General features: G+C 67.0%; 57 protein-coding genes and 2 pseudogenes (1 of these 59 only partly in view). 37 read left to right on the plus strand and 22 right to left on the minus strand.

From position 1 onward, the window contains the following. Positions 1-260: pseudogene (locus tag ACJH5R_RS20960) on the plus strand (hypothetical protein); the annotation flags it as partial. A gap of 15 nt (positions 261-275) precedes the next feature. Here the strand turns inward: ACJH5R_RS20960 and ACJH5R_RS20965 are convergent. After that, a complete protein-coding gene (locus tag ACJH5R_RS20965) occupies positions 276-923 on the minus strand; it encodes a TetR/AcrR family transcriptional regulator (protein WP_406759395.1) in 648 nt (215 codons plus the stop codon). 134 nt (positions 924-1,057) lie between these two features. Between ACJH5R_RS20965 and ACJH5R_RS20970 the strand changes: the two genes are divergently transcribed. Beyond that, positions 1,058-1,201 carry a hypothetical protein gene (locus tag ACJH5R_RS20970; RefSeq protein WP_109470502.1) on the plus strand — a complete coding sequence of 48 codons (144 nt, stop codon included), beginning with the start codon at positions 1,058-1,060 and terminating at the stop codon, positions 1,199-1,201. Positions 1,202-1,283: 82 nt separating this feature from the next. Next, positions 1,284-2,120: a tyrosine-protein phosphatase gene (locus ACJH5R_RS20975; protein ID WP_406759396.1), complete on the plus strand. Its 837-nt coding sequence runs from the start codon at positions 1,284-1,286 to the stop codon at positions 2,118-2,120. A 34-nt stretch (positions 2,121-2,154) separates the two neighbouring features. Here the strand turns inward: ACJH5R_RS20975 and ACJH5R_RS20980 are convergent, their stop codons facing one another. From ACJH5R_RS20980 to ACJH5R_RS20990, 3 genes are all read right to left on the minus strand, one after another. After that, complete coding sequence (locus ACJH5R_RS20980; RefSeq protein ID WP_406759397.1) at positions 2,155-3,015, minus strand: SDR family oxidoreductase; 861 nt, start codon at positions 3,013-3,015, stop codon at positions 2,155-2,157. Between the two features lie 126 nt (positions 3,016-3,141). Further along, positions 3,142-4,080, minus strand: coding sequence for a class I SAM-dependent methyltransferase (locus tag ACJH5R_RS20985; RefSeq protein WP_406759398.1), 939 nt, complete (start codon positions 4,078-4,080; stop codon positions 3,142-3,144). A 71-nt stretch (positions 4,081-4,151) separates the two neighbouring features. Then, positions 4,152-4,724, minus strand: a complete 573-nt coding sequence (locus ACJH5R_RS20990) for a TetR/AcrR family transcriptional regulator (protein WP_406759399.1) — start codon at positions 4,722-4,724, stop codon at positions 4,152-4,154. Positions 4,725-4,911: 187 nt separating this feature from the next. On the opposite strand from ACJH5R_RS20990, the gene ACJH5R_RS20995 reads away from it, so the two are divergent. Further along, complete coding sequence (locus ACJH5R_RS20995) at positions 4,912-5,502, plus strand: TetR/AcrR family transcriptional regulator (protein WP_406759400.1); 591 nt, start codon at positions 4,912-4,914, stop codon at positions 5,500-5,502. Here ACJH5R_RS20995 and ACJH5R_RS21000 read toward each other — a convergent pair. Then, positions 5,489-6,415, minus strand: a complete 927-nt coding sequence (locus ACJH5R_RS21000; protein ID WP_406759546.1) for a DNA-3-methyladenine glycosylase family protein — start codon at positions 6,413-6,415, stop codon at positions 5,489-5,491. The genes ACJH5R_RS20995 and ACJH5R_RS21000 overlap by 14 nt on opposite strands. A gap of 64 nt (positions 6,416-6,479) precedes the next feature. Between ACJH5R_RS21000 and ACJH5R_RS21005 the strand changes: the two genes are divergently transcribed. Beyond that, a complete protein-coding gene (locus tag ACJH5R_RS21005; RefSeq protein WP_406759401.1) occupies positions 6,480-6,869 on the plus strand; it encodes a nuclear transport factor 2 family protein in 390 nt (129 codons plus the stop codon). Here the strand turns inward: ACJH5R_RS21005 and ACJH5R_RS21010 are convergent. The 3 genes from ACJH5R_RS21010 to ACJH5R_RS21020 are packed head-to-tail and all read right to left on the minus strand — an operon-like array spanning position 6,866 to position 8,765. Continuing rightward, positions 6,866-7,255: a DUF427 domain-containing protein gene (locus ACJH5R_RS21010; protein WP_406782819.1), complete on the minus strand. Its 390-nt coding sequence runs from the start codon at positions 7,253-7,255 to the stop codon at positions 6,866-6,868. The two genes, ACJH5R_RS21005 and ACJH5R_RS21010, sit on opposite strands and share 4 nt — an antisense overlap. After that, positions 7,252-8,262 (minus strand): NAD-dependent epimerase/dehydratase family protein, encoded by a 1,011-nt coding sequence (locus tag ACJH5R_RS21015; protein ID WP_406782820.1) that lies wholly within the window; start codon positions 8,260-8,262, stop codon positions 7,252-7,254. The genes ACJH5R_RS21010 and ACJH5R_RS21015 overlap by 4 nt, the downstream gene beginning before the upstream one ends. Beyond that, complete coding sequence (locus ACJH5R_RS21020; RefSeq protein WP_406759404.1) at positions 8,259-8,765, minus strand: nuclear transport factor 2 family protein; 507 nt, start codon at positions 8,763-8,765, stop codon at positions 8,259-8,261. The genes ACJH5R_RS21015 and ACJH5R_RS21020 overlap by 4 nt, the downstream gene beginning before the upstream one ends. A 132-nt stretch (positions 8,766-8,897) precedes the next feature. Between ACJH5R_RS21020 and ACJH5R_RS21025 the strand changes: the two genes are divergently transcribed. From ACJH5R_RS21025 to msrA, 6 genes are read left to right on the plus strand one after another with little or no spacing between them, the layout of a single operon-like run. Further along, positions 8,898-9,437 (plus strand): VOC family protein, encoded by a 540-nt coding sequence (locus tag ACJH5R_RS21025; protein WP_406759405.1) that lies wholly within the window; start codon positions 8,898-8,900, stop codon positions 9,435-9,437. A gap of 10 nt (positions 9,438-9,447) precedes the next feature. After that, positions 9,448-10,281, plus strand: coding sequence for an enoyl-CoA hydratase/isomerase family protein (locus ACJH5R_RS21030; RefSeq protein ID WP_406759406.1), 834 nt, complete (start codon positions 9,448-9,450; stop codon positions 10,279-10,281). Next, positions 10,278-10,916 (plus strand): TetR/AcrR family transcriptional regulator, encoded by a 639-nt coding sequence (locus tag ACJH5R_RS21035; protein ID WP_406759407.1) that lies wholly within the window; start codon positions 10,278-10,280, stop codon positions 10,914-10,916. The genes ACJH5R_RS21030 and ACJH5R_RS21035 overlap by 4 nt, the downstream gene beginning before the upstream one ends. Before the next feature lie 16 nt (positions 10,917-10,932). Next, entirely contained in the window at positions 10,933-12,045 is a 1,113-nt protein-coding gene (locus ACJH5R_RS21040; protein WP_406759408.1) for an alpha/beta hydrolase, read from the plus strand. After that, entirely contained in the window at positions 12,045-13,211 is a 1,167-nt protein-coding gene (locus tag ACJH5R_RS21045; RefSeq protein ID WP_406782821.1) for a cytochrome P450, read from the plus strand. The genes ACJH5R_RS21040 and ACJH5R_RS21045 overlap by 1 nt, the downstream gene beginning before the upstream one ends. A 17-nt stretch (positions 13,212-13,228) precedes the next feature. Further along, positions 13,229-13,735 carry a peptide-methionine (S)-S-oxide reductase MsrA gene (msrA, locus tag ACJH5R_RS21050; protein ID WP_406759410.1) on the plus strand — a complete coding sequence of 169 codons (507 nt, stop codon included), beginning with the start codon at positions 13,229-13,231 and terminating at the stop codon, positions 13,733-13,735. Positions 13,736-13,740: 5 nt separating this feature from the next. Here the strand turns inward: msrA and ACJH5R_RS21055 are convergent, their stop codons facing one another. Further along, positions 13,741-15,090: a cytochrome P450 gene (locus ACJH5R_RS21055; protein WP_406782822.1), complete on the minus strand. Its 1,350-nt coding sequence runs from the start codon at positions 15,088-15,090 to the stop codon at positions 13,741-13,743. A gap of 109 nt (positions 15,091-15,199) precedes the next feature. On the opposite strand from ACJH5R_RS21055, the gene ACJH5R_RS21060 reads away from it, so the two are divergent. Further along, positions 15,200-15,808 carry a TetR/AcrR family transcriptional regulator gene (locus tag ACJH5R_RS21060; protein ID WP_406782823.1) on the plus strand — a complete coding sequence of 203 codons (609 nt, stop codon included), beginning with the start codon at positions 15,200-15,202 and terminating at the stop codon, positions 15,806-15,808. Position 15,809: 1 nt separating this feature from the next. Here ACJH5R_RS21060 and ACJH5R_RS21065 read toward each other — a convergent pair whose 3' ends face one another. Further along, a complete protein-coding gene (locus ACJH5R_RS21065; RefSeq protein ID WP_406759413.1) occupies positions 15,810-16,901 on the minus strand; it encodes a fatty acid desaturase family protein in 1,092 nt (363 codons plus the stop codon). A 16-nt stretch (positions 16,902-16,917) separates the two neighbouring features. After that, complete coding sequence (locus tag ACJH5R_RS21070) at positions 16,918-17,973, minus strand: ferredoxin reductase (protein ID WP_406782824.1); 1,056 nt, start codon at positions 17,971-17,973, stop codon at positions 16,918-16,920. Positions 17,974-18,042: 69 nt separating this feature from the next. On the opposite strand from ACJH5R_RS21070, the gene ACJH5R_RS21075 reads away from it, so the two are divergent. The 7 genes from ACJH5R_RS21075 to ACJH5R_RS21105 all read left to right on the plus strand — a co-directional run bounded on the left by ACJH5R_RS21075 (position 18,043) and on the right by ACJH5R_RS21105 (position 26,366). Then, positions 18,043-18,741 (plus strand): TetR family transcriptional regulator, encoded by a 699-nt coding sequence (locus tag ACJH5R_RS21075; RefSeq protein WP_406759415.1) that lies wholly within the window; start codon positions 18,043-18,045, stop codon positions 18,739-18,741. A 3-nt stretch (positions 18,742-18,744) separates the two neighbouring features. After that, complete coding sequence (locus ACJH5R_RS21080; RefSeq protein ID WP_406759416.1) at positions 18,745-19,794, plus strand: DUF4185 domain-containing protein; 1,050 nt, start codon at positions 18,745-18,747, stop codon at positions 19,792-19,794. A 163-nt stretch (positions 19,795-19,957) separates the two neighbouring features. Then, positions 19,958-21,358: an alkaline phosphatase family protein gene (locus ACJH5R_RS21085; RefSeq protein ID WP_406759417.1), complete on the plus strand. Its 1,401-nt coding sequence runs from the start codon at positions 19,958-19,960 to the stop codon at positions 21,356-21,358. 53 nt (positions 21,359-21,411) lie between these two features. Further along, positions 21,412-22,875 (plus strand): alkaline phosphatase family protein, encoded by a 1,464-nt coding sequence (locus ACJH5R_RS21090; RefSeq protein WP_406759418.1) that lies wholly within the window; start codon positions 21,412-21,414, stop codon positions 22,873-22,875. Between the two features lie 162 nt (positions 22,876-23,037). After that, complete coding sequence (locus ACJH5R_RS21095) at positions 23,038-24,471, plus strand: alkaline phosphatase family protein (protein ID WP_406759419.1); 1,434 nt, start codon at positions 23,038-23,040, stop codon at positions 24,469-24,471. 180 nt (positions 24,472-24,651) lie between these two features. Then, complete coding sequence (locus ACJH5R_RS21100; protein WP_406782825.1) at positions 24,652-25,770, plus strand: nitronate monooxygenase; 1,119 nt, start codon at positions 24,652-24,654, stop codon at positions 25,768-25,770. A gap of 47 nt (positions 25,771-25,817) precedes the next feature. Beyond that, positions 25,818-26,366 carry an AAA family ATPase gene (locus tag ACJH5R_RS21105; RefSeq protein WP_406782826.1) on the plus strand — a complete coding sequence of 183 codons (549 nt, stop codon included), beginning with the start codon at positions 25,818-25,820 and terminating at the stop codon, positions 26,364-26,366. Between the two features lie 4 nt (positions 26,367-26,370). On the opposite strand, the gene ACJH5R_RS21110 is transcribed toward ACJH5R_RS21105, so the two are convergent. Further along, on the minus strand, positions 26,371-26,982 hold the full coding sequence (locus tag ACJH5R_RS21110; protein ID WP_406759421.1) for a GNAT family N-acetyltransferase: 612 nt from the start codon (positions 26,980-26,982) through the stop codon (positions 26,371-26,373). A gap of 54 nt (positions 26,983-27,036) precedes the next feature. Here ACJH5R_RS21110 and ACJH5R_RS21115 point away from each other — a divergent pair, with 54 nt between their 5' ends. After that, positions 27,037-27,993, plus strand: a complete 957-nt coding sequence (locus ACJH5R_RS21115) for a dipeptidase (RefSeq protein WP_406782827.1) — start codon at positions 27,037-27,039, stop codon at positions 27,991-27,993. Here the strand turns inward: ACJH5R_RS21115 and ACJH5R_RS21120 are convergent. Both ACJH5R_RS21120 and ACJH5R_RS21125 read right to left on the minus strand, forming a co-directional pair. Then, the gene (locus ACJH5R_RS21120) at positions 27,990-28,703 is read right to left on the minus strand and encodes an alpha/beta fold hydrolase (RefSeq protein WP_406782828.1); all 714 of its coding nucleotides are present in this window, start codon (positions 28,701-28,703) and stop codon (positions 27,990-27,992) included. The two genes, ACJH5R_RS21115 and ACJH5R_RS21120, sit on opposite strands and share 4 nt — an antisense overlap. After that, a pseudogene (locus tag ACJH5R_RS21125) lies at positions 28,670-29,086 on the minus strand (alpha/beta fold hydrolase); the annotation flags it as partial. The pseudogene ACJH5R_RS21125 and the gene ACJH5R_RS21120, both read right to left, overlap by 34 nt. On the opposite strand from ACJH5R_RS21125, the gene ACJH5R_RS21130 reads away from it, so the two are divergent. The 5 genes from ACJH5R_RS21130 to ACJH5R_RS21150 all read left to right on the plus strand — a co-directional run bounded on the left by ACJH5R_RS21130 (position 28,994) and on the right by ACJH5R_RS21150 (position 34,070). Continuing rightward, positions 28,994-29,326, plus strand: a complete 333-nt coding sequence (locus ACJH5R_RS21130; RefSeq protein ID WP_406782829.1) for a VOC family protein — start codon at positions 28,994-28,996, stop codon at positions 29,324-29,326. The pseudogene ACJH5R_RS21125 and the gene ACJH5R_RS21130 sit on opposite strands and share 93 nt — an antisense overlap. 69 nt (positions 29,327-29,395) lie before the next feature. Continuing rightward, positions 29,396-29,878 carry a hypothetical protein gene (locus tag ACJH5R_RS21135; RefSeq protein ID WP_406782852.1) on the plus strand — a complete coding sequence of 161 codons (483 nt, stop codon included), beginning with the start codon at positions 29,396-29,398 and terminating at the stop codon, positions 29,876-29,878. Positions 29,879-30,227: 349 nt separating this feature from the next. After that, positions 30,228-30,620 (plus strand): hypothetical protein, encoded by a 393-nt coding sequence (locus tag ACJH5R_RS21140; RefSeq protein WP_406782830.1) that lies wholly within the window; start codon positions 30,228-30,230, stop codon positions 30,618-30,620. A 1,399-nt stretch (positions 30,621-32,019) separates the two neighbouring features. After that, the gene (locus tag ACJH5R_RS21145; RefSeq protein WP_406782853.1) at positions 32,020-33,117 is read left to right on the plus strand and encodes a DUF5631 domain-containing protein; all 1,098 of its coding nucleotides are present in this window, start codon (positions 32,020-32,022) and stop codon (positions 33,115-33,117) included. Continuing rightward, a complete protein-coding gene (locus tag ACJH5R_RS21150; RefSeq protein ID WP_406782831.1) occupies positions 33,114-34,070 on the plus strand; it encodes a hypothetical protein in 957 nt (318 codons plus the stop codon). The genes ACJH5R_RS21145 and ACJH5R_RS21150 overlap by 4 nt, the downstream gene beginning before the upstream one ends. Before the next feature lie 15 nt (positions 34,071-34,085). Here ACJH5R_RS21150 and ACJH5R_RS21155 read toward each other — a convergent pair whose 3' ends face one another. Then, entirely contained in the window at positions 34,086-34,703 is a 618-nt protein-coding gene (locus tag ACJH5R_RS21155) for a sensor domain-containing protein (RefSeq protein ID WP_406782832.1), read from the minus strand. 26 nt (positions 34,704-34,729) lie between these two features. Further along, on the minus strand, positions 34,730-35,434 hold the full coding sequence (locus ACJH5R_RS21160; RefSeq protein WP_406782833.1) for a hypothetical protein: 705 nt from the start codon (positions 35,432-35,434) through the stop codon (positions 34,730-34,732). A 327-nt stretch (positions 35,435-35,761) separates the two neighbouring features. Between ACJH5R_RS21160 and eccB the strand changes: the two genes are divergently transcribed. The 12 genes from eccB (at position 35,762) to eccA (ending at position 52,625) form a co-directional block, all read left to right on the plus strand. Then, positions 35,762-37,261, plus strand: a complete 1,500-nt coding sequence (eccB, locus tag ACJH5R_RS21165) for a type VII secretion protein EccB (RefSeq protein WP_406782834.1) — start codon at positions 35,762-35,764, stop codon at positions 37,259-37,261. 3 nt (positions 37,262-37,264) lie between these two features. Next, positions 37,265-41,473 carry a type VII secretion protein EccCa gene (gene eccCa / locus ACJH5R_RS21170; protein ID WP_406782835.1) on the plus strand — a complete coding sequence of 1,403 codons (4,209 nt, stop codon included), beginning with the start codon at positions 37,265-37,267 and terminating at the stop codon, positions 41,471-41,473. Positions 41,474-41,572: 99 nt separating this feature from the next. Beyond that, the gene (locus tag ACJH5R_RS21175; protein ID WP_406759547.1) at positions 41,573-41,878 is read left to right on the plus strand and encodes a PE domain-containing protein; all 306 of its coding nucleotides are present in this window, start codon (positions 41,573-41,575) and stop codon (positions 41,876-41,878) included. A 3-nt stretch (positions 41,879-41,881) separates the two neighbouring features. Continuing rightward, positions 41,882-43,066 (plus strand): PPE family protein, encoded by a 1,185-nt coding sequence (locus tag ACJH5R_RS21180; RefSeq protein WP_406782836.1) that lies wholly within the window; start codon positions 41,882-41,884, stop codon positions 43,064-43,066. A 115-nt stretch (positions 43,067-43,181) separates the two neighbouring features. Then, positions 43,182-43,499, plus strand: a complete 318-nt coding sequence (locus ACJH5R_RS21185) for a WXG100 family type VII secretion target (RefSeq protein WP_308485092.1) — start codon at positions 43,182-43,184, stop codon at positions 43,497-43,499. A gap of 36 nt (positions 43,500-43,535) precedes the next feature. Continuing rightward, positions 43,536-43,829 (plus strand): WXG100 family type VII secretion target, encoded by a 294-nt coding sequence (locus tag ACJH5R_RS21190; RefSeq protein WP_065041726.1) that lies wholly within the window; start codon positions 43,536-43,538, stop codon positions 43,827-43,829. A gap of 106 nt (positions 43,830-43,935) precedes the next feature. Beyond that, positions 43,936-44,784, plus strand: a complete 849-nt coding sequence (locus ACJH5R_RS21195) for an ESX secretion-associated protein EspG (RefSeq protein ID WP_406782837.1) — start codon at positions 43,936-43,938, stop codon at positions 44,782-44,784. Positions 44,785-44,878: 94 nt separating this feature from the next. Beyond that, the gene (locus ACJH5R_RS21200; RefSeq protein WP_406759548.1) at positions 44,879-45,895 is read left to right on the plus strand and encodes a MinD/ParA family protein; all 1,017 of its coding nucleotides are present in this window, start codon (positions 44,879-44,881) and stop codon (positions 45,893-45,895) included. Between the two features lie 5 nt (positions 45,896-45,900). Next, positions 45,901-47,499, plus strand: a complete 1,599-nt coding sequence (eccD, locus tag ACJH5R_RS21205) for a type VII secretion integral membrane protein EccD (protein WP_406759438.1) — start codon at positions 45,901-45,903, stop codon at positions 47,497-47,499. Next, on the plus strand, positions 47,484-49,166 hold the full coding sequence (gene mycP, locus ACJH5R_RS21210; RefSeq protein WP_406759439.1) for a type VII secretion-associated serine protease mycosin: 1,683 nt from the start codon (positions 47,484-47,486) through the stop codon (positions 49,164-49,166). The genes eccD and mycP overlap by 16 nt, the downstream gene beginning before the upstream one ends. Next, on the plus strand, positions 49,163-50,722 hold the full coding sequence (eccE, locus tag ACJH5R_RS21215; protein WP_406759440.1) for a type VII secretion protein EccE: 1,560 nt from the start codon (positions 49,163-49,165) through the stop codon (positions 50,720-50,722). Before mycP ends, eccE begins: the two co-directional genes overlap by 4 nt. Before the next feature lie 103 nt (positions 50,723-50,825). Beyond that, on the plus strand, positions 50,826-52,625 hold the full coding sequence (eccA, locus tag ACJH5R_RS21220; protein WP_406782854.1) for a type VII secretion AAA-ATPase EccA: 1,800 nt from the start codon (positions 50,826-50,828) through the stop codon (positions 52,623-52,625). Positions 52,626-52,640: 15 nt separating this feature from the next. Here the strand turns inward: eccA and ACJH5R_RS21225 are convergent, their stop codons facing one another. The 6 genes from ACJH5R_RS21225 to ACJH5R_RS21250 all read right to left on the minus strand — a co-directional run. Continuing rightward, positions 52,641-52,958, minus strand: a complete 318-nt coding sequence (locus ACJH5R_RS21225) for a DUF2710 family protein (protein ID WP_406759441.1) — start codon at positions 52,956-52,958, stop codon at positions 52,641-52,643. A gap of 50 nt (positions 52,959-53,008) precedes the next feature. Continuing rightward, positions 53,009-54,529 carry a DUF5631 domain-containing protein gene (locus ACJH5R_RS21230; RefSeq protein ID WP_406782838.1) on the minus strand — a complete coding sequence of 507 codons (1,521 nt, stop codon included), beginning with the start codon at positions 54,527-54,529 and terminating at the stop codon, positions 53,009-53,011. 300 nt (positions 54,530-54,829) lie between these two features. After that, the gene (locus ACJH5R_RS21235; RefSeq protein WP_406782839.1) at positions 54,830-55,144 is read right to left on the minus strand and encodes a DUF2694 family protein; all 315 of its coding nucleotides are present in this window, start codon (positions 55,142-55,144) and stop codon (positions 54,830-54,832) included. After that, positions 55,141-55,458, minus strand: a complete 318-nt coding sequence (locus tag ACJH5R_RS21240) for a type VII secretion target (protein ID WP_406782840.1) — start codon at positions 55,456-55,458, stop codon at positions 55,141-55,143. The genes ACJH5R_RS21235 and ACJH5R_RS21240 overlap by 4 nt, the downstream gene beginning before the upstream one ends. 15 nt (positions 55,459-55,473) lie before the next feature. Beyond that, a complete protein-coding gene (locus tag ACJH5R_RS21245) occupies positions 55,474-56,784 on the minus strand; it encodes a DUF4226 domain-containing protein (RefSeq protein ID WP_406782841.1) in 1,311 nt (436 codons plus the stop codon). A gap of 123 nt (positions 56,785-56,907) precedes the next feature. Then, a protein-coding gene (locus ACJH5R_RS21250) for a C40 family peptidase (RefSeq protein WP_406759446.1) crosses the window boundary here: on the minus strand, positions 56,908-56,922 show its 3' portion. Its footprint extends 819 nt past the window's final position; 15 of the gene's 834 nt are visible here — the last part of the coding sequence; its start codon lies off the right edge, out of view — the gene reads right to left on this strand; it ends in the stop codon at positions 56,908-56,910.

Here is a 56,922-nt window from a genome sequence, read left to right on the forward strand (position 1 = left end):
GCGACCGTCAGCACCCCAACGGCACCATCGAATGGACCAGCCCCACCGGCCACACCTACACCACGCAGCCCGGCAGCCGCCTGTTGTTTCCCGCCCTGTGTGTGCCGACCACCGCGCCACCTGCCAGGGCTCCCTCGTCATCGGCAGATCGCTCCGTCATGATGCCCACGCGCAAGAGCACCCGCAGCCAAGACCGGGTCCGGTGCATCGAGGCCGAACGCGCCTACAACCTTGCCCAGCGCGACAGGCCTCCGCCTTAGCGCAGCCCCGCGGTTCTACACACCCAGCGGGGACTCGACCCGGATCGTCTCGTCACGGATCAGCCCGCGCAGCAGCGCCGTGCTGAACTCCGCGGCGATCTCCTTGGCGCTGCGCCGGCCGCTGGGCCGCAACCAGCGGTAGGCCCCCAACGTCATACCGATATAGCCCAGCGCCAGCACGTGGGAGTCGCACGGGTAAAACTCGCCGCTGGCGATACCGCGGTCGATCAGGCCATGCACGTGCTCGTAGACCTGGGCCTCCTTCTCCCGGATCTCGGCGACCTGTTCCTCGGTGAACCACTCGGTGATGTAGGGCTGCTCCTGGAAGTAGACCGCCGCGCCCTCGGGATTGACCGCGATCTGGTCAAGCAGGCGCACGGTGTACTGGTACAGCGCCTCACGTGCGGTCCAGGACGGGTCGTCGTGGACGGCCGCCAGCGTCCGTTCCGCGGCCTGCTGGTAAATGTCATAGAGGATCAACGACTTGCTGGCGTAGTAGTGGTAGACCGTCGCCTTGTTCAGCCCCACCACGTCAGCGACGTCGTCCATCCGGGTGCCGTGGTAGCCGCGGGCCGCGAACAACTTGGTAGCGACCGCGAGCAGCTCCTCGCGACGAGATGGGGTCTGGGACGATCCCCCCGGCGTAGCCTTGCCGTTTGCCATGTCCACTCACTCTTCGGCCAGGCCGGTGTCATCGGCGTGTCAATCAACTGGTTGGAAGGATTCTAGGCAGTCCGCTGTTGCGGCGTTGACGGGCCGACTAAACTGGTGGAAATCCAAACTAAGGGGTTGACGACATGGGTCCTGGTTACGGTTACGATCCGAATCCGGATTACGAGCTGAGCGACGAGGCCGAGTTCTTCTTCAAGTACCTGACTTGGGGCCTTCGTGGCGTCGAAAGCGGTGGCGGCTACCCCCCGCAGAACTACCCGCCGGTCTAAACGGCCGCAACGAACCGCAAAGACGGCCCCTGATCCGCCCGGATCGGGGGCCGTTTCACGTCTGATCGGCCAAGCCGCCGGCATGTTGTCCTATCGTGGCCGGGTGACCTCCCAGCCGAATCTGCCCGGGGCGTGGAATTTTCGCGACGTCTCCGAGACCACCGGCGCGCTGCGCCCCGGCCGGTTGTTCCGGTCCAGCGAACTGAGTCGCCTCGAGGACCGGGGCCGCGAAGAACTGCTGCGACTCGGGGTGGCCGACGTGGCCGACCTGCGATCACCGCGCGAAGTCACGCGCCGGGGGCCGGGGCTGGTGCCCGCCGGTGTGGGCATCCACCTGCTGCCCTTTCCGGATCTGGCCGGCGACCAATCACCGGACAGCTCGGCTCCGCACGAGGACGCGTTCCGCAACATGATGGCCGAGAAGCCCGATGAGGATTCCGCCGCCGACGTCGCCGCCCGCTACATGCTCGAGGAGTACGAACGCTTCCCCACCCTCGCCGGGTCCCGCCGGGCGGTGCAGCGGGTGGTGTCACTGCTGGCCGAAGGTCGGCCGGTGCTGGCGCACTGCTTCGCCGGTAAAGACCGCACCGGATTCGTGGTCGCGGTGGTACTGCGAGCGGCCGGGGTCGACCGCGACGCCGTCATCGAGGACTACCTGCGCAGCAACTCCGCGGTGCCGGTGCTGCGAGACCGGATCATGGAGATGATCCGCTCCCGGCCCGAGGCTGAGATCACCCCTGAGGTACTGACCTTCACCGAAGCGCGGCTCTCCGACGAGGTGCTCGGTGTGCGCGCTGACTATCTGGATGCCGCCGAACGCTCGATCGAGGAGAACTTCGGCTCGCTCGACGGGTTCCTGCGGGCCGCTGGGGTCACCGACAGTGACCGCGACGGGCTGCGCGGCGCGCTGCTCGGTTAAAAGCAGCGCGCCACGTCCCGAACCTGACCAGCTGCTACAGCGAGAAGCTGGCCGACTTGGCCGCCGAAAGGTCGGCGATCGTCGACCACTGCGCCGCGATCTCGTCGACCGACGGCGGGTTCTCGAAGGTGGCGCCGGCGTTCTCGAACAGCGCGGTCCGCTGCACCTTGCCGCCGCCGGCGATGAACACCGAACCGGTCTCGGCGACCTCTTCGGTGCACAGGTAGGCCACTACCGGTGCGACGTACTCGGGCTTGAGCTTGGCCAGCACCTCCGGCGGCAGGATGTCCTCGGTCATCCGGGTCGCCGCGATGGGGGCGATCGCGTTGGCCTTGATGTTGTACTTGGCGCCCTCGATGGCCAGCGTGTTGATCATGCCGACCAGGCCGAGCTTGGCGGCGCCGTAGTTGGCCTGCCCGAAGTTGCCGAACAGTCCGCTGGTGGAGGTGGCAACGACCACGCGGCCGTAGCTCTGCTCGCGGAAGTGCGGCCACGCCGCGCGCACCACGTTGTATCCGCCGTAGAGGTGCACCTGCAGCACGGCGTCCCAGTTCTCCGACGTCATCTTGTGGAAGGTGCCGTCGCGCAGGATGCCGGCGTTGCTGACGACGCCGTCGATCTTCCCGAACTCGTCGACCGCAGTCTTGATGATGTTGGCCGCGCCCTCGGCGTCGGCGACGCTGTCGTAGTTGGCGACGGCCCGGCCGCCGGCCTCTTTGATCTCAGTGACTACCTGGTCGGCCATGTTGTGCCCGGCACCAGTGCCGTCGCGGGCACCACCGAGATCGTTGACCACCACACAGGCCCCTTCGCGGGCCAAGGTCAGGGCGTACTCGCGGCCCAACCCACCACCGGCTCCGGTGACGACGACAACACGATCCTGCACTCCGGACATCAGTTTCCTTCCTCGATTCGATCGCCACGCTAGAACAGACCTAGATAAGGCCTAGCGCCAACTTCCAGGCCTTCTCTGTATACGGGGGATGAATCGAGACCGCCATGTCGGGTCGGGTCTGCCGAGTCAGCCACGCACCGCGGTGACGAACTCGGAGAACGCGTCCGCGTCGTCGGTCACCGACACGTCCACCCAGCGATTCAGCCGGCGCATCTCGGCGGTGGAGGGCTGCGACGCGGCCTGCCAGCCATGCTCGTCGAGCCATCCCCGAACCGACGCGCGGTTCTCGTCCTGGTAGATCAGATCCTGAATGTCGAGGCTCTGCGTCAGGCCCATCGTCTCCGCGATCTTCTTGAACCGCTCCGCCATCTGCTGGCGCCGCTCATCCGAGCGGTGGTTGCCCGCGGTCTCCGCCGCGATCCGGCTCCCCGGCGCGCTGAGCGCGGTGATCTGGTCGAACAGCCGGTCCTGACCCTCGGCGGGCAGATACATCAACAGTCCCTCGGCCAGCCACGCGGTCGGGGCCGCCGGATCGAAGCCGGCGGCGGTCAACGCGGCCGGCCAGTCCTGCCGCAGGTCGATGGCCACGGTGCGGCGCTCGGCCGCCGGCGTCACGTCGTTGGCCGCCATGGTCTGCTCCTTATAGGCCAAGACCTTCGGCTGGTCGATCTCGTACACCGTGGTCCCGGCCGGCCAGTCCAGCCGGTAGGCCCGCGAGTCCAGCCCGGACGCCAGGATCACCACCTGGCGGATGCCGGCGGCGACCGCATCGGCGAAGAAGGCGTCGAAGAAATGCGTCCGGACCGCCTGGTAGTTGCGCATGTGGTGATACACCGCGGCGACCTCGGCGTCGATGGCCTCCACCTTGTCGACCAACGTGTCGTCGAGCAGCAACTCCCAGATCCCGGTGCCCGCCCCGGCGACCAGGAGTTTGGCGTACGGGTCGTTGATCAGCGGATCGGTGCTGGCGGTCTCGGACGCGCGGGCGGCGGCCACCATGACCGCCGTCGAGCCGACGCTGGTGGCGATATCCCAGGTGTCATCGTGGGTACGGAGTGCGCTCATCGGGTTTACCTCACTTGTCGCGGCGGTGTCGCACGCAATACTACCGATGAAAGTTAGCCGGTCTATTAACTTTATCCGTCGGCTGGCTGACGCAACTGCCAGAGTTCCTGCGTCAACAGCGCCTGCAGCGTGGCGACCACCCGCGCCGACGCCGCTTGACTACCAACCAGCGACACATAGAACGCGATCCCCCACAACACGGCCAACAGCATCTCGGTCAGCTCGCCCACACTCGAGGTGGCGACCAACTCGCCGCGATCGATGGCCTCGGTGAGCGACTCGGTCAGAAACGCCCGCGGCGGGCCCTGGATGTCGCCGACCAACGACTTCAACGCCGGGTCGCGCTGAGCGTCGACCACCGCGGTGACCGCAAACGCCGCCACCGTGCGGTCGTCTTCGCCGAGTTGGGTGAAAGACACCATGACGGACGAGAGCTGCCCGACCAGGGTGGGCTCGGTGCGCGCCTGATCGACAGCGTGCCCGAACAGGGTCTCAGCCTGCGTCAGAACCGCCTGATAGAGCAGTTGCTTGCTAGGAAAATAGTGGTTGATCGCCGGTCGGGTCAGCTTCGCTCGCTCCGCTATCGCCTGAAACGTCGTTGCGTGATAGCCGAATTCGCCAAACACCCCGCTGGCAGCGGTCACGATGCGTTCCCTAGTCACGCCAGACCGCGCCCCGCGGGGGCGCCCCACCCTGCGAAATGCCGCATCCCGCACTGGACAAGTGTGGCACGGCATAGCGTCCAACCCCAGAAAAATCGTAATTAGGAAGATTCACTTAAGACTCAGCCGTGCTGTATGCCAACTGCGCCCAGCGAACTAAAGTCGACTTATGGGCGCGGTTCTCTCTCGTCAGGCGTACTTCGAGACAGGTTTCGAAGTGCTGTCCGAATTGGGCTACGGCGGCCTCAAGCTCGCCGAAGTCTGCAACCGGCTCGGCGTGACGACGGGCTCGTTCTATCACTACTTCACCAGCTGGCCGGTTTACACCCGTGACCTGGTTCAACACTGGCTGGATGAGCGCACGCTCCAGCATGTGGAGTTCGTACGAGCGATACCCGACCCGCGGCAGCGCCTCGACAGCCTGATCCAGATCGGCCTGACCCTGCCCCACGGGGCCGAAGCCTCGATCCGCGCCTGGAGCTCGGCGGACGCCCGGGTGCATGCGGTGCAGGCCCAAGTGGATCAGCAACGCTTCGACATTCTCTTCGAATCGGCGCTGGAAGTCCTCGACGACAAGCGGCAGGCGCAACTGTTCGCAAACTGGGCGATCTATCTGCTGATCGGTTACGAGCAGGCCCTGCTGCCGCGCGACACCTCCACATTCGAGTGGATCGCCGGCCAGTTGCTCGACGCGCTCGACTCCGGACGGTTTGCCACGGCGACCGACGACCCTCCCGGCGAGCCGTCTACAGCGAGCTGATCCGCTGCAGTGCCAGACGCGGCCCCCGTCGTTTGCTGACAGCGAGCCCGCTTTCGATCAGCAACCTCGTCACCCGGTGCCTATGTGGCCGCATCGGCTCCAACAGTTCGACCATGGCGTCGTCGGTGAACGATGCGTCCAGCGGCAGGTCGAGCAGTGTGCGGCCGATCATCGTCGCCAGGTGATAGTCGCCGACCGACAACGCGTCGGCATCACCGAACGCTCGCTGCGCTGTTTCGGCCGCGGTCCACTCGCCGACGCCGGGCAGCGACATCAGTGCCGCCCGGGCCTCTGCGGCGGGGCGGGCCACCAGCCGCTCCAGTGCGGTCGCCCGGCTTGCGCAACCGACGATGGTGCGGGCCCGCCCGCCATCGACGTTGGCACGATGAAACTTCCACGACGGGATGGTCCGCCAGGTCTGCGCCGACGGCGGCACCCGCATTCGCGACGGCGCCGGACCGGGGGCCGGCGTGCCGAACTCGGTGACCAGCAGCCGCCAGGCCCGAAAGGCATCGGCGCCCGGCACCCGCTGCTCGAGCACGGCCGGGATGAGCGACTCGAGCACCAGACCGGTGCGCCCGAGCCGCAGGTGCGGCACGCGCCGGTAGGCGGCGGCCACCGTCGGCTCGGTGGGCGCGAAGTCGGTCGCATCGTCGTGGACCCCCAACAGGCCCGGCGCCTGGTCGAGAAACTCCGCGGCGCCGGCGCCCCAAGCCGTGCAGTCCACCGCGCCGGGGGCCACCTGGACGATGCGCGCCGCCACCGGCCCGCTGGGCATCAGGCTGGTACGCCAGGTGGCGCCGTCAACGAGCTGCAGACACGGGTCTCCCGGCCCGCGGCGCAGTGGGCTCAGGGTCAGCGCGGGGCTGGCCGGGCCGGGAAAAGTGACGGTACGACAAAGCGAATTACTGATGACGCGATCATAAGGATCGCTTGTCGTCGTTGACCGCTCCGCGCTGCCCGGTCACGATGGACAAATGGCCACCCCGTTCGATGACCCGCAGGCGGAATTGGCGTGGATGTTTCTCCAGGGCATCTGCGGCGACGACGACCTAGACGATATTTTTGCGCTGGTCAGCGACGACTTCACCTGGTGGAGCATCCTGACCCGCCAGGCCGTCGACAAGGATGAGCTGCGGCAGGAAGTCGAGCAGCGCCGCCTCGGCTTGCGGATCAACCTGGAGCTGGTCCGGTGCATCAACGAGCACGAGACCGTGGTGATCGAGGCGCTGGGTGACTGTCATGCCGCCGACGGTTCGCACTATGACAGTCCGCTGGCGTACATAGTCGACACCCAAGACGGCCGGATCGTCTCGGTTCGCGAGTACACCGACACCCGGTTCGCCGGGCAATTGTTGGGACTTTAGGAGCCCGCGGCTTCGGCGACGCTGATGTCGGCCTTGTCGGGGTAGAACGCAACATGCCCGGCGATCGGCGCAACCGCCGCAAAAGGCTGCTCGTAGGTCCAGATCGCGTCGGCGACAGTCTCTCCCGCCGCGGTGGTGACGCTGTAGTAGGCGGCATCGCCCTTGAACGGACAGTAACTGGCGGTCTGGGTGCGGGTCAGCAGATCGGTCTTGACATCAGCCAGCGGAATATACTGCACCGCAGGGTGATTGGATTCCTGCAGAGTGAGCGCGCTGGCGCTGTCGGCGATGATCTCGCCACCGATCCGCACTGTGACCTGCCGTCCGGTCGGGGTCACGGTGATCGGGTACTCGGGAGTCGGGATGTGAATCGGTCGTTGGTTCATGCGGGGGTACCTCGCTTTTTGGCGTCGCGCAGTTTCATCCAGAAACGCGCCGCCTCCCGGATCGATTCCTCAACCGGTCGTGGCTGCCAACCGAGCTCGCGCACCGCCTTGCTGTGATCGACCGGGGCTTCGGCACGCATCATCTGCACCGACTTCAGGCTCAGCTCGGCATCCTTGCCGGTCAGGCTCGCCCGCAGGCTGCCCAGCGCGCCCAGTGCATACAGCGCCGGCACCGAGATCGAACGCGACGGCGCGGGCCTACCGGCTTCGTCGGCCGCGATCTTGACCACGTCCTGCAGCTGGATCAACCGTTCGGAAATCAGGTAGCGCTGGCCGTTGCGTCCCCGGTCGGCGGCCAGGATCATCGCGCGGGCGGCGTCGTCGACCCCGACCACTTCCAGCTCGATCCCTTTCATCAGGAACGGCAGCTTGCCGAATGCCGCCCCGGCAATGAACGCACCGTGCGGGGTCCGGCCCCAATCGCCGTCGCCGTAGGTGGTGGACACGCACATCGCGACGGCGGGCAGGCCGGATTCGGCGCTGCGCAGCACCAGCTCCTCCGCCTGCACCCGGGACTGGACGTAGGGGGTGAGTCCGCGCGGGTTGATGATGTCGTCCTCGGTGGCGACATGACCGCGGCGCCGGCCCACCGTGGCGTAGCTGCTGGTGAACACGAATCGGCGCAGGTCGGCATCTTTGGCAACTGCCAGGACGTTTCGGGTGCCCTCGACGTTGGTGTGGAACAACGGGCTCGGGTCGCGCAGCCACGCGCGGGTGTCCACCACGCAGTAATAGACGTCGTCGCAGCCCGCCATCGCCTCGGCCAGGGTGGCGGAGTCGAAGATGTCGCCGTGGAACCGAGTGACGTCGAGGTGGTCGATGGCGATGGTGTTGGCGCTAGGGCGCACCATCACTCGTACGTCTTCTCCGGCGTCGACGAGCTGGCGAGTGACGTGCGAACCCAGGAACCCGTTGGCTCCGATGACAAGCTTGGGCTTGCGGCTCACGCCTTGCCTCCGAACTGCTGCATCCAAGCGGCTGCCTCGTCGTCGAGGGTGCCGAGCTCCTGGGCTTTGCGGCACCACTTCATGCTCGCGGCGACGAAACGCAGCGGGTTGTAGATGTCCTCCTGGCGGGACCACAGGCCGTCGCCGGCGTAGGTGACGATCGAGATGTTGGTGGCGCTGATGATGGTGCCGTCGCCGGGGTCGCGCATGGGGTTGTCCAGTTCGCAGATGACGCGCCCACCCTCCTCGTCGATGACCGTCCACAGGGCCGGGAACTCGGTCATGTAGCTGCCCGGGAACGTCGACATGGTCTTGCGGATCCAGCTGCGCACCTCGTCACGGCCGTGCATGGTGCCCATCGCATGCTCGACGTATTCGACGTCGGGGGTGTAGTGCGCCACCCAGGCATCCCAGTCCTTGGTTTCGGCGGCGCGGGCGACGGTCTGCTCGAACACGTCGAATGCGGCCGCCAGTTCTGCGCGGCTGAACTGCGGTTTCGTCATGCCAAGAACTAGAACACGTTCTAGCTGGGTTGTCGAGGGTCCGCGCTCAGATTCGAATCTGGGTTTATATTCGAGACAGTGCTACGGTGACGCCGTCGGCCCAGCGCGGGCCGTGAGGAGGTTCGGTAGCCAGTGACATCCCCCAAGCCCGCCGTCGGTCTGCACCATGCCGCCTACGCCTGCGCCGACCTGGAGGCCACCAACCACTTCTACGAAGACCTGCTGGGATTGCCGCTGGTGCACACCGAAGTCGAGCACCTGCAGGAGGGCTACTTCCGGCACGTTTTCTACGACCTCGGCGACGGCTCGTGCATCGCGTTCTTCGACCTGCACGGCGTCGGGGAGAAGCCCGACTGGTCCAGCTCGTTGTCACGTCCGAATGGACTGCCGGTGTGGGTGAACCACTTCGCCTTCCGGGCCACCGAGGAGAAGCAGAACGAAGTCCGGGCACGGATGGACGCCGCCGGCATCAAGGCGCTGATGGACGTCGACCACGGCTGGTGCCACTCGCTGTACTACCTGGACCCCAACGGCATCATGATCGAGCTGTGCCGCGACACCCCTGGGTTCGAACCCGACCCGGAGAAGGCGCACGCCCTGCTGAACAGCACCGAGCGCGCCGCTGACCCCAAGGTGGTCACGTCGAAGACGACCACCACCCAGCTCGGCTGAGCCGGGCACCATGGGTCTCGGTTCCCTGACGTCGCTCACCGTCGCCCAGGACGGCCCGGTGGTCCGGGTGCGCATCGGCCACGGCGAGGTCAACCTGATGGACGCCACCATGATGGGCGACCTGTGGCGCCTGGTGAACTGGCTGCGGTCGCCGGCCGGAGGCGACGTCCGTGTGGTGGTACTGGAAAGCACCAACCCCGACTTCTTCATCGCCCACGTGGACCTGGCGCTGCTGGCCGCCTCGGTCGACGACACCGAGGCTGCCGTCGGCTCGTTTCAGAACCTGGTCGGGGCTTTCCGGGCGCTGGACCAAGTCACCATCGGGGTGGTCGCCGGGCGGGTTGCCGGCGGTGGGATGGAGCTGCTGGTCAACCTCGATCTACGATTCGCGGTCACCGGCCGGGCGGTGTTCAACCAGATCGAGACCGGAATCGGGGTCATCCCGGCCGGTTCGGGTCCGCAGCATCTGCTTCACCTGCTGGGCCGCGGCCGGGCACTGGAGGTCATCCTCGCTCACGACGACCTCGATGCCGATCTCGCCGAACGCTACGGGCTGGTCAACCGGGCGTTGGCCCCCGACGAGGTCGGACCCTTCCTGGACCGGCTGGTGCAGCGCATCGCAACCGTGCCGCTGGCCGACATCGCCGATGTCAAGGCCACGCTGGCCGCCCCGGACGTCGCCACGGGTCTGGCGGTGGAACGCTCCGCGTTCGCCCAGATGCTGGGCCGCGGTGCGGCGCTTCCGAAGATGCAACGCTTCCTGGCCGCGGGTGGCCAGACGCCCGATGGCGAACGTCGACTGGCTGATCTGGTGGCCGGCCTGGACCGGATGGAACCGGCGTGACGTCCGCGGACGGGACTGCCGGCCGCCCCACCGTCCGGGGCCGCGACACCCAGGCCCGCCTGGAACGGGCGGCCCGCGAGGTGATCGCCCGCAAGGGGTTTTTCAAGACGACGATCACCGACATCACCTCTGCAGCCAAACGCTCGCCGGCGTCGTTCTACCACTACTTCGGATCCAAGGAAGAGTTGCTGGCGTCGCTGGCCGAGGACTTCCGGGCCATGGCCCGCAGCCGCGCGGTGCAGGCCCTGCACCCGGGGCAGGATCTGCGGGACATCATCCAGGAGTCCGTGCGTGCGCACTGGGACACCTACCGCGAGCATCTCGGGGTCATGGTCGGGGTGTTCCAGCTGGCGATGATCGACGACGCGTTCGCCCAACGCTGGCGGGAGATGTGCGCCGACGCCATCGACTGGGTGGCCCAGACGGTGCGGATGGCTCAACGCCAGGGCTATTCGACCGACGCGGACCCGGAGCTGGTCGGGTCGGCCATCGTCGCCATGCTCAACCACTTCACCTATGTCTGGCTGGTGGCCGGCGGCGACGTCGCGGGCCGCGAACTCGACGAAGAAGCAGCGATCAAGACACTCACCGATACCTGGTATCGCTCGGTGAGCTGGCGCGATCAGGATTCATGATCAAAGGAGCAATGCAGTGGCAGTAACCCGCGAATTCGTTTCGCTCACTTCGGCATCGGCGGGCGTGAACCCCGCCGGTTACCACCCGGCCCAGGGGCTGTACTGGACACCGGCCGGCGTCAAGCCGAAGGTGGCGGTGATCGCCAGCCACTACAACGTGGACTTCGCCGAGCACTACCTGGCGCCGCTCATCGCCGAACGCGGGTACGGCTTCTTGGGCTGGAACACCCGGTACCGCAGCGGTGAGTCGTTGTTCCTGCTCGAGCACGCACTGCTCGATATCGCGGCCGGGGTGCAGTGGCTGCGCGAACAGGCCGGCGTCGAGACCATCGTCTTGCTCGGCAACTCCGGCGGTGGATCGTTGATGGCCGCCTACCAGTCGCAGTCCGTCGACCCGCACATCACCACCGTCGGCGGCGGCCCGGTGCCCGATGCGGTCAACACGCTGCCGCCCGGCGACCTGTACGTGTCGACCCAGGCGCACGCCGGGCGTCCGGAGGTGCTGACCGCGTGGATGGACCCGTCGGTGACCGATGAGACCGACCCGCTGTCGTGCGATCCCTCGCTGGACATGTACGCCGAGCAGAACGCGCCGCCCTACACCCCGGAATTCATCGCCCGCTACCGCCAGGCCCAGCGTGACCGCAATGATCGGATCACCGCCTGGGCGCAGGCGGAGCTGAAGCGGCTCAAGGCCGGCGGCACCTACGACCGGTCCTTCTCGGTGCATCGGGTGTGGGCCGACCCGCGCTACCTCGACGCCTCGCTCGACCCGTCGGACCGCCCGCTGAACTCCTGCTACCTGGGTGACCCGCGGCGCGCCAACCGCGCGCCGTACAACATCGCCGCGCACTGCACACTGCGGACCTGGCTGTCCATGTGGAGCCTGCAGACGTCGTTCTGTCAGGGCGCGCCGCACCTGGGCCGGATCACGTTGCCCTCGTTGGTGATCCAGGGCACCGCGGACACCGGTGTCTTTCCCAGCGACGCGCACCACATCCACGACTCGCTGGCCAGCACCGACAAGCAGCTCCATTTCATCCCCGGCGATCACTACCTGGAGCAGCCGACGGACAGCCGCACGATCTGCGCGGACCTGGTGGCGTCCTGGATCGCCGAACGCACCTGATGAGCGCGCTCGACTTCGACTTCCGCGACCCGGAGCTGCACGTCGATCCACTGACGTATCAGCGACGGTTCGCCGAAGCCGAACCGGTGCACCGCAACAGCCAGGGACTGTGGGTGCTGACCCGCTACGCCGACGTGCTGGCGATGCTGCGCGACGAGCGGGTCAGCACCGACCGGCGAAACCTGTACCGCAGCAAGCTCGATGCGGGTCGCCCGTATCTGACCCACGTGGAACACAACCTGTTCTACCGCTCCGGTGACGACCACCGCCGGCTGCGGGCCCCGCTGTCCCGGGCGTTCACGCCGCGGGCGCTGGCCTCGTTCGAAGCCGAAGTCGCCGCCCGGGCCCGGTCTTTGGCGGCCGGGCTGGACGCGGAAGGCTTCGACCTGGTGGCCGAATTCGCCAAGCCATTGCCGTTGGGGGCGATCGCCACCCTGCTGGGGGTGCCCGACAGCGAACTGGACAACCTGGCGGCCTGGTCGATGGCGCTGATCAGGGCGCTGGAACCGGCGGCATCTCGTGACGTGTTCGTCGCCGCGGACGACGCCGCCGCCGGGATGAAGGCGCTGCTCGCCGATCTGCTGGTGCTGCGCCGTGCCGATCCCGGCCACGACCTGCTGTCGGTGGTGGCCACCAGCGGACTGCCGGTGTCGGACGACGAGCTGCTGCACAACGCCATCTTCTTGCTGTCGGCCGGACACGACACCACCACAGCGGTGCTGACCGGAGCGGCCGCGCTGCTGATCGAGGAGAGCGGGCAACGCGGCCTGCTGGCCGATTCCCCACACGCCGTCGACGAACTGGTCCGGATGATCAGCCCGGCCCTGATGATCTCCCGGGTGGCCGGCGCCCCGATCGAGATCGGCGACGCCGTGATCGACACCGGTGCCCCGATCCTGCTCGGGTTGGCGGCCGCCAACCGGGACCCGGCGGTGTTCCCCGACCCTGACCGGCTCGATCTGGCCCGGTCGCAGACCGGCCACCTGGGATTCGGGTTCGGCCCACATGTCTGCCTGGGCGCGCCGTTGGCCCGTATGCAGATCCGGCTGGGCCTGCTCGCCCTGTTCGACCGGTTCCCCGAATTGACGGCGCAGGCGCCGCCGCACCGCGAGCCGAGCGCCGTGCTGACCAGCTATCGCTCCTATCGGCTGGCGGGCCACGGATAGCTGCGGATAATCGGGGCATGACCAATTACCAGAGAGCGATCCTGGCCGGCGGCTGCTTCTGGGGCATGCAGGACCTGATCCGCAAGCAGCCCGGCGTGGTGAGCACCCGAGTCGGCTACACCGGCGATCCCCATGTTCCGAACGCCACCTACCGCAATCACGGCAGCCATGCCGAGGCCATCGAGATCACCTACGACCCCGCGGCTACCGACTACCGCAACCTGCTGGAGTTCTTCTTCGCCATCCACGACCCGACCACGCGTAACCGGCAGGGCAACGACGTCGGAACCAGCTACCGGTCGGCGATTTTCTACCTCGACGACGAGCAGCGCCAGATCGCGCTGGACACCATCGCCGACGTGGAGGCGTCCGGCCGCTGGCCGGGCAAGGTGGTGACCGAGGTCAGCCCCGCCGGTGACTTCTGGGAGGCCGAACCCGAGCATCAGGATTACCTGGAGCGCTTCCCGGGCGGCTACACCTGCCACTACATCCGACCGAACTGGCAGCTGCAGCCCCAGCGCTAGCGGGATCAGTCCCGGCGGCGCACCGTGATCCGACCGCCCTTCTTGGGGGTGAAGGCTACGCCGCGGGAGTGGAACTTCTCCCCGGGCGCGGTGGTGGGCTCAATGGTCAAGCGCTCCAACACCGTCCGCAACACCACATCCATCTCCAGGTTGGCGAAGGTAGAGCCCGGGCAGCGCCGGGTGCCGCCGCCGTAGGGCATCCACTCGAACGCCGACGGGCTGCCGTCGATGTAGCGCTTGGGGTCGAATCCCTGCGGATCATCGAACGCTGCGGGGTTCTGGTGGACCTGGTTGATCGCGACGATCACCGAATAGCCGCGCGGAATCACCCACTCGCCGATCTGGATACTGGGCGCGTAGACACGCCGTCCGGAGAAGTCGATCACGGTGCACACCCGCTGCACTTCGCGAATCGTGGCGCGCCGCAATGTGTTACCGCCGGCGTCCGCCTCGGCGGTCAGTTCGTCGAGCAGTTGTGGGTAGCGGCTCAGCCGCTCGAAGACCCAGGCCATGGTCGATGCCGTGGTCTCATGTCCGGCGGCCAGCAGGGTCAACAGCTCGTCGCCGATCTCCTGGCGAGTCATGGTCGTACCGTCTTCGTGGTTGCTACGCAGCAGCCGGGTCAGAACGTCGGATCGGTTCTCGAAATCGGGGTCGGCTCGCACATCGGCGATCAGCTTGTCCAAGATGACGTCGTACTGAGCACGCCAAGCCTCCAGCTGGCCCCACGGGGTGAACCGGCCGTACTGACGAATCGGAATCGGCAGAGCCGCCAGCCGAGAGCCCAGCGTCACCCACTTGGGCAGGATCGCCCGCAGCTGATCCAGTTCAGCGCCTTCGGCTCCAAAGATGGTCCGCAGGATGACGTTCAGGGTGATCCGGTTCATCGGTCCGAAGGTCTCGAAGGACTTTCCGGTGGGCCAGCCGGCGATCTCGCGCAGAGTCTCCTCGACGATGATCTGCTCGTAGGCGCGCACGCTCTTGCCGTGGAACGGTGGGCTCAGCAAGTTGCGCCGGCGCCGATGCGCCGCGCCGTCGAGGGCGAACACCGAACCCTTGCCGAGGATCCGCGAAAGGTTGGGCTGGATGTTGCCCAGATCTTCGGGGTTGGTCAGCATGACCTGCCGGGCCAGTTCTGGGTCGGTGACGATGACGGTCGGCCCGAACAACGGGACCTCGACGGTGAAGGCGGCGCCGCACTTACGGGTCAGGCGTTGCAGCGCCCGGCGCCGGGCCAGGATGAACAACACGCCGGCCGCCAGCTTGGACCCACGCGGGCCGGGCGGCAGGTAGATCGCCGGTGAATCCGAGGTCTTGACGGTGTCCGCGGCCGTGCTGGCAACCGTGTGGGTCATGCGACGCCTCCCGACGTGGTCTTTGGTACCACTGCGTACCAATGCTTGCGGGAAACGGTACTCTTAAGTACCAACAAGTGGCAAGGCTTACGCGCAGGGAGGTGCGGCGATGACGGTGCCTGCGATCGATACCCCGGCGACCAATTCCGCCGACCCCTATCGGCACCGATTGCTCGACGGGCTGGCCGATTCGATCGCCGAGCGCGGCTACCGGGCCAGCACCGTCGCCGAGATCGTGCGCGCGGCCCGCACCTCCAAACGCACCTTCTATGACCACTTCGCCAGCAAGGAAGAGTGCCTGCTGGAGCTGCTGCGGGTGGACAACGAGGAGTTGGCGCTGCGAATCCGGGCCGAGGTGGATCCCCAGGCCGATTGGCAGGTCCAGATCCGTCAGGCGGTACAGGCCTACGTCGCCCAGATCCGGTCCCGGCCGGCGATCACGCTGAGCTGGATCCGCGACATGCCGTCACTCGGCGAGGTGGCCCGGCCGGCCCAGCGCCGCGGCCTGGAGCTGATGTCGAACCTGCTGATCGAGCTCAGCGGCAGTCCGGGGTTTCGCCGCGCGAATCTGCCGGCGCTGAGTCCGGCGCTGGCGGTGATTCTGCTGGGCGGCCTGCGCGAGCTGACCGCGCTGGCCGTCGAGGACGGTGCCGACATCGGCGTCATCACCGAGCCGGCCGTCGATGCGTCGATCGCGCTGCTGGGCCCCCGAGCCTGACTCAGTTCCAGGGCAGCGCCAGTTTGCAGATCTTGCGGACCACGGTGCCGAACTGCTTGAGCAGCGGGCCGGTGTTGTACGGCACGCCATAGCGCTCACAGATCTCGCGCACCTGCGGGGCGATCTCGGCGTAGCGGTGTGCCGGCAGGTCGGGGAACAGGTGGTGTTCCACCTGGAATGACAGGTTGCCGCTGAAGATGTGGAACCACTTGCCGCCGGTCAGGTTCGCCGAGCCGAGGATCTGGCGGTAGTACCACATGCCGCGGGACTCGTTCTCGGTCTCTTCAACGGTGAACTCCTGTGTGCCGTCAGGGAAATGCCCGCAGAAGATGATCGTGTAGGACCACACGTTGCGCATCAGGTTGGCGGTCATGTTGCCGGCGAACACCAGTGGCGCGAACGGGCCGGCCAGCAGCGGGAAGGCGACGTAGTCCTTGAGGGTCTGCCGGCGTACCTTCTGCCACGTCTCAAGCAGCATCTCCTTCTTGTCGGCGAAACCGATCTCGCCGGCCCGAATGCGCTCGGTCTCCAGCTCGTGCACCGCCACGCCGTACTGGAACAGCACCATCAGCAGGAAGGCGTAGAGCGGGTTGCCCAAGAAGTAGGGCTCCCACGGCTGCTTGTCGCTCATCCGCAGGATGCCGTAGCCCACATCGCGGTCCATGCCGACGATGTTGGTGTGGGTGTGGTGCATGTAGTTGTGCGAGTGCCGCCACTGGTCGGCCGGGCAAGCGTTGTCCCACTCGAAATCCCTGCCGTACAACGCCGGTTCGCCCATCCAGTCGTACTGACCGTGCATGACGTTGTGGCCGATCTCCATGTTGTCGAGGATCTTCGACAGACCCAGCATCACGGTGCCGGCCAGCCAGGCCGGCGGGATGATGCTGAAGAAGAGCAGGGCGCGACCACCGACCTCCAAGGTGCGCTGCGCCTTGATGATCCGATGGATGTAGTCGGCGTCGCGCTCGCCGAGGTCGTCGAGGACGCGCTGACGGAGGGCGTCGAGTTCGGCGCCGAAAGCATCGAGGTTCGCCGGCAGGTCGACGCGCGGGGCTTCGAGGACTTCGGTCGCTTCGAGAACTGGTGCGGACATGGTTGGCTCCTTGGTTTTAAAGGTCGATTTCGACGTCGCCGACGGGCACGGAGACGCAGATCTGGATGTCTTCGCTCTCGGCGGTGGAGATCGCGCCGGTGATCAGGTTGCGCACCGCGCCGCCGGTTTTGCGGCAGGTGCAGCTGTGGCAGATGCCCATCCGGCATCCGCTGACCGGTTGCAGACCGGCCGCTTCGGCCTGCTCCAGCAGAGTGCGGCCGTCGTCGACCACCGAGATGGTGCTGCCGAGAAAGCTCACCTGCCCACCGGACGGGTCGGCCGGAACCGTGAAGACCGGGGGCACGAAGCTCTCTGTGATCGCATCGGGGCATTGCTCGCGTACGGCCGACACCAGCGCCGGCGGCCCGCACACGTACACCGCTTCCGGGTTCGGCATCGCCGCCGCAAGATGCTCGGCGTCGAAATAGCCCTGCAGGTCGCCATCGTCGGGGGTGCGGGTGTAGCCATGCAGCACCTGAACTCGCGGCATGGCGGCGAGCTCGTCGTGGTAGCAGGCCTCTTCACGGCTGCGGGCGTAGTGGATGAAGGTCACCCGGCCCGCATATTGCTCGGCGGCCAGTGTGCGCAGCATCGACATCACCGGGGTGATACCGCTGCCACCGGAGATCAGCAGGATGCGGCGGGGGCGGATTGCCGGGAGCACGAAGTCGCCGCCGACGTTCTCCAGTCCGACGACCATGCCGGGCTGGGCGTTGCGGAACAGGTGCTCGGAGACGAGTCCCCCTTCGTGACGGCCGATGGTGAGCTCGATGAGGCGTTGGCCTTCGGCGCTTGCCGGCGAGTAGCACCGGGTGCGGCGGCGGCCGTCGATGTCCACGGACAGGTTGATGTGTTGGCCGGCTCGGAAACCGGGAAACGCGTCGTTGGGTTCGAGAAGCAGAGTCACGCTGCGCGGGGTGGAGCGCCGGACCGCGACGACCCGGGCCCGGGCGTCGTTACGGGTCCACGTCGGCGACACCAACTCGGTGTAGCGGTCGACCCCGTGGGGACCGGTGAGCAGATCGACCAGGCCGGAGCCCAGTACCCGCCGCGTCAAAGTTTGAGTGAACATATGTACACAGTGAACACTTGTTTACGACGAGTCAAGGGCTATTTGCCCGCTGTGTTACGCTTCACAACAGTGAACAGTCGTACGCCGAATTCACGGTCCGGGCGCACGCGGCCGCCGCGGCCCGAACGCACGCCCCGCCCGGAAAGGCCGGAGCGGGTTTCGCGCGAGGAACGCAAGGAAGCCACCCGCCGCGCCATCATCAACGCGGCGCTGACCCTGCTGGACGAACGCAGCTTCAGTGCGCTGAGCCTGCGCGAGGTGACGCGCGCCGCGCACATCGTTCCGGCCGCCTTCTACCGCCATTTCGAGTCGATGGACGCCCTGGGCCTGGTGCTTATCGACGAATCGTTTCGGGCGCTGCGCGAGACGCTGCGCGATGCCCGCACCGGCGGCGTGGACCCCAGCCGGGTGATCGAGTCCTCCGTGGAAGTCCTGGTCAACAGCGTGGCCTCCCGCCCCGAGTACTGGCGATTCATCAACCGGGAACGCTTCAGCGGGATGACCGTGCTGCGCTATGCGATCCGCACCGAGATCCGGCTGATCACTTCCGAGCTGGCCACGGATCTGGCGCGGTTTCCTGGGTTCAACGCCTGGAGCGCCGAGGATCTCAATGTCCTGGCGGGACTGTTCGTCAACGCGATGATCGTCACCGCGGAGGCCATCGAGGACGCCCCCGATGCCGAGACGCTCGCCGAGATCAAACATGTTGCCGTCAAACAACTCCGGATGATCGCGGTCGCCGCCGGCGGCTGGCGCAGCAAGCCCTGAGCGGTGTCCACCGCCGCGCGGAACGCCCCCGGGAAGCTGGCCGACGTCACCGGCCCAGGCATCACCGACCGCTGGGGCGTGACGTGCGCAGACCTGGGCGCCTCCGTGCTGGCTCCTAACGGCACCCTGGTGTCGGTGTTCGGCGACACCTTCGCCGGCGAGCGGGTCGGCCAGGGCGATTGGCGATCCCCGGTGATCCTGATCGGCACCGGCGATGCCCGGCATCGGGTGCGCTACCAACGAGCCGGCGGCACCGATGCGCACTATGCGCGCCAGCTGTGGCACTACCGACACCGCCAACCAGCATCACGGCTGGACCGCTCCGCCATCAGCACCGTGATCCCGTCGGATCTACTGCGGGTGGAGCAGATGCTCTACCTGCACGCGATCGTCAACCGCGGGTTCGGCAAGGTGGCCTGGACCGAGATCTGGCAATCGGCCGACAACGGAATCACCTGGCACAACATGGGCGCGCGATTCCCCGCTCGGCTGCATCGCGGGTACGCCCAATGCTGGTCCTGGGACTACGACCCCGACGACGGCTGGGTGTACGTGGTCTCGACCGGGTTCCAGCGCGACAAGGGCGTCATCCTGCGGAGGGTTCGCCCGGCAGACCTTGGCGACCCGAGCAAATACTCCGGCTGGGGCTACCGCGGAGAGCGCCGGGCCTGGGGCCGAGCCCCGGTGCCCATCACCCCACCCGGTGAGACGTGGGGCGAGCTGTCACTGCGACGCCTAGGCCCGCAGACCTGGGTTCTCGGCGGGTTCGAATCGTCGCGCTACGCCCTGGGCTATCGAGTGCTGGAGTCCCCTACCGCCGAACTGACCGGAGCCCCGCTGCAACACCCGCTGCTTGGGAGTAGCTGGGACGACGAGGATCACGCGTGTGGTCGAGTCGCCCAGCTCTACGGCGGCTATGTGCTGCCCGGTTCCCGGGTGGATCGCACCGGCGGGGTGGGCCTGATGGTGTCGCAGTGGAACACCGCGCACGGCTGGCCGTACCGGGTGATGCAGTTCCGCGCGACGTTGCTCAGCGGCGAGAAGGTTCTCTAGTCCGGAGGTGCCGACGCCATCGCACCTGGACGGTTAACCGAGATTCCTCAGTAACTTTCTGGGTAAATGAGCGAAACTGTCCATAAAGCTGAGTTTTTCCTGGGGACCAGCTGCTAGGATTTCCGGCCAGTGGTCCGTGTAACTCCGGCGAGGGATATCGATCGTGACAAAGGTGAAGCAGTTTCTGTGCGGTGCGGCCGTCGCAAGCTTGGTCGCGGGAACGGGTGCGGCAGTAGGGACGCAGGTGGGCCTGTCCACGGTGACCGCCGACTGGATGCTTACCGCCGAGCACGTGTTGCTGATCGGCCTCGACGGCGTCAACCTCGCCAAGGTCCTGGAATACGCCTATAACGACGACAGCGGGTTCAAGACCGCGATGGACCAGGGCATCACCGGCACCGCAAGTCTGACCAACCACACCACGCTCTCCGGGCCCTCATGGTCGACGATCCTGACCGGCGTGTGGGACGACAAGCACGGGGTCTACAACAACCTGTTCCGGCCCGAGCCGTACAACGCGTGGCCGTCGGTGTTCAACCTGATCGAGTACAACAAGCCGGAGATCGACACCACGATCATCAGCAATTGGGAGTACCTCAACGAGCTGGCCGACTCCGGCCAGTACCCGGTCGACAACAACGTCTTCGTCCCGGCCGGGGAGAGTGCCGCCGACAGCGACGAGCAGGTCACCGCGCTCACCATCGCGCAGATTCTCGCTACCGCGGACAACCCCGATGACATCTCGAGTTTCCTGTTCTCCTACCAGTCCCAGGGCGACCACGCAGGGCACTCGTTCGCCAGCGGGTCGGACGAATATATGCAGGCCATCATCAATCTCGGGGCCAACATCCAGCAGATCCTGGCCGCGATCGCTCAGGTACAGGCGATCACCGGCGACGACTGGTCGATCATGATCACCACCGACCACGGCCACCAACAGAGTGTGACCCTGCCCGGGCTCAGCATCGGCCACGGCTTCCAATCACCCAATGAGACAACGTCGTTCGTCATCTTCGATCAAGCCGGCAATGATGCGACCGACGGCAGCCAGAACCTGAACTACTCGATCGCCGACATCACCCCGACCATCTTGTCGCTGTTCGGCATCCCGTTGCGCTCGGACTTCGACGGTGTCTCCATGGCGTTCGACCCGACCGTCCTGAACAGCCTGGTGGAGCCCGTCGACCTCAAGCAGGCGCTGACCGACGCGATTGCCATGTACGGCTACCCGAACATCGGCAACGACATCACGCTGGCCATCCGGACTCTGGCCGGGTCCGTACCGTACTTCCTCGACAAGTTCGTGGTCGGGATCGACACCTTCCTGCAGGGGATCGTCGACCAGGACATCTTCCTGGTCAGCGGCCTGGCCGAGGTCGCCCAGCAGATCAACGAATTCTTCGGCGGTCTCACGGTGAACGTGACCAACACGCTGGCAATGGGAGTCACGCATCTGCTCGGGTCGGGCGTGATCGCACCCGAAGACGCGCCGCTGCCGGCGCCGGGCAGCGCCGAGTTCACCGACCTGTCGGCGCTGCTCGACCTCGAGGCCCTGCTGGGCTGATCTGCCGAAGCCGGCGGCGCCACACCCAACCACTTCAACGAGGAGACCCGACCGTGACGAAGGTGAAGCAGTTTCTGTGCGGTACGGCCGTCGCCAGCCTGGTTGCTGGAACGGGAGCCGCGGCAGTAGGGACGCAGCTGGGCCTGTCTGCCGTGACCGCCGAGTGGATGCTCGCCGCCGAACACGTGCTGCTGCTGGGCACCGACGGCACCAACCTGGACAAGATCCTGGAGTACGCCTACAACGACGACAGCGGCTTCAAGATGCTGATGGACCGGGGCATCACCGCGGCAACCACCATCGCCGGACATATGACCATGTCCACACCCTCGTGGTCGACGATCCTCACCGGTGTGTGGGACGACAAGCACGGCGTGGTCAGCAACGTCTACCGGCCCGAGCCGTATACGACCTGGCCGTCGGTGTTCAACCTGATCGAGTACTTCAAGCCTGAGGTCGACACCACCGTGATCTCCGGCCGGGGCCTGTTCACCGAGATCGCCTCGACGGGCAACTACCCGGCCGACAACATCATCGGCATCTCCGGTGGCTCCACCTCAGCGGAGATGGATGCGCTGGTCACCCAGGAGACCATCGCCCGGATCCTGGCGACCACGAACAACCCGAACCTCGACACCTTCATGTTCTCCTACCAGTCGCAGGTCGACCATGCCGGGCACTCGTACGGCGGCGGCTCGGACGAGTACCGGGACGCCGTCATCAACGTCGGGGCCAACTGGAAGGAAATCCTGGAGGCCGTCGCCGCCGCCGAGGCGGCCACCGGTGACAAGTGGACGATCATCGCGGTCACCGACCACGGCCACCAGCAGAACCCGGACCTGTTCGGATTCAGCCTCGGCCACGGCTTCCAATCACCCAACGAGACGTCCAGCTTCGTCATGTTGTCGCTGGCGGGGAACGAAGCCCAGGCAGGCGGGCAGAGCCTGGCCTACCAGACCATCGACATCACCCCGACGATCTTGCAGGCCTTCGGCATCCCGATGCGCTCAGACTTCGACGGCACCCCGATGCAGCTCGACCCAGACCTGCTCAACAGTGTGGTGTTCCCCGCCGATCTCAAGCAGGCCCTCACCGACGCGATCCACAGCTACGGCTACCCGAACATCGGCATCGACGTCATGCTGAGCATCCGGGCGCTGGCGGGCGGGGCCGGCTACTTCCTGGAGAACTACGCGCTACCGCCCATCCTGAACTACCTGCAGTCGATCGTCGACCAGGACATCTTCCTGATCAGCGGGCTCGCGGAGGGCGCACAGTGGGTGCTCAAGACCGTCGGCGGCGCCACGGCCGACGTACTCACCGATATCGGCAGGGTCGTCGCGTATTTCACCGGCGCGGGGGTCATCCCGCCGAACGACGCACCGCTGCCGCTGCCGGGAAGCGCCGAGTTCACCGGATCGCTGGAGGCCTTGCTGGCGGACCACGCCTTTGCCGCACCCGACCTGGGCGGCTCCGACCTGCCCCTGATGCTCGACGTGGATGCCCCGTTGAGCTGATACAGCTGCGCTGACGCGCGTCTCGTCAGGTGAAATAACACACGGGCCTCCTCAGCAACACCCTGCTCACATGAGCGATTTCGGGCAGAAAGCTGAGTTTTCGCTGGGTAACTGTTAGTCTTGCGCCCAATTGGCCCGCACAACTCGACGAGGGATCCGATCGTGACAACTATCAAGAAGTTCCTCAGTGGTGTGGCCGTCGCCGGCCTGGTTGCCGGCACGGGGGCCGCCGTCGGGACGCCGACAGGGTTGTCCGCAACGACGGCCGACTGGCTCCTTGCCGCCCAGCATGTGCTGTTGATCGGCACCGACGGCACCAACCTCTCCAAGATCCTGGAGTACGCGTACAACGAGGACAGCGGTTTCAAAACCGCCATGGACCAGGGCATCACCGGAGCCACCAGCGAGGTCAACCACACCACGATCTCCGGCCCGTCGTGGTCGACGATCCTCACCGGCGTGTGGGACGACAAGCACGGTGTGATCAACAATGTCTTCGAGCCCGAGCCGTACGACAAGTGGCCGACGGTGTTCAACCTGCTCGAGTACCACGACCCGAACATCGAGACCTCGGTGATCGCCGACTGGGACTACATCAACGACATGGCCGCCGCGGGCGGCTATGGGGCCGACAACAACTTGTTCGTCCCGTTCCAGAACAGCTGGGCCGACACCGACGCAGAGGTCACGGCCCAGACCATCGCCCAGATCCTGGCGACCACGACCAACCCGAACGTCGACACCTTCACGTTCTCCTACCAGGTGCAGGTCGATGAGGCCGGACACGGGTTCGGTGGCGGATCCGACGAGTACAAGCAGGCCGTCATCAATGTCGGTGACAACATTCAAGCGATCTTGGCCGCGGTGGCGCAGGCCAGGGCGGCCACCGGCGACGACTGGTCGATCATCATCACCACCGACCACGGCCACCAGCAGTCGTTGGGCTTCGGCCACGGCTTCCAATCGCCCAACGAGACTTCGCAGTTCGTCATCTTCGATCAGGCCGGCGATCACGCCACGGACGGCAGCCAGAATCTGAACTACACGATCGCCGACATAACGCCCACGATCCTGTCGTTGTTCGGCGCCCCGATGCGATCGGACTTCGACGGTGTCTCAATGGCGTTCGACCCGACCGTTTTGAACGGCCTCGTGGATCCGGTCGACCTCAAGCAGGCGCTCATCGACGCTATCGCGATGTTCGGCTACCCGAACATCGGCAACGACCTCGCCCTGGGCTTCCGTACCGTCATCGCCACCATCCCGTACCTGCTCAACGGCGTAGTCACCGATATCGACAAGATGCTGCAGGGGATTGTCGACCAGGACATCTTCCTGATCAGCGGACTGGCCCAATTCGCCCAAGAGATCAACGACTTCTTCGGCGGTCTGTCGGTGGACGCGCTGCAATTGGTGGCACATGGCGTCGCCTTCCTCACTGGCTCCGGGACCATCGAACCGACCGACCCGCCGCTGCCGCCCCCGGGAAGCTCCGAGGCCACCAGCATCGAGTCCCTGTTGGCCGACCACAGCTACTCGGCTCCCGACCTCGGGGACTCCGACCTGTCGGGGCTGCTCGACGCACTGGTGGGCTGACAGCTCTTCGCACGCCGACATGCCGCCAGGTCGTTGACCTGGCGGCATCGGTGTTTTCGGCCGAGAGACCGCACCAGCCGCGCCACTTCAGCTGTGCTGCGCTAACGTCGCGGCAGGTACCTCACCCCGCGGGGCCCGGACCCGTTCTCGATCCCTGTTGAACAAAGGAGCGGCGACACCGTGAAGACCCCCATCTGCGAGCAATACGGCATCGACTTCCCGCTTTTCGCCTTCAGCCACTGCCGCGACGTCGTGGCCGCGGTGACCAACGCAGGCGGCTTCGGCGTACTCGGCGGCGCCGCCTACACCCCTGAGCAGTTGGATCAGGAGCTGACCTGGATCGACGAGCAGGTCAAGGGAAAGCCTTACGGCATCGACATCATCGTGCCCGCTAAATTCGAAGGCAAGGGCGAGAACCTTTCCGGCCACCAACTCTCCGACCGGATTCCCGACGAGTACAAAGCCTTCATCGCAGAACTGTTGGCGCAGCACGACATTGAGCCCGACGAAAAGCCCCGGTTGGGATCTGCCATGCTCTCCGGTAGCAACGGCGAACGACTGCTCGAAGTCGCGGTCGCCCATCCCATCCGCATGATGGCCAACGCGCTGGGAGTGCCGCCGGATTACATGATCAAGTCCGGCAAGGACAACGACATCCCGGTCGCAGCGCTCGTCGGCGCCAAGGAGCACGCCCTCAAGCAAGTGGCCCAAGGCGTGGATCTGATCGTCGCCCAGGGCACCGAGGCGGGCGGACACTGCGGCGAGGTCTCCACGCTGGTGGTCGTTCCCGAAGTCATCGAAGCCATCGACAACGCCGTACCCGTGCTTGCCGCCGGCGGAATCGTCACCGGCCGACAGATGGCAGCCTGCGTGGCCTTGGGCGCCGCCGGCGCGTGGACAGGTTCGGTGTGGCTCACCACCGAGGAGGCCGAAACAGCTCCGCACACCGTGCAGAAGATGCTCGCGGCCACCTCGCGCGACACCATTCGCTCCACCGGACGCACCGGTAAGCCCGCCCGTCAACTGGTCTCCGATTGGACCGACGCATGGCGGCCCAACGACTCGGGCCACCCGACGCTGCCTCTGCCGCTGCAGTCGATGATCGCCGAACCCACACTGCGTCGCATCGACAAACTGGCCGCTACCGGACACCCCGGGGCACAAGCCCTATCCACCTATTTCGTCGGCCAGGGCGTCGGGCTGATGAACAAGGTGAAGCCCGCGCGCGACGTCGTGTTCGAGTTCGCCGAGGACTACATCGCCGCCGCCGAGCGGCTCAGTGGCTCGGTGAGTGACTGACCCTCGTTTGTCCGTCGGGGGCCGACTTCGCGGGTAGCTTGTCGTCCGTGACCGGACGCGTGATCATCCTCACCGGCCCACCCGGGGCCGGCAAGTCAACGCTCGCTTCGAAGCTTGCCTCCGATCACGGCAAGGGCGTTCATCTGCACTCAGACGACTTCTGGCACTACATCGTTTCGGGCGCGATACCCCCGTACGACCCCGCCTCGGACGCGCAGAACCAGACGGTCATGGACGTGGTCGCAGGTGCCGCCTATGCCTATGCGCTCGGCGGCTTCGCCACCGTGATCGACGGAATCATCGGGCCGTGGATGCTCGACCACTTCCGAATCCGAGCAATGCAGTACCCGAACCTGCCGCTCGACTACGTGGTCCTGCGACCGCAGCGCGACATCACGCTGCAGCGGGCCCAGGCCCGAACCGCGCCGAGCGCCCTGATCGACGAGGGGCCGATCCTCTCAATGTGGGACCAATTCTCCGACCTGGGCGAGTTCGACAACCACGTACTCGACACCTCGAGCGAAGGGGAAGAGCACAGTGCCCGCCGGGTGGCAGAAGCCATCCGTGATGGCCGCTTCCGCCTATTTGCTCGATAGCGCCCTACGGGTTCTGCGGCTCCCGCCACATCTTCCACAGTGTCGGCCCACCGTTGGGGACGTTGATCTCGCCGATCACCCGGAAGCCGAAACGCTCGTAGTACGGCACGTTTTCGTGCTTGCTGGACTCCAGGTAGGCCGGGCAGAGCTCGGCATCGCAGCGATCGAGCCGCGGTTGCATGACGGCCTGCCCGAAGCCGCGCCCCCGTACGGACGGGTCGCTGCCGATCACCGCCAGATACCAGTGCGGCTCCTCGGGATGGTTGGCATCCAGCAGGTCCGTCAGTGCGCGGCCTTGCGTCAGCCGGAAGCCGAAGGACCGGAACAACGACGGCACCATGCGCAGCTGCGACCAGATCGACTGCTTCCAGCGGTTGGGTGGATCCCACAGCGCAGCCGCCCCGACGACCGCGCCGTCGTCGGCAACCTCGACGCCGCCGCCCGCCAGGTGATGAACCCGCGTGGAGGTGCCGAAGAACGTCGTCAACTGCTCGGTGCGAGCCTGATCGTCGGGAAGCAGCCACATCGAGACCGGGTCGTCGTAGAACGCACGTCCCAACGCCTGCGCCAGCGAGGGGATGTCCGATTTCAGCGCGGGCCGCGAGTCGATTGCCATGGGCCTAGATTAATGCGTCGCATTCGGGCACCGTGCAGAGCAAGATCAGCGGCTATGAGCACGCTGCTGTGGGACCAGCACACCTGCCTGCCACTGCAGGACAGCGCCGAGGTGGCACCGCTGACCCGCTACCAGCACTCCGGCGGCGCACTGCTGTCGGTGAACGCGGGCTACGCCCCGCAGCGCTTAGCCGACACCCTGGCCCTGCTGCGGCACTTTCGTCACGCCATCGAGGCTCACCCGGGCCTGACGGTCGCGACCGGACTGGATGATGTCGACGCGATCACCGGCGCCGGCGGCATCGCGGTGGTGTTCGACCTGGAGGATTCCAACCCGCTCGACGACGATCTGGGCAATCTGGCCGTGTTGGCCGAGCATGGAGTCCGTACGTTGTTGCCGACCTACAACCACACCAACCGCGCCGGCAGCGGGTGCCTGGACGCCGTGGACTCCGGACTGACCGCGTGGGGCCGCGCGATCGTCGCCGAGATGAACGCGGTGGGCATGGTTCCCGACGGCTCCCACTGCAGCGCCCGCACCGGCCTGGATATGTGCGCGGTTTCGGCCGGCCCCGTCGTCTACAGCCATTCGTGTATGCGGGCATTGTGGGATCACCCGCGCAACATCACCGACGATCAGGCCCTGGCGTGTGCGGCCACCGGCGGCGTCGTCGGTATCACCGCGGTGGGAATCTTTCTGGGCCCCAACACACCAACCCTCGACGCGGTGGCGCACCACCTGGAATACGCGGTTGAGCTGGTGGGCATCGAACATGTAGGCGTCAGCACCGACTACTCCTTCGACCACGCCGACTTCAATGCCGAGCTGCTCGCCAACCCGCAGTTGTTCGACGAAAGCTACACCCGGTGGGGCCCGATCCAGTGGATGCCTCCGGAGACCTGGCTGGGCCTGCGTGACCACCTTTCGGCACGCGGCTGGGCCGATGACGACGTCAATGCGGTGCTTGGCGGCAACTTCCACCGGGTGGCACGTGAGACATGGCGGACCTAGGTCTTGTGTTGTCCGTTGATGAAAGGCTTTATGGTGCTGATGAATTCGCTCGGTTTCTCCAGCAGGGGGCTGTGTCCTGATCCGGCGATGACGATCGGCTGCAGTCCGGCCTGGCGGTAGCGGTCGACGTTCTGGGCGGTCGGGGTCAGCACATCACTGTCACCCCACACCACCAGCACCGGCTTGCCCAGACCCGCCAAGCGGTCGGCCACCGCCCGCTCTTCATTGATCTGGCCCGCCGTCTTGGCGTCGCACAATGCGTTGTGCGTCATCCGTTTCAACGAGCGGTAGGCCAACGCGGGAATCGGAAATTCGGCGGCGAATCCGGTCTGCAGCGAGCTCTTGTCGACGGCGTCGAGGCTGCGCAGCTTGTCTACCGCAGCGCCGAGCACCGGCCAGCACACCGCGTTGCCCAGCGCGGGCATGGCGGTCATCCCCAACCCCGCGGGAGTGTCGGAGACGATCACTCGGTCCACCAGCTCCGGTGCGCTTTCGGCCAGTGCGGTGGCCACGGTCCCACCCATCGAATGCCCGACCAGCACTGCGTGGCGCACACCCAGGGCATCGAGCGCTTGGTGCACGGCAGTTGCCTGGCCCTCGGCGCTGTAGGGGCGGCGTCGCTCGGGGCCTCGGAGCCGCCGTGGCCGACCAGGTCGATCGCGACCACCCGCGATGTGTTTGCCAGCGCGGGCGCCACCGCCTCCCACCACTGGATCGACGCCGAATAGCCGTGCAGCAGCACGACGGCGCGGTCCCCACCCGAGCCGTACTCGCGGACGTTGAGATCCGGTCCGGGCAGCTCAAGCACCCGTCCCTGCGCGAACGGCTCGGCGGCGCGTGAGATGCGGTCGGTGACCACGGTATTGACCAGCAGTGCGACGAGGACGAGCGTGATTACCAAAGCGGCAAGGCGTTTACCCACCCGCTGACCGTATCCCGGTCCTAGCCTGGATCGAGATCGAATCCACAGGAGGTAGCAGTGAGCGACCACGACATTCGGATGATCGTCTTGTCCACCGACGACCTGGACGAATCGATCAAGTTCTACAGCGAGACCCTGGGCATGCCGCTGAAGTTTCGCGACGGCGCGCACTTCGCCCCCCTCGATGGCGGCTCGGTGACGCTGGCGTTGGCGACCGCGGTGGATCACCCCATCCACGGGCAGGTGGTGGTCGGTATCAAGACCGACGATGTCGACGGCGCCGCGAAAGCCATCGAGGCCAGCGGCGGCGGAATCGCGAAGGGCCCCTACGACGACGCGCACGAGCGGCGGGCCGTGGTCTACGACAACAAGGGCAATGGGCTGGTGTTCTATAAGCCATTGGGGCGGTAAGGGTCAGCGCTGCCAAGCACGATCCAGGGGCCTTGGGCCTGGTTGAGGTCTACCATCCGGATTGTGACCATGACACCACCTCCTTGGCCCACACCGCCGCCCGCCCCGTCATCCCGGCGATCCACTGCGGTATTCGCGGCGCTTGCTGCGTTGCTATCTGTCGCCGCGTTGATCGTGGCGATCATTTCGCTAACCCGATCAGCAGATGCCTCATCGCCTCACTACACGGCCGCGCAGCAGGCCGACGCGAAGAAGCGCCTCTGTGACAGTTACAAGCTTGCAGCTCATGCGGAACACATTGAGACGAACACGCCTAATAACGTTGCGCTCGGGAGGCTGTCCGCAACCAACGGCGCACTGATCCTGGAGACGGCCGCAGCGGACCCTGCCCTAGACCCAAAGTACCGCGATGCAGCCCGCGCGCTCGCACTCACTTACCAAACGCTCGTGGCGGTTGCCACTGGTAAAGATGGAGGAGACCCGGAGCTCGAAGCGGTGGTTACGGACGCAAACGCCAAAGACCGCGTGATGACCGAGCTTTGCGGCAATTAGTCACCTTCTAGAGGCGGTGAACGTCGGTTGAAGGCACTCCGATGCTGCGCCATCGGCTCAAACATTTGGCCCACAAGATCAGCCTGTCCAAGCCGTACATCGCGACCACTCCCCGCTGGAGCGGCAACTAGGTTTCCGCCTGCGCCAGCTAACGCGCTGCCCCCGCCATTACGTTCAGTGCCCAGGACGTCCGCCTGCCGACCGACCGCAGTCTCGATCAGGATGTAAACGCGAAATCGCGTTGAGGGCTACCATCCGCAATGTGACCATGCCATCGCCCTCCTGGTCGGCACCACCTCCTGTTCAGCCTCATCGTCGGTCAGCCCTTGTACTCGCAACGCTCGCCACCTTGCTGGGCATTGCCTCCGTAATATTGGCTGTTGCGGCATTGATTCGGCCGGCAACCAGTCCCACTCCTTCGGCAGCCCAGAAGACGGCCGCGAGGGCGGACCTGTGCGATCGGTTCAAACCTGCTAGGAGCGCGATACACATCGAGACCAACGGCCCCGATGCGGGTCTTGGACGTATCGCTTTGATTAACGGCGCGCTGGTCCTAGAGAGCGCTACTGCGAATCCAGCCTTGGACCCCACATATCGCGACGCAGCCCAAGCCGTGGAGTCGGCCTACCAGGATCTAGTTATTGAATCTTCCAGCGGCAAGGCGGGCGATCCTCGGTTCGATAACGTCGTGAATACCGCCAACGCCAAAGAACGCGTATTGAAGGAACTATGCGGTGACTGATTCACCGACTGATCTTCCCCCGGGTAAATGGTCATTTTACTTGGTGGGCACATGGTGGCCTGGCGCCCCGACCCGACCCGAGAGCGGCATCCAGCACTGGTCTAGTCAATCTGACGCCAAAGAGAACGAAGCTATGGAACTCCGGGACTTCACAAACGGCGTAAGCGCGAGAAACAGTGGAAAAACCACGGAAGACGAGCTAATGCGGCTACGTATCGGCTACAACCGCCTGACGAACGCCGCCGAGCACTGTCGGAGCAAAAGCACAGCTAGCGACAGCGTAGTCAAGGCCGTTAATGAACTCCGTCAGAATTTGACGAATATCGCCGCCCAGTACAACCCACAGATCGACGACCGCGTAGCGAAAAATACGCCCGAGGCAATGACCGAAGCCATTGGGCTAATCGTCGAAGCCAACAGCAAAGCAGCCGAACATAGCTCAGAAGCCAACCGACAGATCATTGAGGCAACCCAGCAGATGTTCAAGGATCTGGGCCTCGAAGGCGACGCCCAGAAATGGCTGCAAGATAACGGCGCACAATTCAGCACGTCACCGCCGCAACCACCCACCGGCGAAGAGCTGAGCAGAAAGGCGGCTGGTACCGACCAGCTTCCATTCCCTGGGGATGCGGAGAACCGCCCCATTCCCAGGAGCGTGGACGATCTCCTTCTTCCGGAAGGCCGCGCCAACAGCGCCGCAGGCGGCAACGACACTGGCGGGACGGGCGGTACCGACAGGGGCGGCCAAGCGGTTCCAGGCGGCGGAGCGCCCAGCGACGGCAACAGTGCGGTTGGACCAGCCGCCGGGCACGGGGGCGTAACCGAGCCGGGGGGAGCAACCGGAGGCGTTGGCGTCGTCGGGCCGACAGATGCGTCCGGTGCGGGCCCAAACCCGGGCGCCAGCGGCACTACCGGCGGTACGGGCGGCACCGGCACAAACAGCGGCGGCGTGGTCACCAGTAGCGCTGCTGGCGGCACCGGCGGCACCGGCACAGGCAGTAGTGGCGTGGTTACCAGTAGCGCTGCTGGCGGTACAGGCGGCACCGGCACAAGCAGTAGTGGCATCGCCGGATCTCCAGGTGACCAAACGGGCATCACTAACCTCGCCGCGAGCGGGCCGTCAGGTGGGGGCGGCGGCTTCTCGGGAGGAGGGGTCGGATCACCAGGCGGCATGCCACCTCCCATGGCTTCCGGCATGTCAGGCCTGGGCAGCCCCGGCGGCGGTGGGATGCCACCCGGCCTTCCGGGCGGCGGGCCGACCCAGGCGCTCGCATCGGGCATGCCTGGTGGTGGACCTGCGGGGCCGGGAGGGCCGCCATCACCATTGGCGCCAGGCGGAGCAGGCCCCGGGGGGTTCGGTCAGCCATCGCAGATTCCCCCCTCGCCGTCCGTGACGCCGATGGCCGGCGGCGCGCTGGGCAATATGGCCCAATTGGCCAGCCCTAACACCGAGATCGCCCCGTCCGCACCCACCGCCGGCGCGACACCGGCAGCACCAACGGCACCGCCGGTAACAGCGAGCCCGGCCTCGGCATCGTCGGGGCCGATCAGCGCCGGCCCGGCGGTCCCGTCGGGCCCCTTGCCCGGCTACGGGGCAGACCTGCGCCCAGCAGCTGGCGCCGTCCCGGCCACACCGACCGCACCTGCCGGTCCTGCGGGCCCGACTCCCCCGCCCCCGCCCGGCGGCGCCACGACGCCGACGTCCGGGGGGCCAACCGTTGCCTCCACCGGCGATCGTCCGGCACCGGGCAAACCGACGCCCAGCGCAGCCAGTCAGTCCGGCGCATCGGTGGCCGGGAGCATGGGCGCTGGGGGCACGGCCGGGGCCGGAGCCGGTACGGCCGCCCGGCGTCTGGCCGAACATCATGATCTGCAGCGCAAGGTCGACTGCGTGGCCCGCCAGGCGCCGAACCTAACTTGGGCGGCCGGCCTTCGCGACGACGAGACCACCACCGTGCTGGCCACCGACTTGGCCGGCGGCTGGATCCCGCCCACCGTCAAACTCCCGCCCGGGCTCACGCTTCTGGATCCGGCCCACCGCCGCCGTGACACCAGCGCGGTCGATCTGCTGGGTGCGGTGATCGCGGCCGCAGCCCACCAACCGAACACCTACGTCACCGAGGCCGGTCCGAACGATCCGATTCCCGGCAGTGGGGAGCGCGCCCGCTATGGCCAGCACGTCGACGAGCTAGGTCCCACGCTCATCGATATCACCGGCACCAACGACCGCCTACCGCGGATCGTGCAGACCGTGGCACGCGCCGTGGCACGCAGATCCGGCGTCGCCGACAACGAGATCGCGCTATTCCGGCAGGTAGTCACCGATACGCAGACGCGCGTACTCTCGGCCTATCCCCAACATGCTCCGCGGGATGTCGCCGACTGGATGCTGTTGGCGGCCATCGACGCCCTGATCGACGGAAGCGAAGAGCTGGCCCGCTACCACCTGGCGTGGTATCTGGCAGTGGCAGTACGGCATGGAGGTGTTAGGCCATGACAGACGACTTCGTGAGGCACTACGGTGCGGACTTCTTGCACATTGCGCTCTCACAGCCCCCGACGCCGGTCCCCCCGGGACCGGTCCATCCCGGCGGATCGTCCCCGGTCGACGCCACGATGGCCGCATTCGGTGCCGCAACCAACCTGAACCTGGTCGAGGAGAACACCGAACTCGCCAACGATCACCGGGACCGCACCGGCCACGCCGCCGATGCCGTGCGCAAGTTCGGCGAGCACGAGGCCGACGCGGCATCGAAGTTCCAGAACGTCGCCTCGCAGGGTGACGCCTTGATGGCACAGCAATCACCGCAGGAAGCCATGGGCGGGGCGATGCAGGGTGTCAACGGCGCGATGCAGGGCATCACCAGCGCACTCAGCGGGGCTCTCGGTGCGGTGAGCAAGCTGCCCCAGGGGTTGATGCAGGCCGGCCAGGGCGCGTTGTCGCCGCTGATGAGCGCCGCGTCGTCGCTGGGCAAAGCGGGGCTCGGCGGCACCACGCTGGCCTCGGACATCAGTCCCGACCCCGGCTTGGGCGGCGGGGACTTCGGCTCGGGCGGAAGCGGCGGAGGGCTGGGCCTGGGCACCACGCCGGCCAGCAATCTGGGCCCGCCCCCGGTTCCGGGGACATCGACACCGACCACGCCCGCCAGCTCCCTGGCCAATACCGGTGCGGCCGGCCCCGCGGGCGGTGCGCCCACCGCGGGCGGGGGCGGCGGCGGGATGATGCCGATGATGCCCGGCGGGGCAGGCGCCGGCGGCAAGGGCGGCAAAGATGACAAGGCCGACGCGAAGCGGATCGCCGCCCCCGGGGTGCCCAACGGCCAGCCCGTCAAGGGCCGCACTACGGCCCCGCCCAATGTGCCGGTGACCAAGTCCGTCGCAAAGGACGCCGGCCATCCCGGCATCACGCCGCTGAAACGCATTGTGGACAAAGACGATTCGTCGAAGTGACCGCGCCCACCTGCGCTACTTGACCCGCTCGGAGATCATTTGCGCCACGGTTTCTGCGATCTGATCCGACCGCGGAATCCCTTGGACAACGACATCAATCAGCACCGACGATGCAACGCGGTACATGACGCTCTGCGAGTTTCCAGGGAAGACCAGGGCAACGGTGGTTGGATCCTGCTTGTTCAGGCTGAATTCGTAAAGCTTTGCCCGTAGCGCCGCACAGGCCTCGAAAGAGGCTGCGAGGCGGTCGAATTCAGCTCTCGCCGCGCCTTCGTCAGTATAGATTCCGATCCCCTGCGCGACGGTAGAGATGGTGCTTATCTCTCCACCAGCGGCCGTGTATGTCACGGCACGAAACTGTGACCAGTTGTGACCGAAAGCGTCTTCTTGGCCAAACACCGGGCGACACTGCTCCGGCGTGTAGGAGCTTTCGTGATGCGACACCGGCGCGTCCCTCACCGGCAGCGAAGTGAGATCGTCACGGTCAGCGACATGCTGGACGTCGCCGAGGCCGACGAGCAACGAACCGGCGTCAATGCCGGGTGCCGCGCCAACACCACCGGAATGGCAGGAACTTAGCGCCGCGAAAAGACAGCACGTTATCGCCGGACTCTTAAATCCCTTGCGAATCACGCTAATCCCTCCCAAAGACCACAGGATCAGACACCGATAAGCGCGGCGTTCTGTCGCCTCAGGAACGAACCGATCAGGTCGACCACCACCCAGTGTCGCGCCACATCGATCCCAGTGATGATTCCTAGGTTGCTGGTGGAGCCGTCGACTTCCGCTGTTACCGGCGAGCCGATGATTTTGGCATCGATGCCGGCGTTCGCGTCGTCCGCGGCGACGACGACTCGATCGATGCCGGCAGGGACGTCGACCACGTGCCCTTCGACGACTCTGCCGTCGAGGTCTGTCCACGCTGCGCGAGCCCGGTTGTGTTGCACCGCATCGATTGTCTCGATCGTGTCGGCTGTGGGCGGCCTGCCGTTGACTGTTCCGTTGACGGGCAGAGGCCAGCCGCCCGGACCGGAACTGAACACCGCCAGCGCAGATGTCGGCATCGTCCAAGGCTCATCGGCCACTCGCGGACGTGATTCACCCGCCGCCAGGTAGGCGATCTGGCCGACCTTGGTCCGAGTTGGGGCCAACCCAGCGTCTTCGATCTTCATGACGGCGACCGGAGCATCGCCGTCACCGTGGGCGCACTGTGCGCCGGTCACAAAGCCGGTGGACCGTCGGCCCGCGGCGTCCGGATCCGGGAAATCCACATAAAAGCCGGTCGTACACACGGTCGCCGTGGATCCCTCGCCCACCAATACCTGAATGCCGGGCCGCAACTGCGACACCGGTCTCGGCGCCACCGTCGCTTCATTGACTGTAGGGGGAAGGTTCTCCATATATGTTGCCCCAGCCGACGGAGCCGTCGCAGTCGAAGCGCTTCCGGGATTCCTCGCCCCACAACCAGGCACCGCCAAAACGAGGACTGCCCCCACGACGCTCAATGCACGGGCCGCCGCAGCGAACGCGCCCGACTGGTCCGCCATAGCGCAAAACCTACGCGCGTCGTCGTCATCGCGTGTGCGCAAGTGACTGGTTCCCGCTGGCCAAGGCCAGTAATGTCGTCGCGGTGCGCTTTGTCGCCGCAGGGGGCGGCGGCGCCGAGCGTGCGTCGTTAGGGGTAGCAGAGCATGCCGCTGAGTCTGTCGAACCGGGACCAGAACTCCGGTCACCTGTTCTACAACCGACGACTGCGCGCCGCCACCACCAAATTCTCGGTGCGGATGAAGCACGACGACCGCAAGCAGACCGCCGCCATCGTGCTGTCCATCGTGCTGATCTTCATCGGCATGGGCTGGATGCTGCTGCTGAACGTGCTGCGTCCGGCCGGGATCGTGCGGACGTCGTCGATCGTCGGCGACCGCGACTCCGGTGCGATCTACGCGCGCATCGACGGGCGGTTGTACCCGGCGCTGAACATCACCTCGGCGCGGCTGGCGGTCGGAAACGCGCAGGTGCCCACCTGGGTCAAGCCCGCGGAGATCGCCAAGTACCCGACCGGCCCCATGATCGGCATCCCCGGCGCCCCGACATCATTGGTCGCCAATACCGGCGCCCCCTCGGCGTGGGCGGTCTGCGACACCGCCGGCTCCCCGCGCCGTGCCGAACCCCCCGTGGTCACCGCGATCGCGGGCCCGTTGAGCCCGGCCGGCCGCGCCGCGCCGCTGGCCTCGGGCGCGGCCGTGCTGACCCGCTTCCAGGGCGCCACGTACGTCATCTGGGGCGGCAAGCGGTCCCAGGTCGATCCCGCCGATCGGGCGATCACCCTGAGCCTCGGCATCGACCCCGGCATCACCGCTCCGGTGGAGATGTCGCGGGCACTGTTCGACGCGCTGCCGAGCACCGAACCGCTGCGGGTCCCGGTGATTCCCCTGGCGGGCACGCCGTCGCAGTGGGTGCCCGGGTCCCAGGTGGGGGCGGTGCTGGAGACCCGCACGGCCGGTGGCGGCTCCCAGTTCTACGTGTTGGTGCCCGACGGGGTCCAGAAGATCACCAGCTTCGTGGCCGACCTGATTCGCAGCGCGAACTCTTTCGGGTCCGTGGCGCCCCTGGTGGTCAGCCCGGACAAGCTGGTCAACATCCCGGAAGTGGGCACGCTGCCCGTCGAGTACTACCCCAACAGCAGGCTCAAGTTCGTCGATACCGCCGCCGACCCGACGACGTGCGTGGGCTGGGAAAAGGCTTCCGGCGACCGGCAGGCGCGGATCACCTTGTACAACGGGCGCGGCCTGCCCGTGTCGCCGGGGATGGACAACCGGATCGTCCGGCTGGTGCGCGATGACCGCAGCCCCACCTCCGTGGTGGCCAACCAGGTTTTGGTGTTGCCGGGCGCAACCAACTTCGTCACCTCGACCAGTGAACTGCTCGACTCCGATTCCCGTGAAACCCTCTTCTGGGTGTCACCCAACGGTGTCCGGTTCGGCATCGCCGCCGAGAGCGAGACCCTGCGCGGCCTCGGCCTGGATCCCGGCTCGGCGCAGCAGGCGCCGTGGCCGCTGCTGCGCACCTTCGCGACCGGTCCGGAACTGTCGCGGCATGCCGCGCTGCTGGCACGCGACACCGTGGCCTCGGCCGGCGCGGTGCAGCCGGTGGTCCCCAACAATCAGCAGGGCGTCCCGGGAGGGCACTGATCGATGTCCAAACGCGCATTCGTTCCGGTCCGACTTCAGGTTCCCGAGCCCAAACCGGTGCGGGTCGCTCCACGCGCACCGGACGCCCTTCCCGAACGGGAGCCGCGCAACCTCTGGGTGATGATCGGCATGCCCGCGCTGATCGTCGCGCTGATCGGCACCATCGTCATGCTCTACGTGTCCGGGGTGCGCAGCTTGGGATCGGGCATGTTCCCGATGGTGGGCATGGCGGGCCTGGGCATGCTGATGTTCTCCGGGCGATTCGGGCGGGCCCGCAAAATCAGCTGGGGCGAGCAGGAAAAGAACCGGCGCAGCTATCTGCGCTCCCTGGACGGCGAGCGCGACGAGATCCAGAAAGCGGTCTGCGCCCAGCGCAATGCCCAGGAGTTGGTGCACTCCAACCCGCAAGACCTGGGCGCGGTCATCGGCGGGCCGCAGATGTGGGAGCGTCGCCGCTCCGACGCGGACTTCCTGGACGTGCGGGTGGGCGTCGGCGTGCAGCATGCCCCGGACTCGGTGTTGTCGGTGCAGTGGCCGGAGATCCCGATCGACGAGGAACTGGAGCCGGTCACCGGCCAGGCGTTGCGCGACTTCATCCTCGAACAACGCAAGATCCGCGACATCGCGAAAGTGTTCAACCTGCGCTCCCGCCCGGGCTTCAGCTTCGTCGGCGAGGACCTGGATGAAGTCCGCTCGCTGCTGCGGTCGATGCTGAGCGGGCTGGCGGTTTTTCACAATCCGCTTGACGTCAAATTGATGGTGGTGACCCGGCACCCCGAGCTGTGGTCGTGGATGGTCTGGCTTCCGCACAACCAGCACGACGAACTGTTCGACGCCTGCGGGTGGCGGCGCCTGGTGTTCACCAGCCCCACCGAACTCGAGGCAACACTCGGCGCCGACCTGCATATGAAAGGCAAGCGCGGCGCCTGGCGGCCGCCGTCGGCACCGAGTCCCACCACCATGGGATCGGCGTTGGAGACCGGCGCTGACGGGCACGATCTGGGTCCGCACTGGCTGATCGTCGACGACAACACCGGCAGCCCCGAGGCCTGGGAGAGCGTCGTCGGCCGCGTCGGCAAGGAAGGCATCACGGTGCTGCGGGTGGCGTCCCGGCTCGGCACCGGTGTCGGGTTCGCCCGCGACGAGATCTTCGAGGTGATCGACCACGCGGCCCGCCACCACAGTGCCGAGGACCCGTCCCCGGACCATGACGGCGACGGGCGCGGCGCCGGCGCGTCACCGCGGCCCATGGTCCGCGCCGGCGGCAAGTTCTTCGCCCATGCCGACCAACTGTCGGTGCCGCGCGCCTACCGCTACGCGCGGGCGATGGCGCGCTGGTCCCCAACGGCCAGTGTCGACGTCGCCGACGCGGGCAGCGGCGCCCTGGAACTGTTGCGCGCGCTGGGAATCGACGACGCTCGCGAGCTGAACGTCGACCGGCTGTGGGCCGAGCGGCGCAGTCGCGGCGACGAGCGCTGGGCGGAGATCCCGGTCGGAGCCAAGCCCAACGGCGAGCTGCAGAATGTTGTGTTGCGCGCAAAAGACTTCGGCGGCTTCGGTTTCCACTCGGTGGTGATCGGCACCAGCGGTTCGGGCAAGTCGGAGTTCTTCCTGTCGCTGGTGTACGGGATCGCGCTGACCCACTCACCGGAGACCTTCAACGTGATCTTCGTGGACATGAAGTTCGAGTCCGCGGCCCAGGACATCCTCGGCATCCCCCATGTGTCAGCGGCCCTGTCCAACCTCGGCAAGGACGAGCGACACCTCTCCGAACGGATGCGCCGAGCCATCGACGGGGAGATCGCCCGGCGCTACCGACTGTTCAACTCGGTCGGTGCGCGCGACGCCAACGATTACGAGGAGATCCGGCTGGCCGGGCGCGACCTGGAGCCGGTGCCCATCCTGCTGGTGGTGATCGACGAGTACCTGGAGCTGTTCCAGAACCACTCCAAGTGGATCGACCTGATCATCCACATCGGCCAGGAGGGCCGCGGCGCCAACGTCTTCTTCATGCTCGGCGGGCAACGCCTTGACCTGTCGTCATTGCAGAAAGTCAAGTCCAACATCGCCTTCCGGGTCGCCCTGCGCGCCGAGTCCGGTGACGACAGCCGCGAGGTGATCGGCTCGGATGCCGCCTATCACCTGCCGTCGAAGGAGAACGGCTTCGGGCTTTTGAAGGTCGGCCCGCGCGACCTGGACCCGTTCCGCTGTTTCTACCTGTCGGCGCCGTTCGTCGTCCCCAAGCGCAAGACGTCCTCGGGCAAGACCCTCGACATGACTCTGACCAAGCCCCGGCTCTACACCTGGCAGTACCAGCCGCTGGATGAGGCGGATGCCCAAACGCTGCAGGATATGTCGGCCACCGACGCCGAACCCGACGAGTTCCTTCTGCACGCCGACGGGTTCAAGAAGAAGAAGATCGTCGACGTGCTGCGCGAGTCGCTGATCGCCGCCGACCGCAAGGCGCCGCACCTGCCGTGGCTGCCCCCACTGGAGATCTCCGAGCCGGTCGACGCCCTGGTGGCGCGGTACCGCGGCAAGCCGTGGGACGTCGACTATGGCAGCAACCCCGGGCTGGTGTGGCCGCTGGCCGTCAAGGACATCCCCGAGGACGCCCAGCAGCTGGTGCACTGCGTCGACGTGTTGCGCAGCAACGTCATGGTGGTCGGGGCCAAGAGCCGCGGCAAGACGACCACGCTGATGACGCTGATGTGTTCGGCGGCGCTGATGTATTCCCCGGCTCGGCTGACGTTCTTCTGCGTCGGCGGCGCCACGCTGGGCTATGCCGAGACGCTGCCGCATGTCGCCGACATCGTCTCGCCCGCCGACCGCGAGGGCGTGGAGCGCACCGTTGCGACCATGGCCGCGCTGATCAGCGCCCGGCAGGACACCTTTCGCCGCGACAAGATCGACATCAACGAATTCCGGGAGCGGCGCTTCGGTTCCGGCGGCGAAAGCCTCGCGGGCACCGACGCAGGCGATCCCTACGGTGACGTGTTCCTGGTCATCGACGATTTCTCCGACCTCTACGCCGCCGACACCATGCTCGGCGACCGGATCATCGCGCTCAGCGGTGTCGGTCCCGAGTACGGCGTCCACCTGATGACCAGCGCGTCAGGCTGGATCCACGGCCAGCGCCAGACGTTGCTGCAGAACTCCGACGTGCGCATCCAGTTGCGCTTGCAGAACCCGGGCGAGAACGAGATGGGCACCGCCTCGCTGGACGCGCGCGACGCCGCCAAGCGCACCGTGAACCGGCCCGGCTTCGGTTTGACCGAGTCGCTGCACGAGATGCTGATCGGAGTGCCGGAACTGGCGGCCGAGGACGGGGCCCGGATCGGAACCCGCGAATTGGGGACGCGGGTCGCCGAGGTCGCGGGCGTGACCAAGCACGCCACCCTCAAGCGGCTGCCGCCCGCGGTGGCGCTGTCGGAGGTCCTGGCCTACGACGTGGCACAGCGTCCGCCCGCCCAGACCGCCCCGTCGATCGCGTTCATGATCGGCGAGCAGCACGACCTGCTGCCGGTGCCGCTGATGCTGTCCGAACACCCCGGAATGATGATTCTGGGGCGGGCCCTGTGCGGCAAGAGCGCCACCCTGGCCGCGATCGGCGAAGCGGTGATGGCGCGGTTCAGCCCGCAGGAAGCCCAGATCACCATTGTCGACCCCAAGACCGGACCGCTGCGCGACCTGCAGGGCGCCGGCTACGTCAATGCCTACGCCTACGACCAGGACGAGATCGACGAGGTGCTGACCACGCTGGCCCAGCAGGTCCTGCTGCCCCGGCTGCCCGCCAAGGGTCTGAGCCAGGAGGAGCTGCGTGCGCTCAAGCCCTGGGAGGGCCCGCGCCATTTCGTGTTGGTCGACGACGTGCAGGACCTGCGGCCGGCGCAGATCCATCCGGCCAAGCCACCGGTGGGCGCGGCACTGTGGAAGTTGATGGAGCGGGGCCGCCAGATCGGCCTGCACGTCTTCGCGACCAGGAACTCGTCCAACTTCGGTCAGCTGGAGATGGACCCCTGGGTCAAGACCCAACGCGCCGCCAAAGTGCCCACCTTGTTCATGGACAACGACCCGCAGAACAAGGTCAATCGGATGGTGCGGGCTCAGGCCCTGCCCGCCGGCCGCGGGTTACTGGTCAACGACTCCGAAGTAGAAGGCGTCCTGGTCGGAGTGCCGTCATCAATGATCCACGATTTCGAGCAGCAATAACCGGTATTTACATCGTGAAGTGACGGCGGCCCGATATCGGTTTACGATCGACTCCGACCTGCCAACGTCGGCATATCAGCGATGAGGCATCGGGAGGAAATTATGTTCTCTGTAGAACCGGAAGCAGTCCTGGCGTCATCGGGCGTCGAAGCGGGAATCACCGCCGAAACGGAGGCGGCCGCCTCCGCGGCCAGCCCGGCCCTGCTGGGCGTTCTGCCGATGGGCAACGACCCCGATTCCCTCGCGTTCCAGGCCGCGCTGCTGGCCTCCGGAACCCAATACCTGGGCATCGTGGCCGAACACTCGGCGCAACGCGGACTGTTCTCCGGCGCGCAGGCCACCGCCTCGGGGGTCTACGGCGCCACTGAGGCACTGCGAGCCGCCACCGTCGCACTCGGCGGCTAATCCGTGGCCGACCCGGGGTGGGCCGCCCGCACACCGGAGACCAACGACATGTTGATCAAATCCGGCGCGGGTGTGGTGACCATGCTGACCAATGGGGCGGCATGGACGTCGCTGGGTGTGGCCCACCACGCGTCGGGTATCGCCTCGGCGGTCAACACCGCATTGACCTCGATCGGATGGGTCGGTGCCGGTTCGGAGGGATCTGTTCTCAACGCCACCCTGCTGAACGTGGCCCTGCACGGACTGGCGGGCTGGGTGGACGTCAAGGCGCCGATCGTCGCGGCGGCGGTCGAGGCCTACCAGCTGGCCTACGGCAGCATGCGCACCACCCAGGAGTGCGAGGAGAACCGGATCGAGACCGCCACCGACTACGGGATCAATCCGTCGGTACTGGGGGCGTTGACGCCGCGCATCACGTCGCTCGAATTCGAGTACTTCGGCCTGTTCTGGCCCAATAACGCCGCGGTGGGCGCGTCCTACGGGGCGGTGCTGACCGCGCTCACCTCCAGCCTGACGGTTCCCGCGCCGGTGGCAGGGATGGGCGCTTCGCCCGCGGCGCCGGCGGCCGCGGCCAGCGCCGTCGGCCAAGCGGCATCGCAGGCCGCGGCCGGCGGCGCGATGCGCGCCGCCTACACCGGTACGTCGTCGGCAACCAATGCCGCCGGCCAGGGCGCCAACGCCGCCCAGGGCATGGGCTCACAGATGAGTTCGATGCTGGGCCCGGTACAGCAGATCGGCTCGACGCTGATGCAGGCGCCGCAATCTCTGATGCAGATGCCGCAGTCGATGATGAGCCCGATGCAGTCCCTGATGGGCATGTTCATGAACCCGAGCATGCTGGGCGGCGCTCTCAATCCGGCCGGGGCCGGCGGGGTTCCGGCCACGGCGATGCTGGCCAATGCGACGGTCTCACCCGGTGCGGGGGGCTTCGGGGGTGGCGGAGCGGGAGCGCCGGTGTCCGCGTTCACCCGGCCGGTGAGCGCATTCGAGTCCGGCGGCGGCCGTCCGGTCGGGTTGCGGCCCAGTGGAGCGCTGGGCTCCGTCGAGTCCCAGCGGGTGACGGCCACCAGCGGCGGCGGCATGGGCGGCATGCCCATGGCCCACGGCGCCGGGGCGGGCGGAAAAGGCCAAGGCGACCGGTCCTCCGACCGGACCAACACCGTGCGAGTTGTCGACGACCGGGTGTGACCTGGGCGTTTGCTGAAGACAGGGTGAATCGACACATCCGAAAGGAGCCAATACACTACCGCCAGCTACATCCCGCCGAACCCGGGGGGGTTGTTCTACAACCGAGGAGGAAACGATGGCAGCCATTGTCGTCACGCCCGAACTGATGCGGAACACCGCGTCGAAGTTGTCGCAGCACATCGAACACGCGCAGGCGATCGCCAACCAGTACCTGGCCGACCACGAGAACATCCTGGGCGCTGGGACGTGGGACGGTGGCGGCTCCAAGGCCTCGTATGCCACCGCCGCGCAGATCCACGAAGACGTACAGAAGGTCCTCACCGGCGGCCACCGCCTGACCGAGGGCCTCAACCAGGCCGCTGCCCTGATGGAGTCGCACGAGTCCCACTCCGAGCACGCCTTCCACTCGCTCTTCGGCGGACAGTCCGCCTAACCCCCGACCCCCAAACTCGAAAGGACATCGATCCCCATGGCAGACAGTGGCGGTATCACTTACAACCCCGGCCCCGTCTCCGATCACGCCCACAGCGTGGTCAGCAGCGCCGGCACCCTCGACCAGATCCATCAGGACTCCCACCAGCTCACCCAGATGCTGACCGAGTACTTCGCCGGCCACGGTGCCACCGGCTTCTTCGAAGCCCAGGCCCAGATGCTGTCCGGCCTGCAGGGCCTGATCGAGACCATCGGGCAGCACGGCTCCACCATCGGCTCCGTGCTGGAGGGTGCCATTTCGACCGACCAGACGATCCAATCGCTTTTCTGATCGGACCCCGATCGTCACCGAGGTGGGGTGTCTGCGCGAGCGGCGCAGATGCCCCATTTCGTGTGTCAGGCCGGCTACCGGAGACCACAGATGAGACGAGGGTGACGTGCTGACAACGACGCTCGACGGGCTGTGGGTGCTGCAGGCCGTCACCGGGATCGAAACCCTCTGCCCGGAACTGGGGCTTCGTCCCCTGCTGCCCCGCCTGGACACCGCCGAGCGGGCGCTGCGCCATCCGATCGCCGCGGAGCTGACCGAGATCGGTGTGCTCGACGACCAGGGCGACGTGGACTCGATGGTCCGGGAATGGCTGACGGTGATCATGCGGCGCGACATCGCGCTGATGCTGAACCTCAACTTCCCCGGCCGGCCCTACGGCGACCCCCAGCACATGACCCGAGTCTCGATCAGCCGGTTCGCCTCCTGGTGGGTGGTGCTCGAACGCCATGACCAAGAGGTGCGGCTCTATCCCGCCGGCAGCGCCACCGACCAGGCGGCCGCGGGCGATCTGCTGGTCGGCCAGATCGAGCGGTTGTGCGGTGTCACCGAGGCCGCCCAGCTGCGGCCGGTCACCCTGGAGACCAAGGAGCTGCTCGAGCGGGTCCACGACCAGGACAGCCTCCGTCGATACCTGGCCGCACAGCGGCTCGACATCGACCAACAGCAGATCGTGGCGATGACCGCCGACCCGGAGGTGTCCGGTCAGGCCAACATCGTTGCGATCCAGCCCGGTGCGGGCCCCGAGGAGCTGGCTCGAATGGCGATCGGGGATACCGCGGTGCTGATCTCCGACACCCCGGCCGGCCGCGTCTGCGTGGAGAACATCGACAACGGTGGCCGCCGCTACCAGATCGTCTCCCCCGGCACCCGTGCCGATGTCGCCAACGCGATCCTGCGGCTCATCGCTCGTCTGCCGGCCGGCGCGGACTGGCATTCACACCGGCGGGTTGTGTGACAGTGAATTCACATCTTCACCATTACCGTGCATTACCGTCCACCGTCAGAAACGTTGCAAACGCCGAATCAGCAGCCGTGTTAACATCACGCACGTGACGAGCCCATGGAATAGCCAGAATATGCCTGACGAAGGCTCATCCGGGCGGTGGGATCCGACATCCGGTCACCGCTACCGGGATTCCGTATCGGACTCTATGCGCATTTCCGACCTGGCGACACCACGCAAGATTCCGCCCGGTTCGGGCTGGCGCAAACTGGTCTATGTCGTGTCGGCGAAAGTTATTAATCCAGGCGAATCTCCGCGCGAACGTCATTACCGTGATTTGCGCAATAGAATTCGTCGGCACATCCGGCGTCAGTACGTGATCACGTTGGTGTCCGGAAAGGGCGGCACCGGCGTGACGACGATGACCGCCGCTATCGGCAGCGTATTTCGGGAATGCCGACCGGAAAATGTGATCGCGATTGACGCTGTTCCGGGCTTCGGAACCCTGTCCGATCGCATCGACGAGCACCCGCCCGGTGACTACTCGGCCGTTCTGAGCGACACCGACGTACAGGGGTATTCCGATATCCGTGAACACCTCGGGCAAAACGCCGTCGGCTTGGACGTCCTGGCCGGCAACCGCACCTCGGATCAGCTCCGCCCGCTCGTCCCGGCCATGTTCAGCGGGGTGTTGTCGCGGCTGCGGCGAACCCACAACGTGATCCTGGTCGACACCGCGGCAGACCTGGAGCACCCGGTCATGAAGCCGGTGTTGGAGAACACCGACACGCTGGTCTTCGTCTCCGGAATCACCGCGGACCAGTCCCGGCCGGTGCTGCGGGCGGTGGACTACCTGGCCTCGCAGGGTCACCACGAGCTGGTGTCCCGGGCCACGGTGATCCTCAACCACTCCGCGCAAGGCGAGGACAGCGCCGCGGTGGCCTATCTGACCGAACGGTTCAGCAAAACCGGCGCCACGGTGGAGGTCATGCCGTATGACGCCCATCTGGCGAAGGGCGGAATCATCGACGTCCACAACGAGGTGAAAAAGAAGACCCGGCTGCGGTTATTTGAAATAACCGCCGGTCTGGCCGACAAGTTCGTGCCCGACACCGAAAGGTAAGCGCGGTGACTTCTCCGACACCAGCTAAAGTCGCGTTTCCGGCACGCTGTGCGGTGAGTCTCGCATACGACAAACACCTCGTGTCCCAGGTCTTCCCGGCCGGTATTCCGGTGGAGGAATTCTTCGAGGGAATGGTCGAGCTGCTCGACGAGGATCTGCGGCACCACGGTTTCGACGGGGTGGCTCTCCCCCCGGGCAGTTACGAACTGCATAAAGTCAACGGCGTACGGCTGGACATCACGCGCAGCCTCGACGACCTGGGCGTTCAGGACGGCGACACCCTGGTCCTGGTCCCGGCGGTGGGCGGCGACTCCTTCGAGCCGCAGTACGAATCGCTGTCGAGCGCCCTGGCCGCGACGGCCCGCCGCCTGGGCACCCAACCCGAGATCAAGTGCCAGGAGTGTGGGCACAAGGCCGACGAGCAGACCGTGACCCGGCTGCTCAACGTCAAGGTCGATCGGATGTTCGCCCCGGTCACCGCGTTGACCGCCGCGCACACCGCGATCGGGCTGATGGCCATGGCCGTGGTGGTGCTGTCGGCGCTGGCGGTTCGGGCCCGAATGTTCAGCGACAGCTGGCCCCCCGCCGCGGTCCTGGCCGGCCTCGGCGGACTGCTGGCGCTCGGTGCCACGGTGATCCGGCGGAACTGGCCCGCCCGCGACGACCTGTTCAGCGGATTCGGCTGGCTGGCGGTGGTCGCGCTGTCCTGCGCCGCGCTGTGCGCGGCACCCGGGGCCCTGGGCGCGCCCCACCTGATGATCGGGGTGACGGTCCTGGCGTTGGGCGCGATCGGCCTGAGTGTGCTGCTGCGTTCGCAGACCGCGGTGGCCACCGCGATCGTCACCGCCGCGGGAATCGGCGGGGCGGTGGCCGCCGCGCGGATGTGGCATCCGGTATCGCCGCAGGTCATCGGTATCTGCATGCTGCTGGGCCTGCTGATCCTGTTGCGCATGTCGCCGACGATCGCGCTGTGGGTGGCGCGGGTGCGGCCACCGTACTTCGGTTCGATCACCGGGCGGGACCTGTTCGCCCGCCGCGCCAATATGCCGATCGACACGGTCTCTCCCGTCACCCCGGAGGACGGCGAGGACGACGAGGACGACCTGGTCGATATCTCGGCGCGCGGTACCGCGATCGCGGCCTCGGCGCGGTTGATCAACGCGGTGCAGGTCGGGATGTGTGTCGCGATCGCCACGGCGCTGCCGATCGCGGTGTGGATGGTGCTGGACCCGGGCGGGGCCCGGCCGCGCGGCGCGCTGGCGCTGTGCGGTCTGGTGGCGGGCCTGTTCATCACCCAGGGTCGTGGTTTCGCCGGCCGTGTCCAGGCGATCGCCCTGGTGGGCGGGGCGTGCGCGGCCGTTCTGACCGGAATCGTGAAATACGCACTGGCGAACCCGGGCGACACCGCCGGGGGGTTCTTATGGCCGGCCGCCGCCGTAGCGGTCTTCGCCGGGCTCGGGGTGGCCGCCGGACTGTTGGTCCCGGAGACCAAGTTCGTGCCCTGGATCCGGCTGGCCGTCGAATGGCTCGAAGTACTGGCGTTCATCGTGGTGGGGGTGCTTGGCGCTTGGCTGGGAGGACTGTTCGTGTGGGTGCGCAACTGAATCGCCTGCGCGCCCGCGGGGCCGCGGTCACCGCGGTGATGCTGCTGGTGAGTCTGTCGAGCGGCTCCCCGATGGCGCAGGCGATCGAGCCGCCGTCCGTCGATCCGGCCCTGGTGCCCGCCGACGGCGTACCCGGGCCGGACCAGCCGATGCGGCGCTCGAATTCCTGCAGTGTGCCGATCACCGTCAGCAACCCCGATGTGGCCCAGCTGGCACCCGGATTCGACATGCTGGGGATCGCCGCGGCATGGCAGTACTCCACCGGCAACGGCGTTCCGGTGGCCGTGATCGACACCGGCGTCACACCGAACCCCCGGCTACCGGCGGTCGCCGGCGGCGACTACATCATGGGTGGCGCTGAGGGCCTGGGCGGTCTGCAGGACTGCGATGCGCACGGCACCATCGCCGCCTCGATCATCGCCGCGGCCCCGCTGGGCGTGCTGCCGATGCCCCGCCCGATGCCGGAGGTCCCCGCCTTCCCCCCGCCGGCCGGTCCGCCACCGAGTATCGGCGAACCTCTGCCGCCGGCCGATGTGCCCGGCCCGCCGGCACCGCCGCCGATCCCGGCTCCGGTGACCATCACCCAGGTGGCACCGCCACCACCCCCGCCCCCGCCTCCCCCACCGCCGGAGGGTGCCGTGGCACCGGCCTCGGGGCCGGCCGATCCGCAGACCGAGGACGAGCCGGCGGTCCCCCCGCCCCCACCGGGCGCCCCCGACGGTGTCGTCGGGGTGGCACCGCACGCCACCGTCATCTCGATCCGCCAGTCGTCCCGGGCGTTCGAGCCGGTCAACCCGCAACGGTTCGGCTACGACGACGAGCGGGTGAAAGCCGGCACGCTGGCCACGCTGGCCAAGGCCGTCGTCCACGCGGCCGACCTGGGCGCCAAGGTGATCAATATTTCGGTGACCTCCTGCGTCCAGGTGGCGGCCGGACTCGACCAACAGGTGCTGGGGGCGGCGCTGTGGTACGCGGCGACGGTCAAGGACGCGGTGGTCGTCGCGGCCGCCGGCAATGTCGGCGAAGCCGGCTGCGCCGACAACCCGATGTTCGACCCGCTGAACCCGAGCGATCCGCGGGACTGGAACCAGGTCAAGGTGATCTCAAGCCCGTCGTGGTTCTCGGACTATGTCCTGTCGGTGGGCGGCGTGGATGCCACCGGGGCGCCGATCGACAAGAGCATGGCCGGTCCCTGGGTGGGGGTGGCCGCGCCGGCCACCCACGTGATGGGCCTGTCGCCGCAGGGCGGTGTGCCGGTCAACGCCTACCCCCCGATTCGGGTCGGCGAGAAGAACATGCCGTTCTGGGGCACCAGCTTCTCGGCCGCCTACGTCAGCGGCGTGGCCGCCCTGGTCCGGGCGAAATACCCTCAGCTCACCGCGCATCAGGTGATCAACCGGATCATGCAGACCGCCCACAATCCGCCCGCCGGCGTCGACAACCGGGTGGGCTACGGCTTGGTCGACCCGGTGGCGGCGCTGACGTTCAACGTGCCGGCGGGTGACCCGCTGGCGCCGGGGTCGCAGCAGCGGGTGATCACCCCGGCTCCGCCGCCACCGCCGCCGGATCATCGGGCCCGGACCGTTGCGCTGGGGTTCCTCGGCGTGATCGCCGCGACCGTCCTGGCCGCCGCGATCACCGCGCGGATCCGGAGGGCCACCAAGTGAGCCAGAACCGGGTCCGGCTGACCGGGTTCACTGCGTCGAGCAACCGGCGGCTGCTGTGCGCGGCGACGATCGCACTGTGCGGTCTGGCCGGCTGGACGCTGGGCGGACTGGTCGGCGCCGCGGTGGCGGTCCTGGTGGCGGTGCTGGTGGTGCTGGTGCCGTGGTGGGGCCAGCCGGCGTGGTCGTGGGCCCGGCTGTGGTTGCGGCGCCCGTCGAAGGCCGCCTGGAGCGAGCCAATCACGGTGGCCAACAACCGCGCCGGCGGCGGGGTGCGCATCTCCGACGGTGTGGCGGTGGTGGCAGTCCACCTGCTGGGCCGGGCGCATGCGGCGACGGTGGCCACCGGCTCGGTGAACGTGGAGACCGACAACGTCGTGGACGTCGCCGAGCTGCTGCCGATGCTGCGTCACGCGCTCGGGCTGGTGCTGGAGTCCATGAGCGTGATCAGCATCGGGGCGCGCCGCGCCACCACCGGCGACTTCCCGCGGGTCTACGACACAGAGATCGGCACACCACCGTATGCCGGCCAGCGGGAGACCTGGCTGCTGCTGCGATTGCGGGTCATCGACAACACCGCGGCGCTTCGCTGGCGCACCACACTGGGTGCCACCGCGGTCGCTGTGGCGCAACGGATTGCCGGCCTGCTGCGTTGCGAGGGCCTGCGCACCCGGGTGGCTACCGCCAGCGACCTGGTCGAACTGGATCGGCGGCTCGGCGGGAGTTCCCTGCAGGCCGGCGCCGAGCGCTGGAAGACGCTGCGCACCGAGGGCGGCTGGGTGACCACCTATGCCTATCCGGCCCGCCAGATCAGTGCCCAGCTACTGGCCCAGGCATGGACTCTGCCGGTCGATGAGGTGATCCAGAACGTCACGGTGTTCCCGGATGGAACGTGTACGGCCACCGTCACCCTGCAAACACCGCAGCCGGCCCCGACTCCCCCGGCGGTGGTGCTGCGCCGGCTCAACGGGGAACAGGCCGCCGCGCTGGAGGCGAACATGTGCGCCCCCCGCCCGCGGTTACGCGGCCTGCGGCCCGGCCGGTTACCGGCGAACCTGCCCATCGAGATCGGTCCGTCGGGCGTCCTGATCGGCAAGTTGGCAAACGGCGACCGGCTGATGGTGCCGCTGACCGACTCAGGCGAGTTGAGCCGGGTGTTCATCGCCGCCGAGGACCTGATCGCCAAGCGCATCGTCATCCGGGCGGCCGGCGCCGGGGAACGGGTCTGTGTGCATACCCAGGACAAGGCCCGCTGGGCCAGCGTCCGAATGCCCGAGGTGGCCGTGGTCGGTGAGTCGAGGCCGACTCCGCGCAGCACCGTCAGCGTGGTGGACGGGCCGATCGCGCCGTCACCGCGGCCGGCCACCGTGATCACGGTGGCGCCACCCGGGACACCGCCCCCACCACCGGATGCGGTCGAGGTCAGTATCGAGCAGATCGACCGGAACGCGGTACGGGTTGCGGCCGGCGGAAAATCGTGGCTGGCTACGGTGGAGTTGTTCCGGGCGGAAAACCGGTACTGCAGCCCGGAGGCGCTGGCCCCGATGTCGTCGCGATGACACCGCACCGCATCGGTTGTCAGCGGAGAGAACCTGGACGCGCGACAGAGGACGACAGACATTGAGTGACTTGCTGGCGGCCCGTCGACACTTCGACCGGGCCATGGTGAGCATGGACGGGCGCTACGGCACCCCCGACGCGTTGTCCGACTTCGTCGCGGCAACCGAAGCCGATCCCTCCATGGCCGACGCGTGGCTGGGCCGCATCGCCTGCGGCGACACCGACCTGGACACCCTCAAGCGTCTCTATGCCAACAGCGACTGGCTGCACAAGGAGACCACTCGGCTGGGGCGGCACCTGGCCGCTCAGATTCCGCTGGGGCCGTATCTGTCGATCACGGTGACCGATGCCTCGCATGTGGGTTTGGCCCTGGCATCAGCGCTCACCGTCGCGGGTGAATACGAACGCGCCGACGCCCTGCTGACCGACAGAGCCCTGCTGGACAGCTGGATCAACCACCAGTGGCACCAGCTCGGCCGCGCCTACCTGATGTTCGTCACCCAGCGGTGGCCGGATCTGCTGACCGTGGCCGCCGAAGAACTCCCCGACCGCGCGATCGTCATGCCGGCGGTCACCGCGTCGGTGTGCGCCCTGGCCGGCTACGCGGCCGCGCATCTGGGCCAGGGCCGGGTGGCGCTGGACTGGCTGGATCGCGTCGACATCACCGGGCAGACGCGTTCCTCGGAGCGGTTTCCGGCCGGTGTGCTGACCGCGTCGATCAACCCCAGCGAGATCCCCTTGCTGGCTGCCGATCTCGCCTACCTGCGCGGCATGGTGCACCGCCAGCTCGGCGAAGAGGACAAGGCGCAGGTCTGGCTGTCCAAGGCGGCCATCAACGGTGTGCTGACCGAACCGGCCAAGGCCGCGCTCGCCGAACCGAATCTGCGCCTGGTGGTCACCGAGGAACAGATCATCGACAGTCGTACCGACCGTTGGGACGCCGGCTCGGCAAAGAGTCGTGCGGAACTCGACGAGCACAATGCGCTGGACCGTCGTGCTGAGCTGCTGGAGCAGGGGCGCGCCGAGCTGGAGAAACAGGTCGGCCTGGCGGAGGTCAAGCGCGCGGTCAAGGCGTTGGAGGACCAGCTCGAGGTCCGTGCCATGCGACTCGAACACGGCCTACCCGTGGAAGGCCAGACCAACCACATGCTGCTGGTGGGCCCGCCCGGCACCGGCAAAACCACCACCGCCGAAGCGCTGGGCAAGATCTACGCCGGCATGGGTATCGTGCGTAACCCGGAGATCACCGAGGTGCGCCGTTCGGACTTCTGCGGCGAGCACATCGGATCGTCCGGTCCCAAGACCAATGAACTGATCGAAAAGGCCTTGGGTGGAATCCTTTTCATGGATGAGTTCTATTCGCTGGTGGAACGTCACCAGGACGGGACTCCGGACATGATCGGTATGGAGGCCGTCAACCAACTGCTGATCGCGCTGGAGAAGCACCGCTTCGACTTCTGTTTCCTGGCGGCCGGCTATGAAGACCAGGTCGATGAATTCCTGACCGTCAACCCCGGCCTGGCCAGCCGGTTCAATCGCAAGATCCGGTTCGAGTCCTACTCACCCGAAGAGATCGTCGAGATCGGTGAACGCTACGGATCCAGTCGCGCGACCGAACTGAATCCCGAAGCGCGCCAGCGGTTCCTGGATATGGTGACCACGATCCGTGGCTACGTCAGCCCGCGCGGTGAGCATGGCATCAACGTCATGCACAACGGGCGGTTCGCTCGCAACGTGATTGAGGAAGCCGAACTGGCCCGCGATACCCGGGTAGCCGCCCAAAAGCGTGCCGGGAAGCCAGTGACGATCGACGACCTCAAGACCATCACCGCGGTCGACATCGACGCCGCCGTGCGCGCCGTGTGCCACACCAAACGCGAGATGGCCGCTCTGAACTGGTAGAACGGCAAGCCACTGTCAGACCGGGCTGGCGCCGTATCGCGTCTCGAAATCCGACTGGGCTTCCTCGCGCAGTGCGGCGAACACGAGATTGAGGCGGTCCGCCAACTCGCTGTAGGTGTAATCGCTGACCACACACGGGTGCAACGTCAGCTCGAGCAGCCGCCCATCGGAGTTGGCCACAGCACGGACATCTCCGAGATCTACGCTGTAGGTTGTGTTCTCAGCCTCGGCTACCAGCGCTTCCCATTTCTCGGCGGCCTCGCGCAGATCCCGCAACACGGACTCAACGAGGTCCTTGTCGCTGAGTTCCGCGCGGCTCTCCGCCCCCGACATTGGCTAAGTATGTCCAGCCGGTGTGAACAGCGTCAATTCATCGACGCCGGCTATGTCTGTGAATCCCACAAGCTCGCCGGTGGTACGTTCAGCGTCCGAAACCAGCCGTAGTGGTAATTGGCCGAGACCGTGTCTCCGGTCGCGATGCCTTCGGTGGCGGCCAACAGCATGCAGTTCAGCACCAAGGCGATATCGGAGTCGGGATACTGCGCCAACAGCTGGTAGCGCATGGTGTCCAGATGCACACGCAATAAGTCGATTTCGGCGTCCACCACACCCGTGCCGGCGGCGCCCGCCTTCGCCAGCGTGTTGGCCATCCGCGGAATTCCTTCGCGCCAGTGAGTGGCCTCGCTGAGCTGCCAACCGAGATCGGCGATGGGCGCCAGCGTGCGGGGCTGTACCGAGGTGTCGGTCACGGCGAAATCACTCGCCCACCCGAGACGATCGCCGGGGCTGTAGCTGGCCGACTCCGTCGGGTTGCCCAGCATCTCGGTGGCGGTTCCGTTCCGACGGCCGGGTTCCAGCAGCTGTACCCCCTCCGGCAGCTCGATCCCCGAGGGAATCCATCCGTTGGCGATGTCGGTGACCAGTCGGGTGGTGCCGTCGGCCAAGGTACCAATCGCCCAGCGCAGTCCGGGTTCCTGACGGGCGACGAAGGCAAGCAGACGCTGGAGTCGCTGTTCGTCGGATTCGGCGACCGCCGGCGCGACGGGTTCGGGCTGGGCCGCCGCGGGTGGTTCCGGGGCTGCGGGAGCCGGTTCGGCCGGCGAGAGGACGACCGGTTCGACCGGCGGGAGGACAACCGGCTCAACCGGCGAGACGAAGACCGGCTCGACCGGCGAGGCCTCGATCGCTTCGGTCGGGAATGCGACCACCGGTGGTTGCTCGTCCTCGGCGCTCTCGATCACGCTCGGCGGCGGAACGTACGGCTCAGCGGGGAGCTCGGGTTCGAGTACCTCCGGCGTCGTGGCTACCTCTGGTGCCGGCGGCGGCGCAGTCGCCGGCAGCGGGTCGAGTGGCGCCGCCTTAGGCTCGGCGGCGAAGGTTTCCGGCTGCCGATGACGCGCCCGTTGGGCAGATACCTCCGAAGGTTCCTCGGGCGGATCGGGCGGGCGTGGCATCTCGACCGGTTCGGCCTGGACCGGCGCCGGGATCGGAGACCGAACCGGGGCCGGGGCCGGGGCCGCGTCGAGGCTGATGTACTCCCTGCCGAACTCCAAGGCCTCCTTGTGAAGTAGGCGCACCGTCGACTCCACCCGGAGCACGGCGAAAGCCCTGGCGACATTGATGACCCGGGACTCGGCGGCTTGACGGGCCGGGCCGGCCAGATCTGATCGACTGATGGCGGAGAGCTTCTCGTTGGCCGAATGCGCGATTCGCTGCAGGTCGGCGTTGAGATAGTCGGCAAGCGGCGCTGTCTCGGGGGTGACCGTCGCCAGCTCGGCGGGCCACAGACCGCCGAGCACCCAGGAACTGCAGTCGACCGGCGCGCTGAAGGCCGGGATCGTCAGTGATTCCCGTGCCGCGTTCCGGAGACGCTGCCGCGCCGACCGCCGACCGAAGAGTGCCACCGCGCAAGCGTACCGTTGCCGTCCTGGCGCTCTGGTCCGAATTCGCCCTCACCCGGCCGCGCCGCCCACACTGTTCGGACTTCTTTGCACAACCACTGTGCGCGGTGAATTGTCAGCGCCCGAGCCGGTCGGTAGCGTGCAAATCGTGGCTGATGTCGGGTCCCCCGGGACGGGGTGTGCAGCGCAGTTGAGCGAGGTACTCGCCCTGCTAGAGCGGGCCCGAAACCTGTTTGGCGACACGGTGGTTGATCCTCCGGCAAACATCGCACCCAACGCTGAGGTCGCCGGAAGATGGGTTCTTTAGCGACCTGTTTTCCCGCCCGGGTGCAGTTTGTGGGCCGACAGCCGCTCGGCAGCTATCCTCAGATCGTCATTGGTGGGCACCGCGGCCGAGGGTGCGTGCCCGGTGGTGACGATCTCGCCCCGGATCTCTAACGCCGCCTTGAGAAACGAGACGTCCGCTGCCAGGACGATAGCCTCTGCCAGCCGATGCACGTCCGTGTCCATCACCGCCTCAGTGAGCACCACACTGTGCAGATAGCCGCCGCGACAAGACCGGAACAGCACATCACCACTGGGGTGCAGCGTGTCGAATGCCGGATTCGGCTCAGTCATCGGCGCCCGTCGGTGAGGTGCCTGAAGGCACTGGCGGCATCGTCTTCATTCTTGTTCCACGTCGCCGCCGCGCGGTTCAGATTGTCGGACACCGTCGAATGCTCGCTGGACTGGTCGTCGTAGCAGTCCTTGCGTGCGTCGAGCAACGACGCGGCCGCCTGGCGAAAGTCGCCGTAGATCGGACCGAGCGAGTTCAGGGTCGCCTGGATTCCCTCGTGTGAGGCCGAAACGGTGGACAGGTAGTCCGACGCCTCTTGATGGTTCCCGGCCGCGTTGGTCAGAACGTCCTGATTGACGTGGATCTTCTCGGGCATGTTCCACCTTCCTGGCTAATCGACGATGACTGTTGGAGCCGGCTTTTTCAAGCTCAGGTGGCCATTGAGCGCCCGCGCCGGCCTGGTCTCTGCCGGATCGGCGGGCGGCGCGGGCTCCTGGGCCGCGGCCGGCGGATGCTGCCATCCCAGGAATCCGGGGCCACGCAGATTCTCGACGAGGTGCACCTGCCCGTCGAGCAGCGCCTTGCCCGCGCCGACAGCAAGGGCATGGCGGTCGGTGAACACGCCGATGTCGCCCGGCCGCAGGCCGGCCACATCGACTGCGGCGACCACCGGTGTGCCGGGCGGCGGGATGTGGATGCCCTGGCTCCGAAACGCCTCCACCACTGGCTCTCCGTCGGCGACGGCCTGCATCGCCGCAGCCAGTCGCGGGTTGGCTACGGTCATGGTCTCGCCGTCGGGCAACCGCACGCTCACGGGGTCCTGCTCCCCCGGGTTCTGCGTCGACGTATCACCGTCAACCGCCTCGGCGTCGGCACCCTCGGGCGCTTCGGCGGCAGCTGCATCGTCGGGCCCGAACTCCTCGGCGGGCGGATCGTCACGGCCCACTCCAGGCGCCAGGCCGGTCAACGGAAATCCTGCGGGCATAGCGGCCGGCATCGCACCGAAGCCCGGCCCATCGGCACCTAGGCCCGGGACCATCGGCGTGGGCAATTGGGGCAGCCCCTGCCGGGTCTCCGGGTCATCGGCCTCGGGCTCGTCGTCGGCCAATACGTCCAGGTAAGGATCGGTAGCCGGATCCGGCGGGAGCGCCTGCTCATCCTCGGCGGGCGTCGGGCCGGCGCGATCATCCGATTGCGCGGCCGCATACAGCGCCGTCAAGGCGGTGGCGAGCTCTTGCTTGGAGACGTCATCGTCGTTGGACTCTTCGACGACGGCGATGATCTGCCCCAATTTCCCGATCAAGAATCTCTGGAACTCGCGTGCGCCCGCGGCGGTGCTCAGGTCCCACGATCGTGCGGCACCGGCAATCTCTGACTCGAGGTCGTCGAGGCGACGTCTGCCTGCCAGCGTCGTCTTGTGTGCGTGGCGCAGCGCTTCGATGATCTGCCGGTCAAAGTTCGCGGTACTCGACAGTTGCTGCGCCAGAGCCGCTTCGGCCTGCCTCATGGCTGACGCCGACCGGCCCTGTTGTTGATCACCGGGCGCCGGATACGCCGAGCGCAAGCGGCTCAGGACGCTGTCGTAGCCCGATGGCGGCAACGGCAGGGTCAGTGCCGCCTGGGCCATGCGTGTCGCCTCACCCGCGCGCCCGGCCCTTTCGATGCGGTCGATCGCATCGCGCACATCGTCGCGGGTAGCCATCTCCTCAGCCCAACATCGCTGCGCCGGGCCGACGCTCGGGAGCTGACCGCTTCATGGCCGGTGACTGTACCGACGCCCACCGGGGCCGGCAATTCACCCGGGAACCCGTTGTGGACAAGCCGATCACGGCACCGGGCG

The organism is Mycobacterium sp. SMC-19, assembly GCF_045310815.1.
Classification (GTDB): domain Bacteria; phylum Actinomycetota; class Actinomycetes; order Mycobacteriales; family Mycobacteriaceae; genus Mycobacterium.

What these genes read in the sequence shown, in the direction of transcription:
- ACJH5R_RS21030 (WP_406759406.1), top strand. Translation starts at nt 9,448, where the DNA reads ATGGGTCTCGGTTCCCTGACGTCGCTCACCGTCGCCCAGGACGGCCCG.
- ACJH5R_RS20970 (WP_109470502.1), top strand. Translation starts at nt 1,058, where the DNA reads ATGGGTCCTGGTTACGGTTACGATCCGAATCCGGATTACGAGCTGAGC.
- ACJH5R_RS21020 (WP_406759404.1), bottom strand. Translation starts at nt 8,765, where the DNA reads ATGACGAAACCGCAGTTCAGCCGCGCAGAACTGGCGGCCGCATTCGAC.
- eccB (WP_406782834.1), top strand. Translation starts at nt 35,762, where the DNA reads ATGCCGCTGAGTCTGTCGAACCGGGACCAGAACTCCGGTCACCTGTTC.
- ACJH5R_RS21240 (WP_406782840.1), bottom strand. Translation starts at nt 55,458, where the DNA reads ATGCCCGAGAAGATCCACGTCAATCAGGACGTTCTGACCAACGCGGCC.
- ACJH5R_RS20980 (WP_406759397.1), bottom strand. Translation starts at nt 3,015, where the DNA reads ATGTCCGGAGTGCAGGATCGTGTTGTCGTCGTCACCGGAGCCGGTGGT.
- ACJH5R_RS20995 (WP_406759400.1), top strand. Translation starts at nt 4,912, where the DNA reads ATGGGCGCGGTTCTCTCTCGTCAGGCGTACTTCGAGACAGGTTTCGAA.
- eccA (WP_406782854.1), top strand. Translation starts at nt 50,826, where the DNA reads ATGGTGAGCATGGACGGGCGCTACGGCACCCCCGACGCGTTGTCCGAC.
- ACJH5R_RS21135 (WP_406782852.1), top strand. Translation starts at nt 29,396, where the DNA reads ATGACACCACCTCCTTGGCCCACACCGCCGCCCGCCCCGTCATCCCGG.
- ACJH5R_RS21190 (WP_065041726.1), top strand. Translation starts at nt 43,536, where the DNA reads ATGGCAGACAGTGGCGGTATCACTTACAACCCCGGCCCCGTCTCCGAT.
- msrA (WP_406759410.1), top strand. Translation starts at nt 13,229, where the DNA reads ATGACCAATTACCAGAGAGCGATCCTGGCCGGCGGCTGCTTCTGGGGC.
- ACJH5R_RS21245 (WP_406782841.1), bottom strand. Translation starts at nt 56,784, where the DNA reads ATGGCTACCCGCGACGATGTGCGCGATGCGATCGACCGCATCGAAAGG.
- eccCa (WP_406782835.1), top strand. Translation starts at nt 37,265, where the DNA reads ATGTCCAAACGCGCATTCGTTCCGGTCCGACTTCAGGTTCCCGAGCCC.
- ACJH5R_RS20965 (WP_406759395.1), bottom strand. Translation starts at nt 923, where the DNA reads ATGGCAAACGGCAAGGCTACGCCGGGGGGATCGTCCCAGACCCCATCT.
- ACJH5R_RS21185 (WP_308485092.1), top strand. Translation starts at nt 43,182, where the DNA reads ATGGCAGCCATTGTCGTCACGCCCGAACTGATGCGGAACACCGCGTCG.
- ACJH5R_RS21225 (WP_406759441.1), bottom strand. Translation starts at nt 52,958, where the DNA reads ATGTCGGGGGCGGAGAGCCGCGCGGAACTCAGCGACAAGGACCTCGTT.
- ACJH5R_RS21145 (WP_406782853.1), top strand. Translation starts at nt 32,020, where the DNA reads ATGGCCGGCGGCGCGCTGGGCAATATGGCCCAATTGGCCAGCCCTAAC.
- ACJH5R_RS21130 (WP_406782829.1), top strand. Translation starts at nt 28,994, where the DNA reads ATGATCGTCTTGTCCACCGACGACCTGGACGAATCGATCAAGTTCTAC.
- ACJH5R_RS21060 (WP_406782823.1), top strand. Translation starts at nt 15,200, where the DNA reads ATGACGGTGCCTGCGATCGATACCCCGGCGACCAATTCCGCCGACCCC.
- ACJH5R_RS21065 (WP_406759413.1), bottom strand. Translation starts at nt 16,901, where the DNA reads ATGTCCGCACCAGTTCTCGAAGCGACCGAAGTCCTCGAAGCCCCGCGC.
- ACJH5R_RS21235 (WP_406782839.1), bottom strand. Translation starts at nt 55,144, where the DNA reads ATGACTGAGCCGAATCCGGCATTCGACACGCTGCACCCCAGTGGTGAT.
- ACJH5R_RS21010 (WP_406782819.1), bottom strand. Translation starts at nt 7,255, where the DNA reads ATGAACCAACGACCGATTCACATCCCGACTCCCGAGTACCCGATCACC.
- ACJH5R_RS20985 (WP_406759398.1), bottom strand. Translation starts at nt 4,080, where the DNA reads ATGAGCGCACTCCGTACCCACGATGACACCTGGGATATCGCCACCAGC.
- ACJH5R_RS20975 (WP_406759396.1), top strand. Translation starts at nt 1,284, where the DNA reads ATGTTGTCCTATCGTGGCCGGGTGACCTCCCAGCCGAATCTGCCCGGG.
- ACJH5R_RS21005 (WP_406759401.1), top strand. Translation starts at nt 6,480, where the DNA reads ATGGCCACCCCGTTCGATGACCCGCAGGCGGAATTGGCGTGGATGTTT.
- ACJH5R_RS21115 (WP_406782827.1), top strand. Translation starts at nt 27,037, where the DNA reads ATGAGCACGCTGCTGTGGGACCAGCACACCTGCCTGCCACTGCAGGAC.
- ACJH5R_RS21070 (WP_406782824.1), bottom strand. Translation starts at nt 17,973, where the DNA reads ATGTTCACTCAAACTTTGACGCGGCGGGTACTGGGCTCCGGCCTGGTC.
- ACJH5R_RS21150 (WP_406782831.1), top strand. Translation starts at nt 33,114, where the DNA reads ATGACAGACGACTTCGTGAGGCACTACGGTGCGGACTTCTTGCACATT.
- ACJH5R_RS21045 (WP_406782821.1), top strand. Translation starts at nt 12,045, where the DNA reads ATGAGCGCGCTCGACTTCGACTTCCGCGACCCGGAGCTGCACGTCGAT.
- ACJH5R_RS21110 (WP_406759421.1), bottom strand. Translation starts at nt 26,982, where the DNA reads ATGGCAATCGACTCGCGGCCCGCGCTGAAATCGGACATCCCCTCGCTG.
- ACJH5R_RS21055 (WP_406782822.1), bottom strand. Translation starts at nt 15,090, where the DNA reads ATGACCCACACGGTTGCCAGCACGGCCGCGGACACCGTCAAGACCTCG.